This window comes from Halorhodospira sp. 9621 (genome assembly GCF_022228055.1).
GTDB classification, from domain to species: Bacteria; Pseudomonadota; Gammaproteobacteria; order Nitrococcales; family Halorhodospiraceae; genus Halorhodospira; species Halorhodospira halophila_A.
Map to the genome: position 1 here is coordinate 1 of NZ_JAJNRD010000017.1, position 55,803 is coordinate 55,803.

The 55,803-nt window shown below is 69.0% G+C and carries 51 protein-coding genes, 9 tRNA genes and 1 riboswitch; of the genes, 18 read left to right on the top strand and 42 right to left on the bottom strand.

All coding sequences use genetic code 11. The features are described 5' to 3' along the window. Positions 1–40: 40 nt before the first annotated feature. The 9 genes from LRF89_RS08800 to LRF89_RS08840 form a co-directional block, all read right to left on the bottom strand. Positions 41–1,615: a peptidylprolyl isomerase gene (locus LRF89_RS08800; protein ID WP_238636930.1), complete on the bottom strand. Its 1,575-nt coding sequence runs from the start codon at positions 1,613–1,615 to the stop codon at positions 41–43. A gap of 100 nt (positions 1,616–1,715) precedes the next feature. Beyond that, a tRNA-Asp gene (locus tag LRF89_RS08805) sits at positions 1,716–1,792 on the bottom strand. A gap of 47 nt (positions 1,793–1,839) precedes the next feature. Continuing rightward, positions 1,840–1,915 (bottom strand) — tRNA-Val (locus LRF89_RS08810). Between the two features lie 16 nt (positions 1,916–1,931). Then, positions 1,932–2,204, bottom strand: coding sequence for an HU family DNA-binding protein (locus tag LRF89_RS08815; RefSeq protein ID WP_201168777.1), 273 nt, complete (start codon positions 2,202–2,204; stop codon positions 1,932–1,934). Between the two features lie 256 nt (positions 2,205–2,460). Continuing rightward, a complete protein-coding gene (gene lon / locus LRF89_RS08820) occupies positions 2,461–4,923 on the bottom strand; it encodes an endopeptidase La (protein ID WP_201168780.1) in 2,463 nt (820 codons plus the stop codon). A gap of 123 nt (positions 4,924–5,046) precedes the next feature. Continuing rightward, positions 5,047–6,327, bottom strand: a complete 1,281-nt coding sequence (clpX, locus tag LRF89_RS08825; protein WP_201168783.1) for an ATP-dependent Clp protease ATP-binding subunit ClpX — start codon at positions 6,325–6,327, stop codon at positions 5,047–5,049. Between the two features lie 84 nt (positions 6,328–6,411). Then, complete coding sequence (clpP, locus tag LRF89_RS08830) at positions 6,412–7,044, bottom strand: ATP-dependent Clp endopeptidase proteolytic subunit ClpP (RefSeq protein ID WP_201168785.1); 633 nt, start codon at positions 7,042–7,044, stop codon at positions 6,412–6,414. 25 nt (positions 7,045–7,069) lie between these two features. After that, a complete protein-coding gene (gene tig / locus LRF89_RS08835) occupies positions 7,070–8,380 on the bottom strand; it encodes a trigger factor (RefSeq protein WP_201168787.1) in 1,311 nt (436 codons plus the stop codon). Positions 8,381–8,465: 85 nt separating this feature from the next. After that, a tRNA-Leu gene (locus tag LRF89_RS08840) sits at positions 8,466–8,555 on the bottom strand. A 167-nt stretch (positions 8,556–8,722) separates the two neighbouring features. Between LRF89_RS08840 and LRF89_RS08845 the strand changes: the two genes are divergently transcribed. Both LRF89_RS08845 and LRF89_RS08850 read left to right on the top strand, forming a co-directional pair. Next, positions 8,723–9,553: a hypothetical protein gene (locus LRF89_RS08845; protein ID WP_238636931.1), complete on the top strand. Its 831-nt coding sequence runs from the start codon at positions 8,723–8,725 to the stop codon at positions 9,551–9,553. A gap of 65 nt (positions 9,554–9,618) precedes the next feature. Beyond that, complete coding sequence (locus LRF89_RS08850; RefSeq protein WP_201168791.1) at positions 9,619–10,098, top strand: flagellar basal body-associated FliL family protein; 480 nt, start codon at positions 9,619–9,621, stop codon at positions 10,096–10,098. A 53-nt stretch (positions 10,099–10,151) separates the two neighbouring features. Here the strand turns inward: LRF89_RS08850 and LRF89_RS08855 are convergent, their stop codons facing one another. Together LRF89_RS08855 and wrbA are read right to left on the bottom strand one after the other, a co-directional pair. After that, positions 10,152–11,522, bottom strand: coding sequence for an alanine/glycine:cation symporter family protein (locus tag LRF89_RS08855; protein ID WP_238636932.1), 1,371 nt, complete (start codon positions 11,520–11,522; stop codon positions 10,152–10,154). A gap of 62 nt (positions 11,523–11,584) precedes the next feature. Continuing rightward, the gene (wrbA, locus tag LRF89_RS08860) at positions 11,585–12,181 is read right to left on the bottom strand and encodes an NAD(P)H:quinone oxidoreductase (RefSeq protein WP_201168796.1); all 597 of its coding nucleotides are present in this window, start codon (positions 12,179–12,181) and stop codon (positions 11,585–11,587) included. A 139-nt stretch (positions 12,182–12,320) separates the two neighbouring features. On the opposite strand from wrbA, the gene LRF89_RS08865 reads away from it, so the two are divergent. After that, positions 12,321–15,047, top strand: coding sequence for a phosphoenolpyruvate carboxylase (locus tag LRF89_RS08865; RefSeq protein WP_238636933.1), 2,727 nt, complete (start codon positions 12,321–12,323; stop codon positions 15,045–15,047). An 18-nt stretch (positions 15,048–15,065) separates the two neighbouring features. Further along, positions 15,066–16,691, top strand: a complete 1,626-nt coding sequence (locus LRF89_RS08870; RefSeq protein ID WP_238636934.1) for a Na/Pi cotransporter family protein — start codon at positions 15,066–15,068, stop codon at positions 16,689–16,691. On the opposite strand, the gene LRF89_RS08875 is transcribed toward LRF89_RS08870, so the two are convergent. Both LRF89_RS08875 and LRF89_RS08880 read right to left on the bottom strand, forming a co-directional pair. Then, positions 16,672–17,175 (bottom strand): hypothetical protein, encoded by a 504-nt coding sequence (locus LRF89_RS08875; protein WP_238636935.1) that lies wholly within the window; start codon positions 17,173–17,175, stop codon positions 16,672–16,674. The genes LRF89_RS08870 and LRF89_RS08875 overlap by 20 nt on opposite strands. After that, a complete protein-coding gene (locus LRF89_RS08880; RefSeq protein ID WP_238636936.1) occupies positions 17,172–17,660 on the bottom strand; it encodes a winged helix-turn-helix domain-containing protein in 489 nt (162 codons plus the stop codon). The genes LRF89_RS08875 and LRF89_RS08880 overlap by 4 nt, the downstream gene beginning before the upstream one ends. A 684-nt stretch (positions 17,661–18,344) precedes the next feature. Next, positions 18,345–18,526: riboswitch (M-box (ykoK) riboswitch) on the top strand. A gap of 153 nt (positions 18,527–18,679) precedes the next feature. On the opposite strand from LRF89_RS08880, the gene LRF89_RS08885 reads away from it, so the two are divergent. Beyond that, positions 18,680–19,327 carry a magnesium transporter gene (locus LRF89_RS08885; RefSeq protein ID WP_201242677.1) on the top strand — a complete coding sequence of 216 codons (648 nt, stop codon included), beginning with the start codon at positions 18,680–18,682 and terminating at the stop codon, positions 19,325–19,327. Between the two features lie 89 nt (positions 19,328–19,416). Next, positions 19,417–20,109, top strand: coding sequence for a TorF family putative porin (locus tag LRF89_RS08890; RefSeq protein ID WP_238636937.1), 693 nt, complete (start codon positions 19,417–19,419; stop codon positions 20,107–20,109). A 111-nt stretch (positions 20,110–20,220) separates the two neighbouring features. Here the strand turns inward: LRF89_RS08890 and LRF89_RS08895 are convergent, their stop codons facing one another. After that, a complete protein-coding gene (locus LRF89_RS08895) occupies positions 20,221–20,598 on the bottom strand; it encodes a PilZ domain-containing protein (protein WP_201168798.1) in 378 nt (125 codons plus the stop codon). Positions 20,599–20,635: 37 nt separating this feature from the next. Beyond that, positions 20,636–21,508 (bottom strand): bifunctional methylenetetrahydrofolate dehydrogenase/methenyltetrahydrofolate cyclohydrolase FolD, encoded by an 873-nt coding sequence (folD, locus tag LRF89_RS08900; protein WP_201168799.1) that lies wholly within the window; start codon positions 21,506–21,508, stop codon positions 20,636–20,638. Positions 21,509–21,664: 156 nt separating this feature from the next. Here folD and LRF89_RS08905 point away from each other — a divergent pair. The 4 genes from LRF89_RS08905 to LRF89_RS08920 all read left to right on the top strand — a co-directional run bounded on the left by LRF89_RS08905 (position 21,665) and on the right by LRF89_RS08920 (position 22,144). After that, positions 21,665–21,741: transfer RNA gene (locus LRF89_RS08905), tRNA-Pro, on the top strand. 41 nt (positions 21,742–21,782) lie between these two features. Then, a tRNA-Arg gene (locus LRF89_RS08910) sits at positions 21,783–21,859 on the top strand. A 37-nt stretch (positions 21,860–21,896) separates the two neighbouring features. Further along, a tRNA-His gene (locus LRF89_RS08915) sits at positions 21,897–21,972 on the top strand. A 96-nt stretch (positions 21,973–22,068) separates the two neighbouring features. Further along, positions 22,069–22,144: transfer RNA gene (locus LRF89_RS08920), tRNA-Lys, on the top strand. Positions 22,145–22,631: 487 nt separating this feature from the next. Here the strand turns inward: LRF89_RS08920 and LRF89_RS08925 are convergent. Further along, positions 22,632–23,009, bottom strand: coding sequence for a diacylglycerol kinase (locus LRF89_RS08925; RefSeq protein WP_238636938.1), 378 nt, complete (start codon positions 23,007–23,009; stop codon positions 22,632–22,634). A gap of 274 nt (positions 23,010–23,283) precedes the next feature. On the opposite strand from LRF89_RS08925, the gene LRF89_RS08930 reads away from it, so the two are divergent. From LRF89_RS08930 to LRF89_RS08940, 3 genes are all read left to right on the top strand, one after another. Next, positions 23,284–24,282: a zinc-binding dehydrogenase gene (locus LRF89_RS08930; protein WP_238636939.1), complete on the top strand. Its 999-nt coding sequence runs from the start codon at positions 23,284–23,286 to the stop codon at positions 24,280–24,282. A gap of 25 nt (positions 24,283–24,307) precedes the next feature. Further along, on the top strand, positions 24,308–25,138 hold the full coding sequence (locus LRF89_RS08935) for a DUF429 domain-containing protein (RefSeq protein WP_238636940.1): 831 nt from the start codon (positions 24,308–24,310) through the stop codon (positions 25,136–25,138). A gap of 116 nt (positions 25,139–25,254) precedes the next feature. Then, complete coding sequence (locus LRF89_RS08940; protein ID WP_201168873.1) at positions 25,255–25,773, top strand: Hsp20/alpha crystallin family protein; 519 nt, start codon at positions 25,255–25,257, stop codon at positions 25,771–25,773. 123 nt (positions 25,774–25,896) lie between these two features. On the opposite strand, the gene radA is transcribed toward LRF89_RS08940, so the two are convergent. The 9 genes from radA to rnr all read right to left on the bottom strand — a co-directional run bounded on the left by radA (position 25,897) and on the right by rnr (position 35,165). Then, a complete protein-coding gene (gene radA / locus LRF89_RS08945; RefSeq protein ID WP_201168875.1) occupies positions 25,897–27,246 on the bottom strand; it encodes a DNA repair protein RadA in 1,350 nt (449 codons plus the stop codon). Further along, positions 27,246–28,340 carry an alanine racemase gene (alr, locus tag LRF89_RS08950; protein ID WP_238636941.1) on the bottom strand — a complete coding sequence of 365 codons (1,095 nt, stop codon included), beginning with the start codon at positions 28,338–28,340 and terminating at the stop codon, positions 27,246–27,248. Before alr ends, radA begins: the two co-directional genes overlap by 1 nt. Further along, complete coding sequence (gene dnaB, locus LRF89_RS08955; protein WP_238636942.1) at positions 28,337–29,722, bottom strand: replicative DNA helicase; 1,386 nt, start codon at positions 29,720–29,722, stop codon at positions 28,337–28,339. Before dnaB ends, alr begins: the two co-directional genes overlap by 4 nt. A 32-nt stretch (positions 29,723–29,754) precedes the next feature. Then, positions 29,755–30,207, bottom strand: coding sequence for a 50S ribosomal protein L9 (gene rplI / locus LRF89_RS08960; protein WP_201241728.1), 453 nt, complete (start codon positions 30,205–30,207; stop codon positions 29,755–29,757). 39 nt (positions 30,208–30,246) lie between these two features. Continuing rightward, positions 30,247–31,128 carry a hypothetical protein gene (locus LRF89_RS08965; RefSeq protein ID WP_238636943.1) on the bottom strand — a complete coding sequence of 294 codons (882 nt, stop codon included), beginning with the start codon at positions 31,126–31,128 and terminating at the stop codon, positions 30,247–30,249. Positions 31,129–31,137: 9 nt separating this feature from the next. Beyond that, entirely contained in the window at positions 31,138–31,362 is a 225-nt protein-coding gene (rpsR, locus tag LRF89_RS08970; protein WP_201168890.1) for a 30S ribosomal protein S18, read from the bottom strand. A gap of 49 nt (positions 31,363–31,411) precedes the next feature. Beyond that, the gene (rpsF, locus tag LRF89_RS08975; protein WP_201168894.1) at positions 31,412–31,771 is read right to left on the bottom strand and encodes a 30S ribosomal protein S6; all 360 of its coding nucleotides are present in this window, start codon (positions 31,769–31,771) and stop codon (positions 31,412–31,414) included. Positions 31,772–31,866: 95 nt separating this feature from the next. Continuing rightward, positions 31,867–32,685 carry a 23S rRNA (guanosine(2251)-2'-O)-methyltransferase RlmB gene (rlmB, locus tag LRF89_RS08980; RefSeq protein WP_201168897.1) on the bottom strand — a complete coding sequence of 273 codons (819 nt, stop codon included), beginning with the start codon at positions 32,683–32,685 and terminating at the stop codon, positions 31,867–31,869. A 5-nt stretch (positions 32,686–32,690) separates the two neighbouring features. Next, positions 32,691–35,165 (bottom strand): ribonuclease R, encoded by a 2,475-nt coding sequence (gene rnr / locus LRF89_RS08985; protein WP_238636944.1) that lies wholly within the window; start codon positions 35,163–35,165, stop codon positions 32,691–32,693. Positions 35,166–35,314: 149 nt separating this feature from the next. Here rnr and LRF89_RS08990 point away from each other — a divergent pair. Further along, a tRNA-Leu gene (locus tag LRF89_RS08990) sits at positions 35,315–35,401 on the top strand. Positions 35,402–35,596: 195 nt separating this feature from the next. On the opposite strand, the gene LRF89_RS08995 is transcribed toward LRF89_RS08990, so the two are convergent. The 12 genes from LRF89_RS08995 to LRF89_RS09050 all read right to left on the bottom strand — a co-directional run bounded on the left by LRF89_RS08995 (position 35,597) and on the right by LRF89_RS09050 (position 48,306). After that, complete coding sequence (locus LRF89_RS08995; protein ID WP_201168903.1) at positions 35,597–36,892, bottom strand: adenylosuccinate synthase; 1,296 nt, start codon at positions 36,890–36,892, stop codon at positions 35,597–35,599. Between the two features lie 2 nt (positions 36,893–36,894). Further along, positions 36,895–38,073 carry an ATP phosphoribosyltransferase regulatory subunit gene (locus LRF89_RS09000; RefSeq protein WP_201168906.1) on the bottom strand — a complete coding sequence of 393 codons (1,179 nt, stop codon included), beginning with the start codon at positions 38,071–38,073 and terminating at the stop codon, positions 36,895–36,897. Further along, a complete protein-coding gene (locus LRF89_RS09005) occupies positions 38,073–38,258 on the bottom strand; it encodes a DUF2065 domain-containing protein (protein WP_207189659.1) in 186 nt (61 codons plus the stop codon). Before LRF89_RS09005 ends, LRF89_RS09000 begins: the two co-directional genes overlap by 1 nt. Positions 38,259–38,282: 24 nt before the next feature. Then, on the bottom strand, positions 38,283–39,191 hold the full coding sequence (hflC, locus tag LRF89_RS09010; RefSeq protein ID WP_201168911.1) for a protease modulator HflC: 909 nt from the start codon (positions 39,189–39,191) through the stop codon (positions 38,283–38,285). Further along, positions 39,191–40,378 carry an FtsH protease activity modulator HflK gene (gene hflK, locus LRF89_RS09015; protein WP_201168913.1) on the bottom strand — a complete coding sequence of 396 codons (1,188 nt, stop codon included), beginning with the start codon at positions 40,376–40,378 and terminating at the stop codon, positions 39,191–39,193. Before hflK ends, hflC begins: the two co-directional genes overlap by 1 nt. Positions 40,379–40,468: 90 nt before the next feature. Then, positions 40,469–41,749: a ribosome rescue GTPase HflX gene (gene hflX, locus LRF89_RS09020; RefSeq protein ID WP_274522115.1), complete on the bottom strand. Its 1,281-nt coding sequence runs from the start codon at positions 41,747–41,749 to the stop codon at positions 40,469–40,471. 28 nt (positions 41,750–41,777) lie between these two features. After that, on the bottom strand, positions 41,778–42,050 hold the full coding sequence (gene hfq / locus LRF89_RS09025) for an RNA chaperone Hfq (protein ID WP_201168915.1): 273 nt from the start codon (positions 42,048–42,050) through the stop codon (positions 41,778–41,780). Positions 42,051–42,132: 82 nt separating this feature from the next. Beyond that, on the bottom strand, positions 42,133–43,065 hold the full coding sequence (gene miaA, locus LRF89_RS09030) for a tRNA (adenosine(37)-N6)-dimethylallyltransferase MiaA (protein WP_238636946.1): 933 nt from the start codon (positions 43,063–43,065) through the stop codon (positions 42,133–42,135). Then, positions 43,065–44,933: a DNA mismatch repair endonuclease MutL gene (gene mutL / locus LRF89_RS09035; protein ID WP_201168919.1), complete on the bottom strand. Its 1,869-nt coding sequence runs from the start codon at positions 44,931–44,933 to the stop codon at positions 43,065–43,067. The genes miaA and mutL overlap by 1 nt, the downstream gene beginning before the upstream one ends. Positions 44,934–44,942: 9 nt before the next feature. Further along, positions 44,943–46,238, bottom strand: coding sequence for an N-acetylmuramoyl-L-alanine amidase (locus LRF89_RS09040; protein ID WP_238636947.1), 1,296 nt, complete (start codon positions 46,236–46,238; stop codon positions 44,943–44,945). A gap of 110 nt (positions 46,239–46,348) precedes the next feature. Beyond that, positions 46,349–46,810, bottom strand: a complete 462-nt coding sequence (gene tsaE, locus LRF89_RS09045; protein WP_238636951.1) for a tRNA (adenosine(37)-N6)-threonylcarbamoyltransferase complex ATPase subunit type 1 TsaE — start codon at positions 46,808–46,810, stop codon at positions 46,349–46,351. A gap of 2 nt (positions 46,811–46,812) precedes the next feature. Beyond that, complete coding sequence (locus tag LRF89_RS09050) at positions 46,813–48,306, bottom strand: NAD(P)H-hydrate dehydratase (protein WP_238636948.1); 1,494 nt, start codon at positions 48,304–48,306, stop codon at positions 46,813–46,815. Between the two features lie 82 nt (positions 48,307–48,388). Here LRF89_RS09050 and queG point away from each other — a divergent pair, with 82 nt between their 5' ends. Continuing rightward, positions 48,389–49,477, top strand: coding sequence for a tRNA epoxyqueuosine(34) reductase QueG (gene queG / locus LRF89_RS09055; RefSeq protein WP_201168933.1), 1,089 nt, complete (start codon positions 48,389–48,391; stop codon positions 49,475–49,477). Here the strand turns inward: queG and panD are convergent. The 5 genes from panD to pcnB form a co-directional block, all read right to left on the bottom strand. Next, complete coding sequence (panD, locus tag LRF89_RS09060; RefSeq protein WP_238636949.1) at positions 49,474–49,854, bottom strand: aspartate 1-decarboxylase; 381 nt, start codon at positions 49,852–49,854, stop codon at positions 49,474–49,476. The genes queG and panD overlap by 4 nt on opposite strands. A 104-nt stretch (positions 49,855–49,958) precedes the next feature. After that, a complete protein-coding gene (gene panC / locus LRF89_RS09065; protein WP_238635156.1) occupies positions 49,959–50,816 on the bottom strand; it encodes a pantoate--beta-alanine ligase in 858 nt (285 codons plus the stop codon). After that, positions 50,813–51,640 carry a 3-methyl-2-oxobutanoate hydroxymethyltransferase gene (gene panB / locus LRF89_RS09070; protein WP_238636950.1) on the bottom strand — a complete coding sequence of 276 codons (828 nt, stop codon included), beginning with the start codon at positions 51,638–51,640 and terminating at the stop codon, positions 50,813–50,815. The genes panC and panB overlap by 4 nt, the downstream gene beginning before the upstream one ends. A 90-nt stretch (positions 51,641–51,730) precedes the next feature. Continuing rightward, on the bottom strand, positions 51,731–52,273 hold the full coding sequence (folK, locus tag LRF89_RS09075; protein WP_201241347.1) for a 2-amino-4-hydroxy-6-hydroxymethyldihydropteridine diphosphokinase: 543 nt from the start codon (positions 52,271–52,273) through the stop codon (positions 51,731–51,733). Continuing rightward, positions 52,270–53,619, bottom strand: coding sequence for a polynucleotide adenylyltransferase PcnB (gene pcnB / locus LRF89_RS09080; protein ID WP_430654664.1), 1,350 nt, complete (start codon positions 53,617–53,619; stop codon positions 52,270–52,272). The genes folK and pcnB overlap by 4 nt, the downstream gene beginning before the upstream one ends. A 138-nt stretch (positions 53,620–53,757) precedes the next feature. Here pcnB and LRF89_RS09085 point away from each other — a divergent pair. The 3 genes from LRF89_RS09085 to LRF89_RS09095 all read left to right on the top strand — a co-directional run bounded on the left by LRF89_RS09085 (position 53,758) and on the right by LRF89_RS09095 (position 55,742). Then, positions 53,758–53,832 (top strand) — tRNA-Glu (locus LRF89_RS09085). Positions 53,833–53,902: 70 nt separating this feature from the next. After that, the gene (locus LRF89_RS09090; protein WP_201168948.1) at positions 53,903–54,376 is read left to right on the top strand and encodes an RDD family protein; all 474 of its coding nucleotides are present in this window, start codon (positions 53,903–53,905) and stop codon (positions 54,374–54,376) included. Between the two features lie 196 nt (positions 54,377–54,572). Continuing rightward, positions 54,573–55,742: a GNAT family N-acetyltransferase gene (locus LRF89_RS09095; RefSeq protein ID WP_201168950.1), complete on the top strand. Its 1,170-nt coding sequence runs from the start codon at positions 54,573–54,575 to the stop codon at positions 55,740–55,742. The last annotated feature ends 61 nt before the right edge of the window (positions 55,743–55,803 follow it).

Genomic DNA, 55,803 nt, shown 5'->3' on the forward strand with positions numbered 1-55,803 from the left:
CTTCCGCAGGGGGCCAGCGATAGAGCCCCAGCGCCGGCCGCTAGAGCCGTTCGCGGGCGATCTCGATATCCGCCTCGGCACGCAGGGCGCGGATCAGCGCCCGCACCTCGGAGTCCCCGGCCATGCGCTGGAGCTGTTGTTGCAGCTGCTCACGCTCCTGAGCCGAGAGGCCGTCCGGATCGCCGCGGCTGATCTCGTCCAGACGGAGCAGCGCCGCGGCCCCGTCCTCCAGCTCCACCCGGGCATGGCCGCCCTCCTCTAGGGCGAACGCCCCGCGCACAACGGCCGCCGGGTGGCTGCGGTCGTCCCGATAGGCCTCCTCGACCGTGAAGCGTTCGACATCGAGCTCCTCGGCCAGCTCGTCCAACGACTCACCATCGCGCAGCCGAGTCATTAACTCCTCCGCCCGCTCTAGGGCAAGTTCGGCGGCACGCTCCTGGCGGATCTCCTCGCGGATGGAATCCGCCACCTCCTCCAGGGGCCGGGGCTCGGCCTCTCGGTGTTCCAGGAGCCGTACCACCAGGTAGCGGTCCTCGTCGGCGCGGATCAGGTCGCTGTTGTAGCCATACTCCAGCACATCCTCGCTGAACGCCTGCTCGACGACCCCGGAAAGCTCGCCGATGCCCTCGCCGCCCTCGCGATCGATCCAGTCGCTGCTCCGGATCTCCAGGCCGAAGGTGTCGGCCAGCGGTTCCAGGCTGTCCGGCTGCTCAAAGGCAATATTGCCGAACTCATCGCCGGCCTCCATGAGCTCGGTGCCGTGCTGTTCGCGGATGTAGTCGGCCAGCAGCTCTTCGCGCACGGCATCGAAGGCCGGCGGGTCCTCGTCATCGCCGTAACGCTCGTCATAGCGCTCGCGGAGCGCATCATCATCCACTTCGACCTGATCACGCAGGGCCAGCGGACCCAGCTCGACGTACTCAAGGCGCACCGCCTCCGGGGCCATGTAGTCGTCGGTGTTGGCCTCGTAATGGGCCTCAACCTCGGCATCATCGACACGAACCTCGTCGATGTAGCGCTCGGCGGCGAGCTCAAGGTAGCTGAAGCTGCGCGACTCGTCCTGCAGGCGCACCAGACGATCCAGCTGGGAGGGGGTGCTGATGCTGCTGGCGAACACGGCCTGCTGGAACTGATCGGCCTTAAGGTCCCGCCGGACCAGCTCCTCGTAGTCCTCCGGCGTCATGCGATTGCGCTCAAGCAGGGTTTGGTATCGACCCCGGGAGAACTGCCCGCCCTCGTGGAAGATCTCCTGGCTACGGATGGTCTGGGCCACCTCCTGATCGGTAACCCGCAATCCCTGGCGATCGACGTAGGCGTGCAGCAACCGCTCGTCGATGAGCTGCTCCAGGGCCTCGCGGCGCAATGCGGCAGCGTCGAAGGCGCCATCGGGAAGATCACCGCCGAACATCTCGCGCAGCTGCGCGCGCTGGCGCTCCACCGCCTGGTTGATCTGCGAGCGGGGAATCTCCTCGCCATCGACGCGGGCGACCACCGCGTCCTCGCGGCCACCACCGAAGTATTCGTAACCACCCATGAAGATGAACGGCAGGGCGATGAACCCGATGATGACCCACGCAATCCAGCCCTTGATGCCGTCACGAATCGCCTGAAGCATGCCTTGTCTTCCGCCGAGTGCTCATGTGGGTGATCAGGATACAAAAAAGGCGCCACTATGGGCGCCTTTTTATCGCGGCTGTCAGGGCCGCTTTCTGATTTGGCGGAGCGGACGGGACTCGAACCCGCGACCTCCGGCGTGACAGGCCGGCATTCTAACCAACTGAACTACCGCTCCGTGATTACGTCGATTATTGTAACAACTTTTTGCCGCTTGTCTACCCCTGGTGGGTGGTGAGGGATTCGAACCCCCGACATTCGCCTTGTAAGGGCGACGCTCTCCCAACTGAGCTAACCACCCGAACCGACTAAGCCCGTTAGTTTATCGCATCCTTGAGCGCTTTGCCAGGCTTGAAACCCGGGACCTTCGACGCCGGGATGTTGATGCTCTCGCCGGTGCGCGGATTCCGGCCAGTGCGGGCGGCCCGATCGCGCACGGTGAAGGTGCCGAAACCCACCAGGGTGACCTGATCCCCCTCGCGCAGGGCGTCGGTGACCGACTCGACCATGGCATCGACGGCGCGCGCGGCCGCGGCCTTGGAAAGATCCGCGGAGTCGGCTACCGCCTCGATGAGTTCACTCTTGTTCATCCCCGTGTCCCCTTTTCGGTTTTTTTACTCGATGCTGGCGTGGCTGGCCCTTCGGGCCTGGGTCACCGAACGGCGGCCCGGCAACCCTACGGACCCCCAAACCCTACCACGGCGTAGCGTGCTTCCACAGCGTTGCCGTTGAATCGCCCTGCTGGCAGCGCCGACGCCGCCGGCCCGGGCCTGTCACGGCCCAGGCCGCTCAGTTGCTGGCGTTATAGCAGCGGCTTTTCCGGACTGTCAAACGGGCGGCACGAGCTCAGTGCGGCCGCTTGGCGTCGCCCTCGCCCTCACCGACGGCCACGCGCTTGGCCGCGTCGGCCTCGTCCTCGCCCTCCGGAGCCGGCAGCGGCTCCGGCTGACGGGTCAAGGCCACCTCGAGGACCTCGTCGATCCAGCGCACCGGCCGGATGTCGAGCTTCGACTTCACGTCCTTGGGCACATCGGCCAGATCCTTCTCGTTCTCCGCGGGGATCAGGACCGTGTCGATACCGCCGCGCAAGGCAGCCAGGAGCTTCTCCTTGAGCCCGCCGATGGGCAGCACCTCGCCGCGCAGGGTGATCTCGCCGGTCATGCCGACCCCGGCGCGCACCGGGATGCTGGTCAGCGCCGAGACCAAGGCGACACACATGCCGGTGCCCGCCGAAGGCCCGTCCTTGGGGATGGCGCCCTCCGGGACGTGGATGTGGTAGTCGTTCCGGGTGTAGAACTCCGGATCCAGCCCCAGCGCGCGGGCGCGGCTGCGCACCACGGTGGTGGCCGCATCGATGGACTCCTTCATGACCTCGCCGAGCTGGCCCGTCTGCGTCGCCCGGCCCTTGCCCGGCACCACGGCCACCTCGATGGTCAGCAGCTCGCCGCCCACCTCGGTCCAGGCCAGGCCAGTGGACTGGCCGATGCGGTCCTCGGTCTCGGCTACGCCGAAACGGTAACGCCGGACCCCGAGGTGCTTGTCGATGTTCCGACGGGTCACCTGCACGCCACTGCCGCGCTTGCGCCCCTTCGACTCGCCCTCGACCAGGTCCTTAACCACCTTGCGGCAGACCGTGGCCAGTTCCCGCTCCAGGTTCCGGACACCGGCCTCGCGGGTGTAGTACCGGATCACGTCACGGATGGCGCTCTCCTTGACGTCCAGCTCGCCCTTCTTGAGGCCGTTGGCCTTCATCTGCTTGGGCAGCAGGTAGTTCTGCGCGATGGCCAACTTCTCCTCCTCGGTGTAACCCGGCAGACGGATGACCTCCATCCGATCGAGCAGCGGTGCCGGGATGTTCATGGTGTTCGCCGTGCAGACGAACATCACGTCCGAGAGGTCGAAATCCACCTCCAGGTAGTGGTCGCTGAAGCTGTTGTTCTGCTCCGGGTCGAGGACCTCCAGCAGGGCCGAGGACGGGTCGCCCCGGAAGTCCATGGCCATCTTGTCCACCTCGTCGAGGAGGAACAGCGGATTGCGCTTGCCGGCCTTACTCAGGTTCTGGACGATCTTGCCCGGCAACGAGCCGATATAGGTGCGCCGGTGGCCGCGGATCTCGGCCTCGTCGCGCACCCCGCCAAGGGACATGCGAGTGAACCGGCGGTTGGTCGCCCGGGCGATGGACTGACCCAGCGACGTCTTGCCCACGCCGGGCGGCCCGACCAGGCAGAGGATCGGACCCTTGAGCTTACGCACCCGGCGTTGGACGGCCAGGTACTCGAGGATGCGCTCCTTGACCTTCTCGAGCCCGTAGTGGTCCTGGTCGAGCACCTTGGCGGCGTGCTTGAGGTCGTGGCGCACCCGTGTCTTGTCCTTCCACGGCAGGCTCACCAGCCAGTCGAGGTAGTTGCGCACCACCGTGGCCTCCGCGGACATCGGCGACATCATCTTGAGCTTGTTCAGCTCCTGCTTCGCCTTGTCCAGCGCCTGCTGGGGCATGCCGGCCTGCTCGATCTTGTTCTCGAGATCCTCGACCTCGTTGGGCACGTCCTCCAGCTCACCCAGCTCCTTCTGGATGGCCTTCATCTGCTCGTTGAGGTAGTACTCCCGCTGGGATTTCTCCATCTGCTGCTTGACGCGCCCACGGATGCGCTTCTCGATCTGGAGGATGTCGATCTCCCCCTCGATCAGCCCCATCAGATGCTCGAGGCGCTCACGCGGGTCCTCCATCTCGAGGACCTTCTGCTTCTCCTCGACCTTCAGCGCCATGTGCGCGGCGATGGTGTCCGCCAGCCTCCCCGGCTCCTCAATGCCCGACAGCGAGGAGAGGATCTCGGGCGGGATCTTCTTGTTGAGCTTGACGTACTGCTCGAAGACGTTGGTCGCGGAACGCGCCACCACCTCGAGCTCGCGGTCCTCGTCGCTGGGCTGCGGCTCCGGCACCGTGACCAGATGGGCCGAGAGATACTCGTTGCTATCGAGCAGCTCGACCAGGCGCGCCCGCTCGCTGCCCTCTACCAGCACCTTCACGGTGCCGTCCGGGAGCTTGAGCATCTGCAGGATCGAGGCGACGGTACCGTAGCCGTAGAGCTCGTCGACGCCCGGGTCGTCCACCTCGGCGCTGCGCTGGGCGATCAGGAAGATGCGCTTGTCCTGCTCCATCGCCGCCTCGAGGGCGTGGATGGAGCGCTCCCGCCCGACGAACAGCGGGATCACCATGTGCGGGTAGACCACCACGTCGCGCAGCGGCAAAACCGGCGCCTGGGTGACGGTCTGCGGGGATTCGGGGTTGTGAGCGGTTGGCTCAGCCATTGGATGCGAACCTCATTGGCGTGCGAACGGCGGGACGCGCGCGGCCGCAGCCGCGCGCCCCTCCTCTGGGTTCGGAATGGGGGTGATACGGGCGGGTTTCAAGGTGCGCCGGGTGACGGCGCCCTACTCGTCGGACGCCGCCTTGGAGTGCTCGGGACCCGCGTAGACAATGTACGGGTCGCTGTCGCCGGCGATGACCGACTCGTCGACCACCACCTTGCTGACGTTCTCCATGGACGGGAGCTCGTACATGGTCTCGAGCAGCACCTGCTCGATGATCGTGCGCAGCCCGCGCGCACCGGTCTTGCGCTCCATGGCTTTGTCAGCCACGGCGCGCAGGGCATCGTCGCGCAGGTCGAGCTCGACGCCCTCCATCTCGAAGAGCTTCTGGTACTGCTTGACCAGTGCGTTCTTCGGCTCGCGCAGGATCTGCACCAGGGCCTCCTGGTCGAGCTCGTTGAGGGTCGCGATCACCGGCAGACGGCCGACGAACTCCGGGATCAGGCCGTAGCGGACCAGATCGCTGGGCTCCACCGTCTGCAGCGTCTCGCCCACGCTGGCCCGCTCCCGCTCGCTCTTGATCTCGGCCGAGAAGCCGATCCCGCCCCGCTCGGAGCGCTCCTGGATGACCTTGTCGAGCCCTGCGAAGGCGCCGCCGCAGATGAACAGCATGTTGCTGGTATCGACCTGGACGAACTCCTGCTGCGGGTGCTTGCGCCCGCCCTGGGGCGGCACCGAGGCGGTGGTCCCCTCGATGAGCTTGAGCAGCGCCTGCTGCACCCCCTCACCGGAGACATCCCGGGTGATCGACGGGTTGTCGGCCTTGCGCGAAACCTTGTCGATCTCGTCGATGTAGACGATGCCGTGCTGCGCCTTGTCGACGTCGTAGTCGCATTTTTGCAGCAACTTCTGGATGATGTTCTCGACGTCCTCGCCGACGTAGCCGGCCTCGGTCAGCGTCGTGGCGTCGGCGATGGTGAACGGCACGTTGAGCAGCCGAGCCAGGGTCTCGGCGAGCAGGGTCTTGCCCGAGCCGGTGGGGCCGATGAGCAGGATATTGCTCTTGGTCAGCTCCACGTCGTCTTGGCTGGTCCGGCTCTCGAGGCGCTTGTAGTGGTTGTACACGGCCACCGAGAGCACCTTCTTGGCGTGCTCCTGGCCGATCACGTACTGGTCGAGCTCGCGGTTGATCTCGTGGGGCCGGGGCAGACCGCCCCCCTCCGTCGCCGCGCCTTCCTGGAGTTCCTCGCGGATGATGTCGTTGCAGAGCTCGACACACTCGTCGCAGATGAACACCGATGGCCCGGCGATGAGCTTGCGGACCTCGTGCTGGCTCTTCCCGCAGAAGGAGCAGTACAGCAGCTTGCCGCCGTCCTCGCCCTTGTTCTGAGTTCGATCAGTCATGCCACGGCCTCGGTTTGCGCACTGGAATCATTCGTTATCAACGATGCACCCTTTTCAGCGGGTACGCAACCAGCCCGCGGGTCCTCACTCGGAGGCACCGCGGCTGGTCAGGACCCGGTCGATCAGGCCGTACTCCGCGGCCGCCTCGGCGGTCATGAAGTTGTCCCGATCGGTGTCCTGGCGGATGGTCTCGATGTCCTGCCCGGTGTGGTGGGCCAGGATGGTGTTGAGACGATCCCGCATGTTGAGGATCTCGCGGGCGTGGATGTCGATGTCCGTCGCCTGCCCCTGGAACCCGCCCAGCGGCTGGTGGATCATCATCCGCGAGTTGGGCAGGGCGTGGCGCTTGCCCGAGGCGCCGGCGGCGAGCAGCAGAGCACCCATGCTGGCCGCCTGCCCCACGCAGAGGGTGGCCACGTCCGGCTTGATGAACTGCATGGTGTCGTAGATCGCCAGCCCGGCGGTCACCGATCCGCCCGGCGAGTTGATGTACAGGTGCACGTCCTTGTCCGGGTTCTCGGACTCGAGGAACAGCAGCTGCGCCACCAGCAGGTTGGCCTGGTAGTCCTCCACCGGGCCCACAAGGAAGATGACGCGCTCCTTGAGCAGGCGCGAAAAGATGTCGTAGGCCCGCTCGCCGCGCGCCGACTGCTCGACGACCATCGGCACCAGGCCGGTGTTGAACACGTCGGGGGCGGATTGCTGCGTATCGCTCATGCCGTTGGCCTCCTGGGGCCGCGACTCAGGCCGAAGCCTGGTCGCCGTCCTCGCTGTTCATGAGCTCGTCGAAGCTCATGGGCTTGTCCTCGGTCTGCACCTGCTCGAGCAGCCAGTCGACCACCTGCTCCTCGATCACCGAGGCCTCGAGCCCCTGCATCATCTGCCGGTCCTGAGCGATCTGCTGCAGGGCCTCGCTCGGATCCTGGCCGGAGTTGGCGGCCATCTCGCGCAGCTGGGTCATCATCCGCTCGCGGTCGAGCTGGATCCCCTGGCTGCGCACCAGCTCGTTGACCAGCAAGCCCAGCTTCACGCGGCGGCCCGCCACCTCTTCGTAGGCGGAACGCTCCGACTCGGGCAGCTCGCCTTCGGCGGTGGCGCCGGACTGCTGGCGCAGGGCCTCGATCTCGCCATCGATCAGGCTCTTGGGCAGCTCCAGCTCGTTCTGATCGGCCAGCTGATCGAGCACCTGCCGCTTGAGGCGCTGGCGCACGGCCTGGTCTCGCTCGCGCTCGAGGTTGCCGCGGACGGCGTCGCGCAGCGCCTCCACTCCGCCTTCCTGGATGCCCAGACGGGCCGCGAAGTCGTCGTCGAGCTCGGGTAGCTGCGGCTCTTCCACCCGCTTGACCGTCACCTGGAAGACTGCGGTCTTGCCTGCGATGCTCGGCTCGGCCAGCTCGTCCGGGAACTTGTGCTCAACGGTCAGCTCCTGGCCGGCCTGGGCGCCTTGCAGCGCCTGCTCGAAGGCCTCGGGCAGCTGCCCGGCGCCGAGGATCAGCGGAGCGTCCTCGGCGGAGTTGCCGGTGAACGCCTCGCCGTCGATGGTGCCGTGGAAGTCGATGACCACCCGGTCCTCATCCTGGGCCGCCCGATCCACCTCCTGGTAGTCGGCGTGCTGCTTGCGCAGCCGCTCGAGGACGTTGTCCAGGTCGGCGTCGGTGACCTCGACCTGGGGCCGCTCGACCCGGATCTGGTCGAGGCCCTGAACCTCGATCTCCGGCAGCACGTCGAAGGTGGCCTCGTACTCCAGGTCCTCCCCTTCGCCGGTACGCCTGGGCTCGATGTGCGGGTTGCCGGCCGGGCGCAGCGACTCCTGCTCGAGGGCCTCGGAGTAGGTCTGCTGGACCACCTCGCTGAGCACCTCGCTGCGCACCTGGGCGCCGTACTGCTTGCGAACGACCTTCACCGGCACCTTACCGGGCCGGAAGCCGTCCATCTTGACGCGGCCACTGAGGTCTTTCAGCCGGCGTTCTACCTCTTGCTCCACGCGCTCGGCGGGGACCTGGACCGTCATGCGCCGGCCCAGGCCTTCGGTCGTCTCCACGGAAACTTGCATCGGGAAGTCCTTGGGATCCAAACGTTTGGTGATTGCGGTTTCGCGCTTGCCGCACGGTCCTGGACCGCGCGGCCTACGGACTGCCTGGTGCGAAAGGAGAGACTCGAACTCTCACGGGGCTGCGAACCCCACCGGGACCTAAACCCGGCGCGTCTACCGATTCCGCCACTTTCGCAGACTCTGCGCGGCGTAATGGGGGTAACCCTGACGCCTTTCGCCGCATCAGTATAACAACGGTTGACGCGTTCCCCGCAATGCGCATCCGAGCGCTCGGCTGGCCGGCCGCGGTCCGCTACCATGGGCACCTGCCCATCGTCGGCGCCGCCCGCGCACAGAGGGAAGATGATACTGCTTGCCATCACGGTCCTGGTGCTGCTGCTCGCCCTGCGCGAGGTCACCACCAACCGCATCCACCGCACCCGCGACAATCCCGCGGCCGTTCGGCGCTGGCGGGCGGCGCGCCGCTGGCTGAACCTGGCCCTGCTGATTGCCGCGCTCGCCCTGCTGCCGACGTTCATCGACCAGCCCGAGGTACCGATCATTGCAGAGGCCCATACCCTGCTCAGCTTCGCCTGGCCGCTGATCCTCGGGGCGGCGGCCGTGGCGGCGGCCGTCGCCGTACGCACCGCCCTGCCTGAACTCCAGCGCGAACGCGAACGCCGTGCCGCCCTCGCCCGCCGCAACAGCGACGCCGCCCGAGGGCTCAACCCAGCACGCGTTTCCGCTGAACTGCGCCAGTGGATGGGTGACAACGCCCCTGATTACCGCTACCGATTCGACGTGGAGACCCCGGCCGGTGTGGCTAACATCCTGGTGGAGACCGGCGAAGCCCGCTACGCGCTCTACGTGCTGCCGCCGGAGCACGCCAGCCTCGGCTTCACCCCGGCGCTGCAACGCTGCGCGCGGATCGCCGCCAGCGTGAACGCCCGCGGCGTGCTGTGGATCCCCGGGGACGGCCCGGAGGAACCGCAGCGCAGCCGCGATCACCCGGTGTACGTGGTCTACGGCTCAATGATGCGGATCTTCGAGCTCATCGAGCGCAACGAGACCACGCTGCGTCGGCGCCGCGAGCGCCAGGAACGACTCAAGGACTACGCCGCGGCCAGCGCCGAGCGCGCCGCCGAGGAAGAGCAGCAGCAGGCGCAGCGCCGGCGCGGCAGCCGCGCCCGATGAACCAGCTGACCCTGCCACCCCGGCAGGACCGGCCCGGGGCTGGCTGACCCGCGAAGGAGGTCGACATGCCGAAAGGTCTGATCGCGCTACTCGGCGGCCTGGCCGTCCTGATGCTCGCCACCCTGGGCCTGGTGCTGGCCATGGCCACCGGGGTCTTCACCCCGCCCGGCATGGCCCCGGAGCACCGCGCAGAACCACGGCCGGAGCCGGCCGAGCAGGACCTGGCCGAGGCCCGCTATACCGAACTCGAGCAGGCGCTGACCGTCAACCTCGATGACGACGGGCCGGCGCAGTACCTCGAGGCCGAGGTCGAGATCGCCACCACCAGCGAGGCCGCAGCCGATGGGATCGAGACCCACCAGGCCGCGATCCGCGATGCGCTGATGCTCTTCCTGGCCGATCAGTCCTCCACCGAGCTCGCCGAGCCGGATGCACGCGAGGCGCTGCGCGAGGAGGCGCTGGATCGCGTCAACGCCACGCTCCGCGAGTACGGTGTGGACGAGCCGGCGGCCGGCGTGTACTTCACCCGGTTCGTCATGCAATAAGGGCCCAAGGGCGATTGCCCCCGGGGGCGCCGGCGGCGCCCCCGGCTGGCCCGTCACTCCGTGCGCTGCGGCTCCTCGGAACCACCCCCCGGGGCGAAGTACGAGCGGGTGATGGCGAACACGGTCCCGGAGAGCGCCAGCAGGGCGATCAGGTTGGGGATCGCCATCAAGGCGTTCAGGATGTCGGCAACGATCCAGACCAGCCCCAGCTCGGCGATGGCACCGACGAACAGCAGCACCACCCACAGGTAGCGGTAGGGCGTGATCACCCGGGCCCCGAAGAGGAACGCGGCGCAACGCTCGCCGTAGTAGCTCCAGGCGACGATGGTGGTGAAGGCGAACAGGATCATGCCCACGGTGACGATCCAATTGCCTCCAGGCACGCCCTCGCCGAAGGCCATGGAAGTCAGCGACGCGCCGGTCTCGCCGGTGGTCCAGACTCCGGTCAGGACGATGGCCAGCGCGGTGATGGTGCAGACGATGATGGTGTCGATGAAGGTGCCGAGCATCGCCACCGTCCCCTGGCGAACCGGATTGCGCGTCCGCGCTGCGGCGTGGGCGATCGGCGCGGACCCGAGGCCGGCCTCATTGGAGAAGATACCGCGGGCAACACCGAAGCGGATCGCCGCCCACACCGCGGCGCCGGCGAAACCACCCGTGGCCGCTGTACCGGTGAACGCGTCGGTGACGATCTGGCCCAGCGCCGCCGGCACATCGGTGAGATTCCAGCCGATGATCAGCAAGCCACCGATGACGTAGATCGCCGCCATGGTCGGCACCAAGCGCTCGGCCACCCGGGCGATACGACGGATGCCGCCGATGATCACCAGAAAGACCAGGGCGGCGAGGATCAGCCCGGTCACCCAGGCGGGGATCAGCAGGTTGGACTCCACCACATCGGCCACCGAATTGGCCTGCACGGTATTGCCGATGCCGAAGGCGGCCACCATGGCGAAGATCGCGAACAGCGTCCCCAGCCAGGCCCACCGGGGCCCCAGGCCGTTCTTGATGTAGTACATCGGACCGCCGACGTAGCGCCCGTGCTCGTCGGTCTCGCGGTACTTCACCGCCAGAACGGCCTCGGCGTACTTGGTGGCCATGCCCACCAGCGCGGTGATCCACATCCAGAACACCGCCCCCGGGCCGCCCAGGGTGATCGCCGTCGCCACACCGGCGATGTTGCCCGTACCGATGGTCGCCGACAGCGCCGTGGTGAGCGCCTGGAAGGGGGTGATCTCGCCCGGCTCGTCGGTGCGCTCCGCGCGGCCGCCCCACATGCGCCGAAAGCCGTAGCCGATCCGCCGGATCGGCATGGCCTTGAGGCCGATGGATAGGTAGAGGCCGGTGCCGAGCAGCAGCACCAGCATCGCCGGCCCCCAGACAAAGTCACTAACCGTCTCGAGCAATGAGGTCACCGCCTCCATGATCCTCTCCCCTGGTGCTCATGCGGCCCACCTCGCCGCACGGTGGCAACAATAAGGCCGGCTCAGCCGTGCAGGCGCTGGGCGATCTCGGCCACATGGCGCCCCTGGTAACGGGCCAGCGCCAGCTCCTGCTCGTTCGGCTGACGGCTGCCGTCTCCGCCGGCAATGGTGGCGGCGCCGTACGGACTGCCGCCCTTGACCACCGAGAGATCGGTCAGCTCCGCTGCCGCGTAGGGCAGACCGACGATGACCATCCCGTGATGGGCCAGGGTGTGCCAGAACGAGGTGATCGTCGTCTCGTTGCCCCCACCGGTGCCCGTCGAGGTGAAGACGCTGCCGACCTTGCCGATCAGCTGACCGTTGAACCACTGCGCGCCGGTCTGGTCCAGAAAGTTGCGCATCTGCCCGGCCATATTGCCGAAACGGGTGGGGGTGCCGAACAGGATGGCGTCGTAGTCGGCGAGTTCCTCCGGACTGGCGACCGGAGCCTCCTGATCGAGCTTGGCGCCGGCCTGGCGGGCAACCTCCTCCGGCATGGTCTCGGGGACGCGCTTGACCGCCACCTCGGCACCGGTACCGCGCGCGCCCTCGGCGACGGCATGGGCGAGCGTCTCGACGTGGCCGTAGGTGGAGTAGTAGAGAACCAGTACCCTGCTCATGGCACCTCCCGATTGTGGCTGAGCGTTGGTTACGACAGAGTGCCTCACACCCCTGGGGAGCATCGCGAATCCGTTGACAACGCGCAAGATCGCGCCGAATGTCTTCCGGGACAACAGCAGCCGTGCCTGGATCCGTACCATGCAACCACTGGCCGCCCGCTTCTCCGACATCTCTGCCGTCCGCGACGCCGGGGTCGTGGTCCCCGCGCCGCTGCGCGAGGAGATCGCCCTGCTCGACGGCGTCCTGCACGACGTGCTGCAGGAGTGCGAGGGGGAGCGCGTCACCACCCCACTGGCCCGCTTGCGCCAGGCCGCCCACGAACTCCACTGGACCGAACACCCCGACCCGGAGCCGACCCTCGCCGAACTCGACCGCCTGGATCCGACCACGGGCCACAAGGTGGCCCGGGCCCTGACCCTGCACTGCCAGCTGCTCAATCTCGCCGAAGACCGCCAGCGGGTGCGCTCCCTGCGGGCACAGGGGCGGGACGGGCGCATCGTCGGCGATGGTCTTGAAGCCGGCATCCAGGAAGTCACCGAGCTCGAGGGCCGGGACGCCGCCCACGAGCTGATCCGCCGGCTGCGCATCCACCCGGTGCTGACTGCCCACCCCACCGAGGCCCGCCGCCGGGCAGTGGTTGATGCGCTACAGCGCATCTCGCGGGAGCTCGAACGCCTCGACCTGCACGAGGCCGACGACGCCCTCGCCTTCGACGTCCGCCGCAGCCTGGCCGAGGAACTCACCGCGCTGTGGGCCACGGCGCCCTTCCGCCAGGAGCGCCCCACCCCCCTCGACGAGGCGCGACGGATCATGGCGGTCTTCGACCAGACGCTCTTCGACCTGGTGCCGGGCATCTACCACGAGGTGGAGCGCACCCTGGCCCCCCGCAACACCGGGGCCCGCTCGCCCCACACCCCGGCCTTCCTGCGCTACGGCTCGTGGGTGGGCGGTGACCGCGACGGCAATCCCAATGTCACCGCGGAGGTGACCCACCGGGCGATGGCCCAGCAGGCGACACAGGTCCTCCAGCGCCTTGAGCAGCGCACCCGCGAGGTGGCCCGCACGTTCACCGCCAGCGACCGCTACGCGCCGCCGGCCCCGGAGCTGCTTCAGGGCCTGGAGCGCGACCGCGCCGATTTCCCGGAACAGGCCGCCGCCCTGGCGCGGACCTCCCCCGATCAGGCCCACCGGCACAAGCTCGTCTACGCCGCCGAGCGCCTGCGCGCCCGCCGCCAGGGCGATCCGGAGCGCGGCTTCGACGGCCCCGCGGAGCTGCTCGCCGAGATCGACCAGGTCCAGCGCTCGCTGGCCGGCGCCGGGATCCCGCGCCTGGCCTACGGCGCCCTCCAGGACCTGCGCTGGCAGGTCGAGACCTTCGGCTTCCACCTCGCCGAGTTGGAGCTTCGCCAGCACGCCAGTGTCCATGCCGCCGCTCTGGAGGAGCTGGCCCCGGGGGTCAGCACCGACGCCGCGGAACTCGACCGCCTGGCGCGCGAGGGCTGGGCAACGGCGCCGGAACCGACCAGCGCGGCCACGCAAGAGGTGCTCGACACCCTGCGCGCCGCCGCCGATCTGCAGGCCGCCTACGGACCCGAGGCGTGCCGGCGCTACATCATCTCGTTCACGCGCACGGCGGCGGACATCGCCGCCGTGCGCGCCCTCGCCCGCCTGGCGGTGCCCGAGGAGCAGTGGGCCACCTTCCGTCTCGATATCATCCCGCTGTTCGAAACGCGCCGGGATCTGGAGCACGCCCCGGCAGTCCTCGACGAACTCCTCGAGCTACCCGGCGAACAGCACGCCTTGCAGGCCCGCGGGTACGAGTTGGAGGTCATGGTCGGGTACTCGGACTCGGCCAAGGACGTGGGTGTTCTCGCCGCCAACGCCGTGCTCCATGAACTCCAAGAGCGCCTGGCCAGCTGGGCGCGCGGGCACGGCATCCAACTTACCCTCTTCCACGGCCGCGGCGGCTCCCTGGGCCGTGGCGGCGGTCCGCTGAACCGGGCAATCCGTGGCCAGGCATCCGGCTCGGTGGACGGCCGGCTGAAGGTCACCGAGCAGGGGGAGATGATCTTCACGCGCTACCGGACGGTGGACTCCGGGCGGTGGCACCTGGAGCAGACGATCAACGCCGTGCTGGCCATGTCCACCGGGCATGCCGAAGAGCGCGCCGCGCGGGTCGCGGCCCGCTACCGCGACGAGCTCCGACGCATGAGCGAGGCGAGCGAGCGCGCCTACCACGAGCTGGTCCACGCCGAGGGGTTCGCCGATTTCTTTACCCGGGTGACGCCCTACGAGGAGATCGGACAGCTGGAGATCGGCTCGCGGCCGGCCCACCGTAGCGCGGCCCGCGACCTGGAGAGTCTGCGGGCGATCCCGTGGGTCTTCGCCTGGTCACAGAGCCGCATCAACCTGGCCGCCTGGTACGGCGTGGGCACCGGCCTGGCCGCTATCGGCGAAACCGAGGGCGGGCTCGCCCGGCTGCGCGAGATGCGCCGCGACTGGCCCTTCTTCGCCCAGCTGCTGGAGAACGTCGAGATGGGCCTGGCCCGGGCGGATCTCACCCTCGGCCGTCAGGCCCTGGAGCTCGGCGGCCACCCGGGGCTGCGCGAACGAATCCTCGACGAGTGGCAACGCACCCGTAACTGGCTCCTGGCGGCCATGGGCAAGGAACGCCTGCTCGAGCGCCAGCCGGCCCTGCAGGCGAGCCACGAGCTGCGCCGCACCGACCTGGACGCCCTGTCGCTGCTTCAGCTCTCGGCCCTATCGCGGCTGCGGCAATCCCGGGAACAGGAGCACCCGCGACTGACCGATCTGGTCAAAATGACCATCGCCGGGCTCAGCGCCGGGCTGCAGAATACAGGCTAGCCAACGCCCGGGACTGCCATGGAACTGATCAACCTACTCGCCGGCATCCTGCTGGTTCTCTTCGGCCTGCGCTTCCTGCGCAAGGGGTTTGCGCGGGCCATGGGCGGCGACCTGCTCGACTGGCTGCAGGGGTTCACCCGGACCCGGGCGCGGGCACTGGTAGGCGGCGTGGCCGGCGGGGCGTTGATGCCCTCGTCCACTGCCACGGCCATGCTCTCGGTGCAGATGAGCCGCCGCGGCCATGTCGCTTGGCGCAACGTTCTGGCGGTGCTGCTCGGCGCCCAGCTGGGCAGCACGGTCCTGGTCCAGATTGTCTCCCTCGAGCTGCAGGACTACCAGGGCCTGTTCCTGGCAGCGGGGGCGCTGCTCTTCCTGTTCGTGGAGGCCAGCCGGCCGCGCGGCGTCGGGCAGTCTCTGCTGGCTTTCGGTTTCATGCTGGTTGGTATGGGCTTTCTGAGCGAGGCGGCCATCACGTTGAGCGCCGATCCAGCAGTGGAGGCACTCTTCGAGGCGCTGGCGCAACTGCCCCTGCTGCTCATGCTCAGCGCCGTGGCCGTGACGCTGCTCGTCCAGAGCGCCACCGCCTCCATCGCAGTGGCCCTGGCCCTGATCGCCGGCGGGCAGATCAGCCTGGAGATGCTGCTGCTGTGGGTCCTGGGCGCCAACATTGGCCTGTGCCTGACCGTGCTCATCGCCGGCTGGGGCGACTTGCAGGGACGGCGCCTGGGGTTAGCCGTGCTGTTGGTCAAGCTGCCCCTGGCAGCGGCCATGGCCACCCTGCTGCTCGGCCTCCCGGGGCCGCCGGAGGAGGGCTGGATCGGGGAATTGCCGCAGCAGGCGGCGTGGGCCCACACGCTATTCAACCTGCTCGCCTGTCTGGCGGTGCTAGCTGCCCCCGCGCTGGAGCGCTGCGTCAGCGCATTGACCCCGGAGCCGGAGCGACCGGACAAGCCGACCGTCGCCCGCTTGGACCCGCTGCTACTGCAGAACCCCACGCTGGCGATCAACGCCGCCATGCGCGAGACTCTGCGGGTTTTCGACACCCTGCACCTAACCGGGGAGACCGTGATGCAGGGATTGCGTCAGGGCCATCTGCCCGCTTGGGCGGGGACGCAGATCGAGGCCCGTACCCGGGAGATCCAGCAGGTCTGCGATGAGCTGACCGAATTCCTCGACGGCATACCGGATGACTCGCTCAGCCCCGAGGACCAAGCGCTCAAGGACACCCTGGACGATTTCATGCGCGAGCTGCCGATGATCGTGCGCACGCTGGGCGGGGACATGCACGAACAGATCCGCCGCTTGCTCGAGCACGACGCCGAGTCAGTGGCAGCGGCGCGCCCACTGCTGCTCGAGGCCGCCTCTCGCTTTACCCAGCAGATGAACACCGTGGCCCGCATGCTGATGCGCGAACGCCCGGAGCTGGGCCGCAAGATCCTGCTCCGCAAGCAGGAGACCAGCCGCTGGCTTATCCAGGCCAAGCGGCAGCAGCCGGGGCTCCCGTACGCCGCCTGGGAGGCGCTCGACGGCTTCCAGCAGCTCAACCGCCGGCTCAGCGGCGTGGTCTACGTGTACTGCCACAACGAGCCGGGGGCGGAGGCCCTGCAGAACGAAGAGGGGACCGCTAGCCCGGAGAGCCGCTGAGCTGGCCCTCGGTGCCCAGCAGCCCCTCCTCGCGCAGGATGCGGTAGGTCTCGAACTTGACCTGAACCTCTCGGTGACCGAGCAGAATCAGCGGCAACCCCGTGGGCAGCGCCAAGGCAGCCGCCACGACAGCGCCCCACCAGCCGGCCGACACCACCCCGAGGGCGAGCAGCAGGGCGCAGATACCGATGCCCCAGCCACCGAGGAATTCGGCCGGAAAGCGGTGAACCTCCGTCTCGCCACCGACGTGACCGGCAACCAAACGCCGATTGCCCCGTCGATCGCGGTGACAGACCAACACCGTGGTTGCTCCGGCGGTGAGCCGCTCTCCCAGGCGACCGAAGAGTTCCACCGACTCCAGCGTCCGCAGACGACCATCAGCGTCACGCACCGATACGCTGTAGCGCACCGTACCGCGCCGGCCGCGGGTGGCGTGGAGCCGATTCACCTCCGAGACATGACCGCGAATGACTTCAAAGCTCATGCTGCCTCCTCCCCAAAGGGGGTTGAGTCCAGTTGATACCCCACACCGCGCACCGTGCGGATCAGCCGATCGTGACCGCTCGGACGCAGGGCACGGCGCAGGCGTCGGACGTGCGCATCCACCGTTCGCGGCTCTAGGTAGGCGCGTGCCCCCCAGACAGCCCGGATGACTTCCTCCCGCGTGACCACGCGATGCCGGTGCGCCGCCAGAAAACGAAGCAGCCGGAACTGCGTTCGACTCAGCTCGATGGCCCGGCCGTGAACCCGGACCTCATGGCGCTGGGGATCAATGTCCAGCCCGCGCAGCGACATCGGCGCGCCGCCATCCCAGGGCAGCCCACCAGCGTCGCCAAACCGGGCCGCTGTGCCCGCCCCCGTGCCGTGTTCCTCGGCCTCCGCGGTCAGCGCCTGTAGCAGCGCCTGGCGCTGATGCCCGGTCAGGCGCGGCACAGAAGCGAGCAGCGTCTCGAAGCAGCCGTTGTTCATAGCCCTCTCTCCTCATCACGTCATCATCCTCCGGTTGCACGGTGTATCGGGACGCGGGCCGCTGACGGCCCCGGCGATCCAGCGCATCCGGAGGCTCGAACGCCCATGGGGAGAAGAGAGAAAGTCGCTTGCGATCCAAGCGATTCGCTGCTGCAAAACCGTAGGCCATGACCCCTCCTCACTTGGCCGACTGCGCCATGAGGGGACGTGTCTTTCATCTGATTCCTTGCCAGAAACCAGGCAAAAAACACCCCCTGAAACCACCCGAAAAGGCGGCTCCATGAACCCCGGATAGCCCGACAATCCGTGATTGCCTAGCTGTCCAGAACGTTTTTTCGGAGGGGAAGCTGGCGGTGCAGAGCGCCGGCCCGATGGACCCGGCCGCTCCGCGGATTGCCGCCGGACGGCGGCTGGCAGGGGCGAACGGGTCAGATCAGGGCGCGGCAGGCCTCGGCACGGCGGGCTTCCCCGCCGGAAGATCGACTTCGACTACTCGGGTCGTCCATCTGTGCCGTCGTGGTTACCTCTTATGACCCACCCAAAACTTGACAAGGCCGCATTATAGAGATCGCTTGTTGACGCCGCAACGATCCGCTGCCACCCAACCTGTTTGACATTTTCGTGACATAAGCGGGATGCGAATTGACCGGACGGGGGCCATCGATTTGAATAAGCGCCGAAAACAGCGAGTCCCGTTAGGTGAGGCTCCTGTGACGACAAGGTGTGCTGCCCAGAAATGTCGAGAGACGCCAATGGGTTGAACAGGCCCTGCCGATCGAAGGCTTGGCCTAATGCACACCGCGGACCGCGCCCTGCGCGCGGCCTTGGAGTCGCACAGTGCCGAAGCTCTACGAAGGGGACTCGGTCGTCCGCCTCGATCCCGAGGCGCGGGCGCGATCCGCTGCCCCTATGCGGCGCGGCTTGGATGGCGTCCGGCGACCGGCCTTCTTGGTAGCGCTCCGGCGACCTCGCCTCCCGGGCTCGGAATCCACCCTGCACCGAGCTTGAGGAGCGCAACCATGGCCAACCACGACACCACCTACGAGACGGACCGTAAGCACTCCGCCAGCGACCTCGCCGACAACGCCCTGCGGGATATCGACCGGGCCCGCAGCGACCGCATGCTCAACGGCCCGATCCACTACCCGATCCTCTACCGCGGGGGGCTGCTGCTCATCGTCCTCGCCGGCGGGCTGCTCGTCGGCGGGCAGGTGGAGCGCTTCGAGGAGAGCCTCGAGACGCTCATCGTGCTCGCCTTCTTCATCCCCGTCGTCATGGACATGGGCGGTAACATCGGCACCCAGTCCACCACCGCCTTCGCCCGCGGCTTCGCCCTCGGCCACGTCTCCACCGCCAACCTCTGGCGCATGGTCGGCCGCGAGCTGGTCATCGGCCTGGTGCTCGGCGTGGTCATGGGCCTGATCGGCGGGCTGGCGGCCTCCCTGTGGCAAGGCGACCCCGGCGTTGGACTCGCCGTGGGCGGCGCGCTGGCACTCGGCCTGCCGATCGCCACCACCATCGGCTTCCTGATCCCCTACGGCCTGCTGAAGATCGGCGTCGACCACGTGCCCGCCAGCGACCCGATCATGACCACCGTGAAGGACTTCACCATGGTCACCATCTACTTCAGCCTCGCCGCGATGCTGATCGGGATCGACGTCGCCTAAAGCGCGTAACCGCCCGTGCGACCCCCCCGGGGACCGGGGTGATACCCCGGACCCGGGTCTGCCAACACCGGACAAGCGAGGAGAGCACAATGATCAACTGCAACACCTCCCTGTCGCGCCGCGCGGCGCCCCACCATGCGCGCATCGTCGGGCTGGCGCTAAGCGCCGGGGCACTGGCCCTACCCACCGCCGCGTCCGGGCAGTGGGCCGAGCAGACAACCTTTGAGTTCGGGGTCTTCAGCGATTACCTGGATACCGGCGAGTCGGTGAGCAAGAACAACGCCGTCGCCCAGGGGGCGATCGAGTACGGCCACCCGAGCGGTTTCTTCGCTGGGACGGCGATATCGAGCTGGGAGCCAGACGAAGGGCAAGAGGTGGTCCCCTACTTCGGCTACGGCTTCGCCATCGGCGACGTGGACCTTAACCTGGCCTACGAGTACGCCTACTACCCGGAGGGTGACGACGCATACGAGGGCGAGATCATCCTGGGCGCCGGCTGGCGTGGCTTCGAGGCGGAACTGGCCTACATGGCCAATGCGGATAAGAGCGATGCGGAGGGCAGCGTGGTCTACGCCCTGGGTTACGGGTTCAACCTGGCCGAGGACATCGGCCTCGACGCCACCGTCGGCTACGACGATCCGGACGACACTAGCGGAGACGCCTTCTGGGAGATCGGCATCAGCCGCGCGGTGGACGTCGGCGAAATCTCACTGACCTACGGCTCGCGCGATGAGAGCGGCGCGCAGGATCTTTTCGTCGCCGGCTACAGCGTGAGCTTCTAGACGGGAAGGACGCACCGGGCGGGCGGGGGTGCTCGGAGCACCCGCCCGGACGCCTACGAGCGCAAGGCACCGCGGCGATGGCGCGCTGCGGCTGCCGGGACCGTTTCGAAGTCAGGAGACGAGCTGCATCAACTCCCGGTTGACCAGATCGACATCACCCAAGTTGGCCTCAAGCAGGCTGCGCAGATGGACCATGCTGTCCAGGTCGATCCGCTCGCAGCGCAACCCTACCTCCTGCTCATGCCAGTGGGCGGGCTGCACCTCCATGCAGATCCGGTCTTCCTCGCTCAGGGAGAGCTCCAGCGTCCAGCGGCTCTGTGGATCGCAGAGGGCACCCTGAGGAGAACTCCCGTCGCTGAGTCGCACCAAGGCACCGCGCATGGACAGATCCAGGATCTCGACCTCGCGACCGTGACCCCCGGCATCGACCAAGCGGGCGGGAGCATGAAAGCTCACCCGGCTGAAACGGCGCTTCTCGTGCGTGGCCATCCGACTCCCTGTCCCCGTCACTCTGTCCGGAGACAGCTTAGCACGCCGCCGCAGTCAGTTCGTCCCGGTTGCGGGCAGCATCCAGAGTGTTCTCGAGCAGCGTGGCCACGGTCATCGGGCCCACCCCGCCCGGCACCGGCGTGATCCAAGAGGCACGCTCGCTGGCCGCCGCGAAGTCGACGTCGCCGGTGAGCTTGCCGCTATCCAGGCGGTTGATGCCGACGTCGATGACCACGGCGCCCTCGCCGATCCAGTCGCCCTGGACCAACCCCGGCTTGCCCACCGATGCGACCACCAGATCCGCCTGGCGGACACGCTCGGCCACATCGCGGGTGCGACTGTGGCAGACCGTAACCGTGCAGCGGGCATTGAGCAGTTCCAGGGTCATCGGCCGGCCAACGATGTTCGACTGGCCCAGCACCACTGCATTGCGCCCCTCCAGTTCGATCCCGGTGTGGTGGAGCAGCGTCATGACCCCTCGCGGGGTACACGGACGCAGCCCGGGCAGTCGCAGCGCCAGTCGGCCCATATTCTCCGGGTGGAAGCCATCGACATCCTTGATCGGGTCGATCCGCTCGATCACCGTCTGCTCGTCGATATGACCCGGCAGCGGAAGCTGGACCAGGATACCGTCGATCTCCGGGTCGGCATTGAGCCGATCGATCCGCTCAAGCAGCTCACCCTCGCTGACATCGGCCTCGAGGTCATAGGCCCGCGACAGGATGCCGGCCTCCTCGCAGGCTCGCCGCTTGTTGCGGACATACACCGCTGAAGCCGGATTCTGCCCGACGAGGATGACGGCCAGCCCGGGCCGGCGCAGACCATGTTGCACCCGCTCTTCGACAGCCTCTCCAACGAGTGCACGACGCTTGGCCGCGATGGCTTTCCCATCCAGGATCTGTGCAGGCATGAATCCCCCGAAGAACCGCGAATTGAGGCGGATTTTCGCACGCCGCGGGGGCGCCGGCAACGGCCAGCAACGAATGGGGAATTGACGACGACAGGCGGGGTCGCTATGATTTCGCACCTAGACCGCGGCGGTCAGCGCGGATCTGCGGTGACCCTACGGGGTGTAGCGCAGTCTGGTAGCGCACCTGCTTTGGGAGCAGGGAGTCGGGGGTTCAAATCCCTCCACCCCGACCACCTGGTCAACCAGGCGGTCGTGGCACGAACTGCCGAGCACTGCGCCCGTAGCTCAATCGGATAGAGCATCGGCCTTCTAAGCCGACGGTTGCAGGTTCGAACCCTGCCGGGCGCGCCAAACGCGCAGCGCAGGCAGGGTACAACGATTTACGGTGGTGGGCGTAGCTCAGCTGGTAGAGCCCCGGATTGTGGCTCCGGTGGTCGTGGGTTCGAGTCCCATCGCTCACCCCATCCAACACGATCAGGCCCGGTGCGCCGGGCCTTTTTCGTTTGCCGAGACAACTTGCCTGACCGGCAACGGCTTGGCACAATAAGTCCCTCTCAAACGGGCCGCTAGCTCAATTGGTAGAGCAGCTGACTCTTAATCAGTAGGTTCAAGGTTCGAGTCCTTGGCGGCCCACCAGCTTCGCTACCGTTGGCAACCCTACGTATGCCAAGGTAGATACCGAGCCAGGGGCGAGCCCGCTTGACTCCCCGTTGGCGGGCTCCGAAGAGCCGGTGGTGCCACACCGGCTCTTCTCCCACTTCCTTGTGACCCCTGGGCAAACAACACTTGATAGTGCTCGAACCGCGGTAGAAGGGGTTCGACCTGCTATCCCTCTCAAATCGCCTAAACACACCTCCCCGTTTCACTTGCTGCAGCACACCCCGGATGCGCCGCAGCCGTTCTCGCTTCCCATCACCGCATGACTACGCGTTCCAGTCACTCCCCAAGCGTCTCTTACTAATTCCGCCGTTACCCCCTCCTCTCCTGCCCGACTCCCCGCGGGTCCGGGCAAGACCATCTACCAAACCGTGCCGCAGCGCTCCGCCTCTAGCCGCTATCCGGCTTAGGAGGCGTTGATCAGTGGAGGTACGGCCTGCTGATCCATGCTGCCCGCCTCGGCGACTCAGCCTAGCAACACCAGCAGCCAAAGAACCACGGCATTGACGATCGCCATGAACACCGCTGCCGATCCTAGATCCTTGGCGCGCTCGGCCAGCGAATCCCAGTGCTCGCCGGCGCGGTCGACAGCGGCTTCGATACCGGAGTTAAGCAGTTCCGCCACCAGGATCAGCAGAAGACTGCCGACCAGGATCGCGCGCTCGGCACCGTCCGCCCCTAGCATCAGGGCCAGCAGGCCGAGGGGCGGAATCACGACCATCTCCTCCCGGAACGCAGGCTCCTGACGCCAGGCGGCCTGCAAACCCCGCCAGGAGTTACGCAGGGCGCGCGCCACGCGCGGCAACCCGTGACGGCGAGATCGGCCCTGCTCGTCGCGCGGCATCCCTCAGGCACTCCTAGTTGGGAGAGCGTCCCAACATGATTCCGCAAAGGAACCGCCCACGGCAAAAAGCCCTAGATCCGGCACGCTTGGATCAGACGCCTCCACTCATCCTGAACACGCACGGCTTCAACGGCCCGTCCAGCCATGAGCATCATCGGGTGGGATTGGCCCCACCACCCCGCCATCCGGCATCATGACCGGAGCCGGTGGCGGCGGTATGCGCACGCACCGGCACCGACCGAGCACTCACAGGTTCAGGGAGCGGATCGGACCCATGCACTGCATCCAGATGACCGCTGTTGGCGACCCGGATGTTCTGCAGCCCGCCCAGGTGCCGACCCCGGAGCCGGGCCCCGGGCAGGTGCGCGTGCGCCTGGCCGCCGCCGGCATCAACCCGGTCGACGCCAAGGTGCGGGCCAACGGCCTCTTCAACCCCGATGCACAACCACCGGCGATCCTCGGCTGCGACGGCGCCGGGACCATCGACGCGGTAGGCCCCGGCGTGGAACAGCTCGCCCCCGGTCAGCGGGTGCTGTTCATGAACGGCGGGATCGGCCTGGAGCCGGGCAATTACGCGGAGTACGCGGTACTCGACGCACGCTTCGTCACCCCCACCCCCGACGCCGTCGATGACGTCCACGCCGCAGCCATGCCGCTGGTTGCGCTCACCGCCTGGGAGGCCCTGTTCGACCGGGTCGCCCTGCAAGAAGGCGAGCGCGTGCTGATCCACGCCGGCGCCGGCGGCGTAGGCCATGTGGCCATCCAACTCGCCCGGCAGGCGGGCGCCCGGGTCATCACCACCGTCAGCGATCCGGCCAAGGCGGAGATCGTCCGCGAACTGGGCGCCGAGGCGGTGATCCATTACCGGGATGACGACTTCGTCGACGCAGTGGAACACTGGACCGCCGGCGAGGGCGTGGACGTAGTGCTCGACACCGTAGGCGGCGAGGTCTGCACCCGGTCGCTCCACGCCCTCGCCACCTACGGCCGGCTCGTCACCATCCTCGCCCTGCCCGAGGACCTGGACCTGCACCATGCGCGCGTGCACAACCTCACGCTGGTCCAGGAGCTGATGCTCAGCCCCATGGTTCTGGGCCGGGACGATCTGCGCATCCACCAGACCGGGATCCTGGCCGAGTGCGCCCGGCGCATGGCGGCGGGTTCACTGCAGGTGCGTGTTCAGGAGACGTACCCAATGGCCGAGGCAGCCGCGGCTCATCGGCGGCTCGAGGCCGGCGGTCTGACCGGCAAGCTGGTGCTGACGCTGCCCTGATGCTCCGCAGGAAGACCACCGTCCGATGAGGCACGACCAGCCAGCGCAGCGGCCCCTGACCGTCCTCGGCGTGGACTGCGCCGTCCAGTCCAAGCAGGTGGGGCTGGCCCTCGGGCACTGGGATGGCCGCGGGCTTCGAGTCGAGCGGGTTGCGCTGGGTTCCGCCTCGCGCAGTGCGGCTCAGATCGCACTGGAGTGGCTCGCCGACCACACCCACGCGCCGCTGCTCGCCCTCGATGCGCCCCTCGGGTGGCCGCAGCCACTCGGTCAGCAGCTGGCGCAGCACCGGGCTGGCGACGCGCTGGGCGCCGACGCCAGCGAACTCTTCAATCGGGTGACGGACCGCTTCGTCCACCGGCAAATCGGCAAGAACCCCCTGGATGTCGGTGCCGACCGCATCGCGCGGACCGCCCACGCCGCCCTGGCGTTCGTCGACAAACTCAGATGCGAGCGCGGCTGGACCCTGCCAATGCGCTGGAGCCCCGGCGAGCTGCAGCAAGGCGACGCCGCTGCCGGCGGCCTCATCGAGGTCTACCCCGCCGCCACCCTGCAGGCCCACGCCATACCCGCTAAAGGCTACAAGGGTCGTGATACCGAGGGCAAAACGGCCCGTGAACGCATCGCCTGCGCCATGGCGCAGATGCTGGGTGGGTCGTTCGAGATCCCGGAACTGGCCACCCGCTCCGACGGCCTGGATGCCGTGCTCTGCCTGCTCGCAGCTCGGGACTTCCTCCTCGGCGAGGCGATGCCCCCGGCCGAGATCGACGAATCCCTCAAACGGGAAGGGTGGATCTGGGTGCGCACGCCGCCCCCTGGGAACGACCGACGTACGTCTGCGCCGCCCACCACCCCTTGAAAGGTCGTGCCGAACGACCTATATCGCGGGGTGGGCGAGGAGCGATCGAACGAAAGCGACAGCCAAGGCAAGCAGGTTCGGGCAAACGGGTCGTCGGAACAAAAGGAGGTGAGACTATGGTGGCACGTCGCAACCTCTTCCCGGTGGCCAACTCGGATCTGCACAACCGCGCCGCGAACCGGGATCTGGCGGCACGCGACCCCTTCACGGCGCTGCAGTCTGAGATGATGCGTTTCTTCGACGACCTGCGCCGCGGGGTCGAGGATCCGCTCGCCCAGATCGGCCCGGACATGACAGCGCCGCGGATCGACGTCCAGGAAGACAGCAGCAACCTGTACGTCGTCGCGGAGCTGCCCGGCATGACGGAGAACGACGTCGAGCTGACGTACAACGATGGCGTCCTCCGCATTGCCGGCGAGAAGCGGGTCGAGCACACGGACTCGGGCGAGTCAGACCGGCAGGTCCACGTCACGGAGCGTTCCTACGGGCGTTTTGAGCGGCAGATCCCGCTGAGTCGCGCCATCAACGAGGAACAGATCAACGCCTCGTTCCGGGATGGCGTGCTGACGATCACACTGCCCAAGGCCGAGGAGGGTCAGCAGGGTCGCCGCATCGAGGTCCAGAGGGCCGCCTAGGGCCCGCGCCCTCCTCCTCGCCCGAGTCCCGCACCACGCACGGGCGCCTCCGCGGCGCCCGTTTCTTTTTCGCCCGGGGCCGTCGGTGCGCGCAGCCGAAAAGCCCCCGCGCGGCGCCCCTCCTCAGCCCATCAGGGCGGTGATCGCCTCCTCCAGACGGCGCACCGGGTGGAGTTCCATGCCCGCCACCCCGTGGCGGGGGGCATTCTTGGCCGGCACCACCGCCCGCGTGAAACCGTGCTTGGCCGCCTCGGCCAGGCGCTCCTCGCCACCGGGGACGGGGCGCACCTCGCCGGCCAGACCGAGTTCCCCGAAGACCACCGAGTCCCGCGGCAGGGGCCGATTGCGCAGGCTCGAGAGCACCGCCGCCAGCGCCGGCAGGTCGCCCGCCGTCTCCTGGACACGCACGCCGCCGACCACGTTCAGGAAGACATCCTCGCCGGCGGTGCTGATCCCGCCGTGGCGCTGGAGAACCGCCAGCAGCAGCGCCAGGCGGCTGCCGTCCAGGCCCACGGCCACGCGGCGCGGCTGACTCCCGGCGGAGTCGGCCACCAGCGCCTGAACCTCGAGCAGCAAGGGCCGACTCCCCTCCCGGGTCACCAGCACCGCGCTGCCCGGCACATCCTGATCGTGACGGGAGAGGAAGATGGAGGAGGGATTGCGCACCTGGCGCAGGCCGTCCTCGGCCATGGCAAAGACGCCGAGCTCGTTGGCGGCGCCGAAGCGGTTCTTCACCGCCCGCACCACGCGGTAGCGGCTGCCCTGATCGCTCTCGAAGTAGAGCACGGTGTCTACCATGTGCTCGAGCACTCGCGGCCCGGCCAGGTGCCCCTCCTTGGTGACGTGGCCGACCAGGATCACCGCCATGCCGGTGGTCTTGGCCAGACGCACCAGCTGCGCCGCGCTCTCGCGGACCTGGGAGACCGACCCCGGCGCCGAGCCAAGCGCCGCAGTGTGGAAGGTCTGCACCGAGTCGAGCACCAGGGCCCGGGGGCGGATCCGCTCCGCTGCCGCGACGACCTCCTCGACCGCCGTCTCGGCCATCAGCTTCATGGCGTCATCCGCCACGCCCAGGCGCTGCCCCCGCAGCGCCACCTGCTGGAGCGACTCCTCACCGGTGGCGTAGAGCGCCGGGTGCTCGCGGGAGAGGGCCGCCAGCGTCTGCAGCAGCAGGGTCGATTTACCGATCCCCGGCTCGCCGCCGATGAGCACCACCGACCCGGGCACCAGACCGCCGCCGAGGACTCGGTCCAGCTCAGCCACGCCGGTGGCCAGCCGCGGCTCCGGCGCGGTCGATACCTCGGCCAGCGTGGTGATCTCCGTGCCCCGGCCCACCCGGCCACCGCCGGATGCGGCCGGCTGTGCGATCTCCTCGAGCGTATTCCAGGCGCCACACTCCGGACACTGACCCGCCCATTGCGGTTGCTCCGCGCCACAGTCCGAGCAAAGAAAACGCCGGCGACTGCGGGCCATCAGGACGCCCCCGTATCCACCGGCTCGCGCCGGACGCGGGGCGGCATCCGACAGAAGAGCTCGTAGGCGATGGTGCCGCAGGCGTCGGCCACCTCCTCGGCGCGCACCACGCCGCCCCAGAGGATCGCGGGATCCCCCTCGGTCACCCCTTCGAGGCCACGCAGGTCCACCGCCAGCAGGTCCATGGAGATCCGCCCCACCAGCTGCGTCCGCCGCCCGGCCACCTCCACCGGCGTGCCGCTCGGCGCATGGCGCGGATACCCGTCGCCATAGCCCACGGAGATAACCCCCACCGGCATGCTCTCAGGACAGCGCCAGGTGGCGCCGTAGCCGACCGCATCGCCGGCCTGCAGATGCCGCACCGCCACCACCTGACCGCGGAATGCCATGGCCGGTTGCAGCGCGGGATGACCCGCCCGGCCATCCACGAACGGCGACGCCCCGTAGAGCATAATGCCGGGGCGCACCCAGTCGTAGTGGCTTGCCGGCCAGCCCAGCACACCGGCCGAATTGGCCGCCGAGCGCGGCCCCGGAAGACCGTCGCAGGCGGCTTCAAAGGTAGCCAGCTGCCGCTCGGTGGCCAGGTTGCCCCGATCATCGGCACACGCCAAGTGGGTCAGGAAGCCGACGTCGGCCCGCACGCCCGGGGCCTCGGTCAGACGGCGCCAGACCGCCTGGACCTCCTCCGGCGGGAAGCCGAGCCGGTGCATACCGCTGTCGACCTTCACCCAAACCGTCACCGGCGAGGCCAGCCGAGCCTGCGCCAGCGCCTCCACCTGCCAATGGGTGTGAATGACCAGCTCAAGATCCGCAGCCGCCGCCCGCTCCAGATCCTCGACCCGGAAAGGTCCCTGGAGGAGGACGATACGCTCGCGGAACCCGGCCCCGCGCAGCGCTTCGGCCTCCGTGGCGTCGGTGACGGCCAACGCCTCCGCGTGCCCGCTCAACGCCCGGGCCACATGGGTCAGGCCGTGGCCGTAACCATCGGACTTGATCACGGCCATGACCCGCCGCCCGGGAGCTGCTTGGCGCGCAACCCGGAGATTGGCCTGCAGGGCACTCAGATCCACCGTGGCCCGCGCTGCCCGGCTCACCCCGGAATCCCCCCACCGTAGACGTCCTCGATGTAGTTCTCGAACCGGGTGAACTCGCCCAGGAAGGTGAGCTTGACCGTACCGATCGGCCCCTGGCGCTGCTTGGCGATGATCAGCTCGGCCACGCCCTTGTCCGGGGTATCCTCGTTGTAGACCTCATCCCGGTAGATGAACGCAATCAAGTCCGCATCCTGCTCGATGGCGCCCGATTCCCTCAAATCCGACATGATCGGCCGCTTGTTCGGCCGCTGCTCCAGCGAGCGGTTGAGCTGCGACAGGGCGATGACCGGTGTGTTGAGTTCCTTGGCCAGCGCCTTCAGGCCGCGGGAGATCTCCGAAAGCTCGCCGGCGCGGTTCTCCCGGAACCCGGGGATCTGCATCAGCTGCAGGTAGTCGATGACGATCAGCCCGAGCTCATCGTGCTCCCGCTGCAGCCGCCGAGCGCGCGCGCGTATCTCTGTAGGCGTCAGCCCCGGGGAGTCGTCGATGAACAGCGGCGCCTCGGCGAGCAGGCTCATCGTCGAGGTCAGCCGCGGCCAGTCGTCGTCCTGCAGCTTGCCTGAGCGCACCCGCTGCAGGTGCACACGCCCGAGCGAGGCCAGCATGCGCATCGCCAGGGCATCCGCCGGCATCTCCATGGAGAACACCGCCACGGGCTTTTTCAACTGCATGGCCACGTGCTCGACCATGTTCATGGCCACGGTGGTCTTGCCCATGGACGGCCGCCCGGCGACGATCACCAGATCGCCATCCTGGAGCCCGGAGGTCAGGTGATCGAGGTCGTCGAAGCCGGTGGCCAGACCGGTGACGGCCTCTTGGGTGTTGTAGAGGGTATCGATCCGATCGATGACTTGCGGCATGAGCTGCCGCATCCCGACGAAGCCCTGCCGGTGGCGGCCGGTCTGCTCGGCGATCTGGAAGATGGTCTGCTCGGCGTAGTCGAGGAGATCCTCGCTGCTGCGCCCTTCCGGGCGGAAGGCCGCCTCGGCGACATCGGAGCCGGCGCGGATCAGCTGCCTCAGTACCGAGCGCTCGCGGACGATATCCGCATAGGCGCGGATGTTCGCCGCCGAGGGGGTCTCGCGGGCAATACCCCCGAGATAGCTGAGGCCACCAGCCTCTTCGAGCCGGCCCTGCTTGCGCAGCCACCCGGAGAGGGTGACCACGTCCATGGGGTGATTCCCCTCCGCGAGCTCGCCCATGGCCCGGTAGACCAGGCGATGCTCGCGGCGGTAGAAATCCTCCTCGTGGAGACGGTCGGCGACCTGATCCCAGCCGGCGTTGTCGAGCATCAGCCCGCCGAGCACCGCCTGTTCCGCCTCCAGGTCGTGCGGCGGAACCTTCAGGGCCTCGGAGTCCGAGGCGGATCCGTCACCCTGCACCGTCTCCTCCCCGGGTTACCCCCGGCTGGCGATCAGGACTCGTCGCCCTCGACCACAACCTTCACCGTGCCCTCGACGTCGGTGTAGAGCGACACCTGCACGTCGTACTCGCCGGCCACACGGATCGGCCCCTCGGGCATGCGCACCTCGCGCCGGGCCAGCTCGACACCGGCCTGCTCGGCGGCGTTGGCGATATCCGCCGGGCCCACCGAGCCGAACAGCTTGCCCTGCTCGCCGACCTTGGCCGCGATGGTCAGAGTCAGCTCCTGGAGCTGCTCCAGGCGGGCCTGGGCCGCCTGCTCGGCCTCCCGGGCGGCCTTCTCGAGCTCGGCGCGACGCTCCTCGAAGTAACGGATGTTCTCCTCCGTAGCCATCTTGGCCTTGCCGTACGGCAGGAGGTAGTTGCGGCCGTAGCCCGGACGCACCCGGACGCGATCACCCAGGTTCCCCAGGTTCGACACCTTTTCCAGAAGAATCAGTTCCATGCCTTGCACCTCGATCGTTCGTATTCGGTTGTGACGGCGCTACTGCGAGGACGTCCCGCCGCCGAGTCTTCGCCGCCACTGGAACAGCGCATCGCCGATCCCCACCAGCGCCAGCGGGCGGAACAGCAGTGGCGCCAGCACATACACCGGCACCAGCCACCCACCGCTGAGCCCCCGCGCCGCGACGATGGCGTGGCTGAACGCAATCGCCTGGACCACAAAAGCCGCGCCGGTGACCAGCGCCAGGTCGGTGATCAGACTTGGGCCGGCGAACAGCCCCCCGAGCCAGAGCACCAAGGCAACCAGCGCCGCCTCGCGCCCCAGATCCAGGGCGTGAAACTCCGCGCGCAGACCGCCCGGATTGAACAGCAGCGCCTGCAGCCCCCGGCCGATGAGCAGCCCGGCGAGGACGACCAGCATCAGATTCACCGCCCAAAGACCGGTCATCACCGGCAGCAGCTCGTCCTGCAGCAGGACCCCGGCCTCGCCGCCGAGTTCCGCCTCACCGCCGGCGACGGCCAGGAAGGCCTCGACCACCGAGCGCCAGTAGGCCGCCGGGTCCGGCACCACCAGATGGAACCCGATCACGGCAACCGCGCCCAGGCCCATCCACAGCAACAGGGTAAGCGGCAGGGAGACGCTCCGGCGCAGCACCTCGGCAAGCAGGAGCACCGGCACCCACTGCTCGAGGATCAGTCGCAACGCGGGCTCGCCCGTTCCCAGCGCGGCGAACATCAGCGCAAACAGCGCAGCCCCCGCCATGGCGCCGACCACCACACCCTGGCGCAGCCCGTCGCGCAGGGTCACCAGCGCCAGGGCGCCGGCGGCCAGGACGGAGAGCAGCGGCAGCAGTGCCGCTGCCACCATGACCGTGGCCGCCTGGAACGGCCCGCGCAGAATGAAGGCGGCGAACGCCTTCACGGCCCCGGCTCAGTGACGGTCCGTGTACGGCAGCAGCGCCAGGAAACGGGCGCGCTTGATCGCCCGCGCCAGCTGGCGCTGGTAGCGCGCGCTGGTGCCGGTGATCCGGCTCGGCACGATCTTGCCGGTATCGGTGATGTAGTTTTTCAGCGTGTTGAGATCCTTGTAGTCGATCTCCTTCACGCCCTCCGCGGTGAACTTGCAGTACTTACGGCGCCGGAAGAAACGTCCCATGGTCTAGCTCCTCGTTGATCGTCGGTGTCGGCGGGCGCGTGGCGCGGTTTTACTCCGCGTCCTCGGACTCCTTGCGGTCCTCGCGCTTCTCGTTGCCCTTGGCCAGCGGCGACGGCTCGGTGACGGCCTCGTCGCGGCTCAGCACCAGGTTGCGGATGACCGCGTCGTTGAAGCGGAAGGCGGAGGTAAGCTCGTCGATCTCATCCTTGCCGCACTCGACGTTCATCAGCACGTAGTGGGCCTTGATCAGCTTGTTGATCGGATAGGCCAGCTGCCGACGACCCCAGTCCTCCAGGCGGTGCACGGTGCCGCCGCTGGACTCGACGATGCTGCGGTAGCGCTCGACCATGGCGGGAACCTGGTCGCTCTGGTCCGGGTGGACCATGAAGACAATCTCGTAGTGTCGCATCCATCACTCCTTACGGTTATTCGAGCCGCAGGCTCAAACAGCCTCCACCCCCACGGATGTGAGGCAAGGTTGCACCTTGGGTTAAGCGGGCAAGTCTACCCGAGATCGCCGCCCTGTGGAAAGCGCTGACGGACAGCCTCGAACAGTAGGACGCCCGCGGCCACGGACACGTTGAGGCTTTCCATCGTACCGGGCATGGGGATCGCCACCAGTGCGTCACAACGCTCCCGGGTCAGCCGCCGCAGGCCCTCGCCCTCGCCGCCGAGGACCAGCGCCAGCGGGCCGCGCAGATCGATCTGATAGCAGCTGCGCTCCGCCTCACCAGCGGCCCCCACGGTGTAGACCCCAGCCGCGCACAGCTGCTGCAGGGTCCGCGCGAGGTTGGTTACCTGGAAGAAGGGGATGCGCTGAACCGCGCCGGCGGCGGTCTTGTGCACTGCCGGGCTCAGCGCCGCCGCCCGGTCCCGCGGCGCCACCACGCCGTGGGCGCCTGCCGCCGCGGCGCTGCGCATGCACGCGCCGAGATTGTGCGGATCCTGAACCCGATCGAGCACCAGTAGCAGCGGCTCGGGCTCGGTGGCCAACAGATCCGCCAGCTCCCCTTCGCCGCGGGCTGGGGTACCGCTGTAGCGCAGGATGACGCCCTGGTGGTTGCCCCCTTCAGCCATCTCATCGAGCGCCCGCCGATGCACGCGCTCGACGCTCACTCCCTGGCGGTCCAGCTTGTCGAGCAGGCGCTCGAGCCGGGCATCCCGTCGACCGCGCTCCACCCACACGGCTTCGACGCCGGCGGGATCGTAGGCGGCAGCCTCGCGCGCGGCGTGTTGGCCGTAGACCAGTTGAGCCCCGTCCTCGGCGGTGTCCGCAGCCGCGGACCCCTTGCCGCGGCTACGGCGTCGTCTGCCCTGTGCCATGACCGTCAGTTACTGCGATCGCTACCGCTGCGGCGCCGTCCGGAGCGCCGGCTCCGGCTGCTGCGGCGGCTCTTACCGCTGCCGCCCCCCTCCTCCTGCGATTCGTCGCCCGACTCGCCGCCCTTGGCGGCCGTTTTGCGCTTCCCGCCGCCCTCGGACTTGGCGGATTTCGACGACCCGCTGCCGGACGGGCCGGCGCCGGAAGCCGACTTGCGGCCGCGGTTCGTACCGCCCTTGCCGCGCTTGCCCGACTTACGGCTGCCATCCAGAGGCTCGCCGTCAGCGTCCACCGGATGAGCGACCATCTCCAGATCGATCTTGCGGTCGTCCTTCTCCACGCGAGCCACGCGCACCCGGACCCGGTCGCTGAGCCGGTACTCCTTGCCCGTCCGGTCACCGACCAGCCGGTGTCCCACCGAGTCGTAATGGAAAAAGTCGCTCTCAAGATTGGTGATGTGCACCAGACCGTCGACGTAGACCCCCTCCAGCGAGATGAACAGCCCGAAGGAGGTGACCGCCGCGATCACCCCGATGAACTCGTCACCCAGGTGGTCCGAGAGATACTCACACTTGAGCGTCATCTCGGCATCCCGCGTCGCCTCATCCGCCCGGCGCTCGGCCATGGAGCAGTGCTCACCGAGGGTGACCAGATCGTTGTGGGTCACCGGGAAACTGCGCCCGCGGTGACCGTCGATCACATGGCCGATGCCCCGGTGGACCACCAGGTCGGGGTAGCGGCGGATCGGCGACGTGAAATGCGTATAGGCGTCCAGCGCCAGCCCGAAGTGACCGGCGTTGTCCGGCCGGTATTCGGCGGCCTGCATCGACCGCAGCAGGACGGTCTCGATGAGGTGGCGATCGGGGCGTTCGCGGGCCTGCTCCATCACCCGGCCGTAATCCTTGCCCGTGGGCTCTTCACCGCCACCGAGTTCAAGCCCGGCCTGGGCCAGGAACTCCTTGAGCTGCTCGAGCTTCTGCTCGCCGGGGCGCTCGTGGACCCGGTAGAGCGACGGCACCTTGTTCTTGGTCAAGAACTTGGCCGCGCAGACGTTGGCCGAGATCATGCACTCTTCAACGACCTTGTGGAAGTCGTTGCGCTCCGTCGGTTCGACGGAGACCACACGCCCCTCGTCATCGAAGTGCATCTGCGTCTCGGTGGTGTCGAAATCGATGGCACCCCGCTCCTCACGGGACTTGCGCAGCGTCTTGTAGAGGTTGTGCAGGTTGCCCAGGTGACGCACCACGTCCTCGCCGATGGCCGAGCGCGCCTTGCGGTCGCCGTCGACCACCGCCGCCGCGGCCTGGTCGTAGGTCAACCGCGCCGCCGACTGGATCACCGCACGATAAAAGCGCGAGCGCAGGACCTTGCCGTTGCCCTGCAGGAGCATGTCGCAGACCATGGCCAGTCGATCGACCTTCGGGTTCAGCGAGCACAGCCCGTTGGACAGGGCCTCGGGGAGCATCGGCACGACCGATCGCGGGAAATAGACCGAGCTGCCACGCAGTCGCGCCTCCTGATCCAGCGCGGAGCCGGGGCGCACGTAGTGGGACACGTCGGCGATGGCGACCACCAGCCGCCAGCCCTTGGCGGTGGGCTCACAATAGAGCGCGTCGTCAAAGTCCTTGGCATCGGCGCCGTCGATGGTCACCAGCGGCAGCCGACGCAGGTCGGTGCGCCCCTGCTTGTCGGCCTCGGGGACCTCCTCACCGAAGGCGGCGACCTCCTCTTCCACCTCGGCCGGCCAGTCCATCGGGATGCCGTGGATGCGCGCGGCCACTACATCCTCTTCACCGACGTGGATCGTCCGCCCGAGCACCTGAGTAATGCGGCCAATGGGCTGTCGACGCTCGTTGGGCTGGGCCAGGATCTCGGCCACCGCCAACTCGCCATCCTCGGCCCCGCCGCGCCCGTCCGGCGTCAGCAAAACGTCCTGCTGCAGCCGCTTGTTCTCCGGCACCAGGAACCCCACCCCGTGCTCCTCGAAGAACCGGCCGGTGATCTGCCGATTGCCGCGCTCAAGGATCTCGACGAGCTCACCCTGCGGCGTACCGTGCTCGTCGCGGCCGGTGATGCGCACGATGGCCCGGTCGCCGTGGAGCAGGCAGCGCATCTGGCGCGGTGACAGGGCGATCCGATCGCCGGTACCATCCGGCAGCAGGAAACCGGAGCCGTCCGGTCGCCCCATGACGCGGCCGCGAACCAGCTCACTGTGATCCACGACCAAGTACCCGCGGCGGCGATTGCGCACCAGCTGCCCGTCACGCTCCATGGCGCGCAGCCGGCGGCGCAGCGCCTCATGCTGATCCGGGCTCTCCAGCCCCAAGGCCTCGGCGATCTCGCGCCGACCCAACGGGCGACGGTGGGCGGCCAGGAGCTCCAGCAGATACTCCCGGCTGGGGATCGGGTTCTCGTACTTGGCCTGCTCGCGCTCCTGATACGGGTCGCGCTTGGGGGGTCGCTTCTTGGTTTGCTTCGCCATTTTCTATTCCTTGGATCAATCCCGGGAGGATACGCCAGCGGGCCGGGCCTCCACAAAGGATTCCGACCGCCTCGCGATGGCCTGTTGACACCTGCCCGGGGGCGCCGTTACAGTCTTGCGCACTCGCTGACGAGGTCTTCAGCGGGCATGCCGAGGTGGCGAAATTGGTAGACGCGCTAGCTTCAGGTGCTAGTGGGGGAAACCCCGTGGAGGTTCGAGTCCTCTCCTCGGCACCAATTTCCCCAAGCTTCTGAGCCACACGGCTCGGAAAGTCGAAAGCCCCCGGGAGGCATCCTCCCGGGGGCTTTTTTGTTGCCGGGTCAAAACCCAGTGTCGCCGCTGACCCCTCGCGGGGAATGGTCAGCGGCGCTGGATGCATCGGATCACTGGGGAGGCGTCGAAGCCAAGGCGCAGAGCCCGCGCCGGGCGGATCAGAACGGGCTCTGGCGGACGATGGTCTCGTTGCGATCCGGGCCGGTAGAGATCATCGCCACCGGGACACCGACCAGCTGCTCGATGCGCTCTAGGTAGGCGCGAGCGTTCTCGGGCAGATCCTCGTAGCGCTCGATGCCCGAGGTGGTCTCCGCCCAGCCGGGCATGTCCTCGTAGACGGGCTCGCACTCCGACAGGGTTTCCACCTCCGACGGCAGCGTCTCGCAGAGCGCCCCCTGGCACCGGTAGCCGACGCACAGCCGGAGCGTCTCCAGGCCGTCGAGGACATCGAGCTTGGTGATGCAAAGCCCGCTGAGGCTGTTGATCTGCGCCGCCCGGCGCGTGGCCACGGCGTCGAACCAGCCGCAGCGGCGCTGCCGCCCGGTGGTGGCGCCAAACTCATGGCCCCGCTCGCCCAGGTGCATACCCATCTCGTCGTCGAAGTCGAGTTCCGTGGGGAACGGCCCCTGCCCCACCCGGGTGGTGTACGCCTTGGTGATCCCCAGGATGTAGTCGAGGGTGCGCGGGCCGACGCCGGTCCCCGCGGCGGCGGCACCAGCGCAGGTGTTCGACGAGGTCACGAAGGGGTACGTGCCGTGATCGACGTCCAGCAGCGTACCCTGCGCGCCCTCGAAGAGGATATTGCGTCCGGTGCGCATCTCCGCGGTCAGCAGGGCACCGACGTCGGTGGCCAGCGGCCGCAGCTGCTCGCCGTGGGCCAGCGCCTGATCGAGGACCTCCTGGAAGTCCATGGTCGGGGCGCCGAAATAGTGCTTGAGCACGAAGTTGTGGTAGTCGAGCAGCTCGCCGAGCTTCTGCGCCAGGCGCTCGCGGTGGAACAGATCCGACAACCGCACGCCGCGCCGGGCCACCTTGTCCTCGTAGGCGGGACCGATGCCGCGGCCGGTGGTGCCGATAGCCGCCTTGCCTTTCGCCTTCTCCCGGGCGTGATCCAGCGCCACGTGGCAGGGCAGGATCAGCGGGCAGGAGGGGCTGATGCGCAGCCGTTCCCGCGCCGGAACCCCACGGGCCTCGAGCTCGCGGATCTCTTCGAGCAGCGCCTCGGCGGAGAGCACCACGCCGTTGCCGATCACGCAGGTAGCATCATCGCGGAGGATGCCGGACGGGATCAGGTGCAGCACCGTCTGCTCGCCGTCGATGACCAGCGTATGGCCGGCGTTGTGCCCGCCCTGGAAGCGCGCCACGACCCCGGCGTTCTCGGTCAACCAGTCGACGATCTTGCCCTTGCCCTCGTCGCCCCACTGCGTGCCGACTACGACCACATTGGTGCCCATACTCACTCCGTATCCAGTTCCCAGGTGCCGTTGCGCTCGACCAGGCGTCGATCGCAACCGTGGTTGTCCTGCTCGTCGCCGGGCAGCTGCCAGACCACCCGCTCACCGGCGGCGCGCAACTCGGCCACGCGTGCATGCAACGCCGGATCATCGCCCCAGGGGGCGAGCACGCCACCCCCAGCCGGCCCCGCAACGCCGCCGCCGAGGTTGAGCAGCGCCTTGAGGTCAGCGCTGTAGCCGGTGGCCGGCCGCGGCCGCCCGAACGCCCGGCCGATGCCGTCGTAGCGCCCACCGCGCGCCAGCTCCTGCCCATAGCCCGGGGTGTAGGCGGCGAACACCAGCCCGGTGTGGTAGCGGTAGCCGCGCAGCTCGCCCAGATCCAGGTGCAGCGGCAACTCCGGCTCGCGCCGCGCCAGGCTGTCGGCCACCACACGCAGCTGCTCCAGCGCCTCGGCCACCGCCGGACCGGCCCAGCCGAGCACCGTCTGCGCCCGCTCTAGGACCTCCACGCCGCCGTGCAGCCCGACCAGCGCCGAAAGACGCTCGGCCTGCGCCGTCTCCACGCCGGCCTCGGCGAGCACGACGGCGATCTCGTCGCCGGCCTTGCGCTGCAGGGCATCAAGCAGGGCCTCCTCGGCGGCCGGGCCGAGGCCGAGGTCCTCAAGCAGGGCCTCGAAGATACCCACGTGCCCCACATCCAGATGCAGCTGCTCCACCCCGGCGGCGCGCAGCGTGGCGAGCATCAGCGAGATCACCTCCAGATCGCTCTCCACCCCGGCGTGGCCGTAGAGCTCTGCGCCAAGCTGCACGGCATTGCGGCTGCCGGCGGGCCCTTCGGCCCGCGCCTGCAGGGTGCTGCCGATGTAGCACAGCCGGGTGATGCCCTCGCGGCGCAGCTGATGGGCGTCGATCCGGGCCGCCTGCGGGGTGATGTCGGGGCGCACGCCCAGCGTCCGCCCGGAGAGTTGATCGGTGACCTTGAAGGTCTGCACGTCCAGATCCCGGCCGGTGCCGGTGAGCAGTGCCTCCAGGTACTCAATGAAAGGGGGCATGATCAGCTCATACCCCCAGGAATCGAAGAGATCCAACAGCCGACGGCGCAACGCCTCGGCCTGTGCGGCCTCCGGCGGCAACAGCTCGTCGACGCCGTCCGGCAGCATCCACCGTGCCTTGCGATCCATTAACCTCGCACCCAGTAGAGCAGCAGAACGCCCACCCCCATGGACAGGAGGCCGACGGTCCGCAGGCTTCGATCATCCATCTCGGCGGCCTGCAGGAACACCCGGCGCAGGGCGCCGGGGTTCGCTGCAGGGAGGATGCCCTCGATCACCAGCAGGAGGGCGATCGCGGTGAGCAGGTCACCCATCTCCACGGCGATCCCCCCTCTCGGTCAGTCCTGATCGGGGGACCCGAGCTCGCCGTTCATCCCCGGCAGCTGCTCGCCGCCGTCGAAGAAGCGGAAGAACTGCGAGTCCGGCGACAGGACGAACAGATCGTCCTCACCCTGGAAGGACTCGCGATAGGCCCTGAGGCTGCGCTGGAAGGCGAAGAAATCCGGCTCCTGGCTGTAGGCGCTGGCGTAGATCTCCGCCGCGGTGGCATCACCCTCACCACGCAGGGACTCACCGTCCCGGTAGGCCTCGGCGAGGAGCACCGTCCGCTGACGGTCGGCGTCGGCGCGGATGCGCTCGCCGGCCTCCTCACCGCGGGCGCGGATCTCGCGGGCGACCCGCTCACGATCCGCCACCATGCGGTCGAAGATCGAGTCGGTAACGTCCTCGGGCAGATCGATGCGCTTGAGGCGCACATCGAGCACCTCCAGCCCCAGGCTCTGCGCCGCCTCGGCGGTGGTCACGCGCAGGATGTCCATGATCTGCACGCGCTCGCCGGAGATGATGTCCTGCACCGTGCGTTTACCGAACTCGGCACGCAGGGCATCGCGGATGATCTCGCGCAGGCGTTGGTTGGCCCGCTCCGGCTCACCACGGACGGTGGTGTAGTAACGCTCGGCATCATCCACGCGCCACTTCACGAAGGAGTCGACGATCAGGTTCTTCTGCTCCACCGTCAGGAACCGTTCCGGCTCCTCGTCCAGATTCTGCACCCGGGCGTCGAACTTGCGGACGTTGTTCACGAACGGGGTCTTGAAGTGGAGCCCCGGATCAAAGTCCGACTTGATGATCTCACCAAGCCGGAACTTGAGCGCGACCTCCTTCTCGGAGACGGTGAACACCGAGAAGTAGCCGAGGATCGCGGCCACCACCAGCAGGGGCAACACGACGTTCTTCAGGATTCGCATCAGCGCGTCCCCCTATCACGGAGCGCCTCTCGTGCTCGCTGCGTCGGCGAGATGGCGTCCCGTTCCTGCGGTACATCGATATTGGATTCGCCGGCAAACGCCGTCGTGCCACTCCGGCGATCCATGAGCTTGTCCAGCGGCAGGTACATCAGCGACTGGCTGGACTCGGAGTCGAGCATCACCTTGGGCACGCGCCCGAGGATCTCCTCCATGGTCTCGAGGTAGATCCGCTGACGCATCAGCGACGGTGCGTTGCGGTACTCGGCCACCAGCGCCTCGAAGCGGGCCGCGTCACCCTCGGCCTGGGCGATAACCTGCTCGCGGTAACCGTCTGCTTCCTCGAGAATGCGCGCCGCCTGGCCCTGGGCCCGCGGGATCAGCTCATTGGCGTAGGCCTGGGCCCGGTTGATGGTGCGCTGCTCGTCCTCCCGGGCGCGGATGGCGTCCTCGAAGGCCGGCTGCACCGGCTCGGGGGGCTGGATATCCTGGACCGCCACCTGCACCACTTGCAGCCCGGTGCGGTACTCGTCCATCACCTCCTGGAGCAACCGCCCGGTCTCCTGCGCCACCTCGGTGCGGCCTTCGGTGAGCACATACTGCAGTTCACGCTTGCCGATGATCTCGCGCACGGCACTCTCGGTGACCTGCTTGAGGGTCTGCTCCGGCAAGCGGAAGTTGAACAGGTAGAGGAAAGGATCATTGACCTCGTACTGCGCCGCGATCCGCACATCGACGATGTTCTCGTCGCGGGTGATCATCAGCGCCTCGGCCGGCACGGGACGGGCCCGATTCTGCATCGACTCGTAGCCGACCTCGGCGATGCGCCGCTGGTCGACATTGACCCGCTCGATCTGGCCGATGGGGCGCGGCCAGTGCCAGTGCGGCCCGGGCTCCGTCGTATCGGAGTGGCGACCGAAGGTCAGCTCCACCCCGCGCCAGCCCTGGTCGACGATATAGATGCCGGATAGCATCCAGACCACGAAGGCGCCGAGCGCCAGCAAGCCGATGCCGGTTGCGCCGGGCCCGCGGGAGGGCCCGCTGGGCATGCGCCCGCCGAACAGGCCCTGCAACTGCTCACGCAACTTGCGGAAGACCTCATCCAGATCGGGCGGCCCCCCACTGCCGCCGCCTTTGGGGCCGCTGCCCCAGGGGTCGCGGCTGCCGCCGCCGGGCTCATTCCACGCCATTCGGGACTCCGTATGTGACTAAGACGATCCGCCGTCAGGTCGGTCGAACGGTCAGATTCTAGGGAGCTGCCCCGCCAACCGCAACCGAAGTCAGGTAGGGACAACCTCTCCGCGCGGCAGCCCCTCACGGACATGGAGCCTTTCCAGCTCATGCACGGGGAGCTCCACCTCCAGAGCGAGCTGGCCGTCGTCGGCGCAGTGCTCCTCGATGACACAGCCGAGCCGGAACAGCTGGGCACGCAGGCGCCCCTGATCCGGCCGCAGATGGACACGGCGCCGGGTGCGCTCCGGGCCGAGCCGCTCGGCCACCGCCTCGAGCAGGGCTTCCACCCCCTCACCGGTGGCCGCCGAGATCCGTACGCCGGTCACCAGGCCTTCGTCGTCCTCGATCCGGCCCGGCGCCAGGGCGCAGGTATCCACCTTGTTGTAGACACGCAGCGTGGGCACCGCATCGGCACCGAGTTCCGCGAGGACCGCCTCCACCTGCTCGATCTGGTGCTCGCGCTCCTCGGCCCCGGCGTCGATGACGTGAAGAAGCAGATCCGCGTCGGTGACCTCCTCGAGGGTCGAGCGGAAGGCCGCCACCAGATCGTGGGGCAGCCGGCTGATAAAGCCCACCGTATCCGAAACCACCGCCGCCGAGCCACGGGCCAGCTCCACGCGGCGCCACGAGGGATCGAGTGTCGCGAACAGCCGATCCTCGGCCAGGCGCTGTGAGCCGGTAACGTGATTGAACAGGGTGGACTTGCCGGCGTTGGTATAGCCGACCAGCGAGACCACGGGCAGCTCGCGCTTGCGCCGGGCCTTGCGGCCCTGCTCACGGGTTCGGCGCACCTTGGCCAGGCGCCGTTCGATCTGCTGGATGCGCCCGCCGATGAGCCGGCGGTCCATCTCCAGCTGCTTCTCGCCCGGGCCACGCAGGCCGATCCCGCCTTTCTGCCGCTCCAGGTGGGACCAGCCGCGGACCAGGCGACTGGCGACGTGCTTGAGCTGCGCCAGCTCCACCTGGAGCCGGCCCTCGAAGGTTCGCGCCCGCTGCGCGAAGATATCCAGGATCAGCCCGGTGCGATCGAGCACACGGCAGCCCAGGTCGGTCTCAAGGTTGCGCTCCTGAGCCGCCGACAGCGGCTGGTCAACCAGCACCAGCCCGGCGTCCAGTTCGCGCACCCGCTCGGCCAGCTCGGCGACCTTGCCGCGGCCGATGAAGGTCCGCGGATCCGGGGTGTCGCGTCGGTGGCGAAAGCGGCCCACCACCTCGGCGCCGGCGGAGTCACCCAGCGCCTCGAACTCCTCCGCGGCGTCCAGGGCGTCCTCTGGAAGCCGGACGTGCAGCACCACGGCCCGTTCGCCCCCAGAAGGCCGGGCGAACAGATCCGCCGGACCGCTACCCTTGCGCTGATTAGTTATCGCTTGCCTCCTCGCCGACGACCGCCTCGGCGGATGCCTCTTCGCCCTGCTGCGGCAGGCGCACGCGCCGTGCCGGGACGATGGTCGAGATGGCGTGCTTGTACACCATCTGGTTGACGTTGTTGCGCAACAGCACCACGAACTGATCGAAGGACTCGATCTGCCCCTGCAGCTTGATCCCATTGACCAGGTAGATCGAGACCGGAACCTTTTCCTTGCGCAGGGTATTCAGAAAGGGTTCCTGCAATGACTGCCCCTTCGCCATGACGATTCGCCCCCAATGATTGTTGTTGTTATGACCCGCGAACCCCGCCGCAGGGGCGCCACTTGCTCATGGGAAAAGTGTATCACACGCCCCCGAGGGCCCCGGTGACATAGCTGTAAACCCGCGCCTCCAGCCCGTCGCCCGCCGTGAACCGGACTCCGTCGTCCTGCCCGCGCAACCAGGTGATCTGGCGCTTGGCGTACTGACGCGTAGCGCGCAGCCCCCGGCGGATCATCGTGGGGTGGTCGCAGGCGCCTTCCAGGTAATGCCAGACTTGCCTGTATCCGACCGCACGAATCGCCGGGAGTTCCTCGCCCAGATCGCCGCGGCGGTGCAGCGCCACCACCTCGCCCACCAGCCCGGCGGCGAGCATGGCCCGGAAACGGGCCTCGATGCGCCGGTGCAGCCAGGCACGCTCCGGCGGCTCGAGGATGACCTTCAGCGGCGCCTCGTCCAGCCCCGGCAGCCCCGGCTCGCGCTGGACCTCGCTCAGCGGTCGGCCGGTGAGCCGGTAGACCTCCAGCGCCCGCTGGATGCGCTGGCTGTCGTTGGGGTGCAGCCGTGCGGCACTCTCCGGATCCAGGGCCCACAACCGCCGATGCAGCGCCTGCACGCCGTGGGCCGCCTCCTCCGCCGCCAACTCGGCGCGGATCCGGGTATCCGCCGGCGGCATGGGTGAGAGCCCGTGCTGAAGCGCCTGGAAATAGAGACCGGTCCCACCGACAAGCACCGGCAGCCGCCCGCGGCCGCGGATGGCGGCGATGGCCGCCTGGGCGTCGCGGGCGAACTCCGCCGCCGAGTAGCGCTCGACCGGGTCGCGGATGTCGATCAGATGGTGCGGGCAGCGCGCGCGCACCGCGCGGGAGGGCTTGGCGGTCCCGATATCCAACCCTCGATAGATCTGCGCCGAATCGACACTGACGATCTCCCCGCCCAGCCGCTCGGCCAGGGAGAGGGCCAGCTCGCTCTTGCCGACGGCGGTAGGCCCCATGATGAAGACCACCGGCGCCGCCATCACCGCCCCCGCATGAACAGCCGCGCCAGCGCCTCGTCGTCGAGCACGGTGTAGGTGGGCCGGCCGTGGTTGCACTGTGCCGCCCGCGGGGTGCGCTCGATATCACGCAACAGGGCGTCCATCTCGGCCCGCTCCAGGCGGCGCCCGGCGCGCACCGAGCCGTGGCAGGCCATCTGCGCGAGTAGCGCGTGCACCCGGTCCTCCACGCCACCGCCCGCCCCTTCCGCCTCCAGCGCCGCCACCGCGTCGCGGACCAGCGCCGCCGCGTCGGCCTCGGCGAGCAGCGCCGGCACCCGGTGCACCCGCACCGACTCCGGGCCGGCCCGATCCACCTCCAGACCGGCCTGCGCCAGGGTGGCTGCGTGCAGCTCCACCCGCTCGGCTTCGGCGGGGGGCACCGGAACGCTCACCGGCACAAGCAGCGACTGGGTGGCGATCCCCGAGGCCGCCAGCTGCGCCTTCATCCGCTCGTAGACCACTCGCTCGTGGGCGGCGTGCATGTCCACCACCACCAAGCCCCGCTGGGACTCGGCAAGGATGTAGGCGTCACGGATCTGCCCCACGGCGTGGCCCAGCTCCGGCTCGGCCTCCTGCCGGGTGGCCGGATCCCCCGGGGTGGCTGGCTCTGCGGGGGCAGCCGGTGCCCCCGCGCTCCCCGGGGTACCGGCGGGCGCACCGGCGCCACCGCCATAGAGCTGCCGGGCCTCAGCCAGGGGCAGCCCCAGCTCCGCGGTGCCACCCTGCGATCCGTCGGCCCCGGCACGCGGCGCTACAGCCGACGCCGCCCCCGGGGCCGTGCCAACACCGGCGGACGGGGCCCTACCAGGCGAACCCGTCGCCGCGGGTGCCGCCGCGCCGGCCGGATCCACCGTCGCCAGGGCGTCGGCAATCCGCCGTGCCAGGAAGTCGTGCACCGTGCGCCCGTCACGGAAACGCACCTCGTGCTTCATCGGGTGGACGTTGACGTCGACCCGCGCCGGATCCATCTCCAGGAAAAGGACATAGGCGGGGTAGTGGTCCCGGTAGAGGCAGTCGCTGTAGGCCTGGCGAATCCCGTGGGCCGCCCCCCGGTCACGCACCAGCCGCCCGTTGACGAACAGATACTGCAGATCCCCCTGGCGCCGCGCCGCGGTGGGCAGCCCCAGCCAGCCGCTGAGTTGCAGCCCGGCGCCCTCCAGCTCCACCGCCAGGGCGTGATCGGCGAAGGCACGCCCCAGCAGCTCGGCAAGGCGCTCGTGGCGCTCCGTCTCACTGACCGCCGGGGCCACCGACCACAGCCGCCGCCCCTGGTGGGCGAGCGAGAAACCGACATCGAACCGGCTCAGCGCCAACCGGCGCAGCGCCTCCTGGACGTGGTAAAGCTCGGTTCGCTCGGTGCGCAGGAACTTGCGCCGCCCCGGGGTGTTGTAGAAGAGATCATCGACGGTGACGGTGGTCCCCGGCGGCTGGGCCACCGGCTCCGGCGCGCCCAGCGCCCCGCCGTCGCACCGCAGCTGATAACCGAGCTCGTCGTCGGCGGTGCGCGAGGCCAGGGTCAGCCGCGAAACGGCGGCGATACTCGGCAGCGCCTCGCCGCGGAACCCGAGGCTGGCGATCCGCTCCAGCTCCTCGAGGCCGGTGAGCTTGCTGGTCGCGTGCCGACGCAGGGCCAGCTCCAGCTCCCCGGGCGGGATGCCGCCGCCGTCGTCGGCGATGCGGATACGCTGCTTGCCGCCGCGCTCGATCTGCACCTCGATGCGCCCGGCGCCGGCGTCAAGGCTGTTCTCGACCAGCTCCTTGACCACCGACCCGGGGCGCTCGACCACCTCGCCCGCGGCGATCTGGTCGATCAGATTATCCGGCAGGGGGTGAATGCCGCGCGTACTCATGCGCGCATTCTAAGGGATCACCAGTGTGCTGCCAGCGCGGATCTGATCCCCGGAGAGGTCGTTGACCTCGCGCAGGCGCTCGGTGCTGACCTCGTACCGCTGCGCAATCACCGACAGGTTCTCACCGCGCTGAACCTCGTGCTCGCGCTGGCCGTTCTGGCCTGCATCGGCCATGCGCAGCTCAGGGAGGATGTGGCGCTCGGCGTACTCGCGTACGCCGGCGACGATCCCCTCGGCCAGGTCACGCTGATAGCTGCGGGTGTTCAGCCGGCGCTCCTCCTCGGGGTTGGTCAGAAAGCCCAGCTCGATGAGCAGCGAGGGCATGTCCAGGGACTTGAGCACGGCAAAACCGGCCTGGTCGACGCGGTTGCGCAGCAGATCCGCGTGGCGGTCGAGCTGGGGCAGCAGGTACTCACCCATCTCCAGGCTCGCCTCAATCGTGTGCCCCCGGGAGAGGTCCACCAGCACCGAGGCCACGGTGTCGTCCTTGTCCTCCAGCGAGACCCCACCGATGAAGTCGGCCGCATTCTCCCGCCGCGCCAGCACCCGCGCCTGCTCCGAGGTGGCCCCGTCCAGGGACAGCGCGTAGACCGAGGCGCCCTTAACGTTGGGATTCTCCGCCCCATCAGCGTGAATGGAGAGGAAGATGTCGGCGTTGCCCTCCCGGGCGACCCGGGTGCGGTCGCGCAGGTTCATGTAGTAATCGCCCTCGCGAACCATCAGCGGCCGCAGGCCCTGGGCCTCCTTCATCAGGTCGTAGAGCTGGCGGGAAACCTCCAGGACCACATCCTTCTCGAAGGTCCCGTCGGGGCCGATGGCGCCGGGGTCGACCCCGCCGTGGCCAGCGTCGATGGCGACGATCACCTCGCGTGTCTCGCGCTCCGAGGCGGAGCGCACCGCCTGCCGGCGCTCGCCCTGCTTGCCGCCCAGATCCACCACCAGGCGCTGGCCGCCGTCGTCGCCGCCGCCGATCACGAAGCTGCGCGCCTCCACCTCGCGGCTGACGTCGAGGACCACGCGCAGCCCGCCGCCTTCCTGCCGGCCGGTGCGGATTCCATCGAGCACCCCGCCCCGCGGCAGATCAGCGGCACCGAGCTCGACGCCTTCGAAGTCGATCACCACCCGGTGCGGATCCGGCAGGGTGAAAACCCGATGCTCCGGCACCTGATCCAGGTCGAAGACCACCCGGGTGCGGTCGTCCTCATCGGAAAGCCGCACATTGTCGATAGTCGCGGCCGGCGCCGCATGGGCCGCCAGCAGCCCGATCAGCAGCCCGATCCATGCCAGGCTATAGCCCCGCCTCAACGCTCCTCCTCGCACCTCGCGATCGCCCGTTGCTGCCTCTCAAGGCTATGCCGGGCGCCGGCCGGCTTCAAGGGTTTTTTCCCGATAGACGAGAAGATAAGGAGCAAAACTCAAGCGCTACCTGAATCCAGCGCCGCCACCGCTCCGCGGCCTCGCGCCGTCTCGGCGCGGACCGTCGCACGCCGTGCGGCGCCGACGTACCCCAACGTCACCGATAGATCCGCGGGCGGCAGCACCCCGGCGCCGCGCCCCGGCCACTCGACCAGCGCCAGCGTCCCCGTCGCCTCGATCTCCTCGACGCCCAGGAAGTAAAGCTCCTCGGGGTCGGCCAGACGGTAAAGATCCAGGTGTAGGACGGACCCGGCGGCCGTGGCGTAGGGCTCGAGCAGCGTGTACGTGGGGCTGCGCACCGGGCCGGCCACCCCGCGGGCGCGCAGCAACCCGCGGGCCAGGGTGGTCTTGCCCGCTCCCAGGTCGCCGTGCAGGTAGACCAACCCCTCGGGGAGCACCGCGGCCAGCGCCGCCCCCAGGGCTTCGGTGGCCGCGGCGTCGGCGAGATCACACTGCCACATGCTCACGCCGCCGCCTCCCCCTCGGCGAGAACCGCCGGCAACCAGCCGAGCAGGTCGCTGGCGAGCAGGCCGCGCTCACCGCCCAGAGCCGCAGCGGCCCGCTCCCCGGCCCGGCCGTGGACGTGGGCCGCCACCGCCGCCATACGGGCCCGATCGCCCCCCGGACACTGGGCCCACAGCCCGGCCACCACCCCGGTGAGCACATCCCCCATGCCGCCGCTGGCCATCCCCGGCGTCCCGGCGCTGGCCAGATAGCGCGCTCGACCGTCGTCGACCAGGGTCCCCGCCCCCTTGAGCAGGGCCACCGCCTGCCACCCCGAGGCCAGCTCGCGCACGGCGGCGAAGCGGTCAGCGGCGATCGCCGTGGTGTCCCAGTCGGCGCCGAGCAACCGCGCCGCTTCACCGGGGTGCGGCGTCAGCACAGCGTCGGCCAGCGGCCGCCCGTCGGCGGCGAGCAGGTTGAGCCCGTCCGCATCGACCACGCGGGGGCGGGCCACATCCCGGCAAGCCGCCCACATCGCACGCCCCCAGGCCCCCTGGCCCAGCCCCGGACCCAGGGCGACCACGCTGGCGCGGCTGAGCAGCGGCGCCAGCTCCTCGGCACGATCGATGCCGTGGGCCATGACCGCCGGACACGGACCCACCACCGCCGGCACGTGCTCCGGGCGCGTCGCCACGCTCACCAGCCCGGCGCCGCTGCGCCCCGCCGCCTCGGTGGCCAGGCGCACCGCACCGGCCATACCGCGATCCCCGCCGACCACCAGCACATGCCCCTGCTGCCCCTTGTGCGCATCCCGCGGCCGGGGCGGCAGCAACGCGCCGACATCCGCCGGTGTCGCCTGCCACGCATGGGGCAACTCCGCGCCGGCGGTCCACGTCGCCGTACCGAGATCGTCGAAGACCACCGCCCCGGCGCAGGCCGGGCCGCGACCGGTGAACAGCCCACTCTTGCGGGCGACGAAGGTCGCGGTAAGCTGCGCCCGGACCGCGACCCCCATCTCGGCCCCGGTGCGCCCGTGGATGCCGGAGGGGATATCCACCGACGCCACCGGCGCGGGGGTGGCATTGACGGCCGTCACCGCCTCGGCGAACGCCCCGCTCACCGGCCGATCCAGCCCGGTGCCGAGCAGCGCGTCGACGATCACGTCGACCCCGTCCAGGGCCTCGGGCTCGAACGGTCGACAGATCCCGCCCCCGTCTAGGTAACGCTGCGCGTGGCGGGCCGCATCCCCGCTCAGCCGCTCCGGCGGCACCAGGTAGAGGACCTCCACCGCCAGCCCGGCCCGGCCGGCCAGACGGGCCACCACGTATCCGTCACCACCGTTGTTGCCGCCGCCGCAGACCACGGCCAACCGCCCTGCCCCCGGCCAACGCTGGCGCATCTCCTGCCAGAGCCGCCGGCCGGCACGGTCCATGAGCACCTCGCCGGCGATACCGGCACGGATGGCCGCCTGATCCAGGCGGGCCACTTGGTCGGGGGTGTAGAGCTCACGCATGGGGTTCTGCTCGCCTCCAGGTCGAACGCGCACGGCGGGGGGGGTTCCCCCCGGCCCCGGAACGCTCCATTCTGAACGGTCTATGCCCGACGCTGAACCGACCGCACTCCAGTCCGCCGCCCTCGCCGGCTCCATCCGCACCTGGGCCGCCGAGTTGGGCTTCTCGGCCTGCGGCATCGCCGGCACCGAGCTGGCGCAGGACGAAGCGCGCCTGATCCGCTGGCTGCAGGCTGGTCACCAGGGCGAAATGGGCTTCATGGGCCGCCACGGGCGCAAGCGGGCGCGGCCCCGGCAGCTGGTCCCCGGGACCCGTTCGGTGGTCGTGGTGCGCATGGACTACACCCCGGATCGGGCGGCGGAGCCCCGCGCCGTGCTTGAGGCCCGCCAACGCGCCTTCATCACCCGCTACAGCCTGGGCCGCGACTACCACAAGCTGATGCGACGGCGGCTGCAGCGACTCGCCGAACGCATCCAGTCCACCATCGGCCCCTTCGGCTACCGCGCCTTCGTCGACAGCGCCCCGGTCCTCGAGCGCGCGCTGGCTCGCGAGGCCGGGCTGGGCTGGATCGGCAAGAACACCATGCTGCTCAATCGCCACGCCGGGTCGTACTTCTTCCTCGGCGAGCTATTCACGGACCTGCCGCTGCCCACGGACGATCCGGTCCGCGCGCATTGCGGCAGCTGCCGACGCTGCCTGCGCGCCTGCCCGACGAACGCCTTCACCGGCCCCTACCAGCTCGACGCGCGCCGCTGCATCTCTTATCTGACCATCGAGCATCCGGGCTCGATCCCCGAGCCCCTGCGCCCGGCCATGGGCAACCGCATCTTCGGCTGCGACGACTGTCAGCTGGTCTGCCCCTGGAATCGTTACGCCCACCCCACCGCCGAGGACGATTTCCAGCCCCGCCACGGTCTGGACGACGCGGATCTGGTGGCGCTGTTCAACTGGGACGAGGCCACCTTCCTCGAGCGCACGGCGGGCTCCGCCATCCGGCGGATCGGCCACGAGCGATGGCTGCGCAACCTGGCGGTGGCACTGGGCAACGCCGCACCCACGCCCGAGGTGGTCGAGGCGCTCGGACAGCGGCTCAACCACCCCTCGGCCCTGGTACGGGAACACGTGCGGTGGGCCCTAGCGCGGCACGGAGCCACGCCGCGGGGGACGGACTAGGCGACCTGCAGCGGGATGCTGCCGCGCCGCTGGGTAATGCGGTTGTCCGCATCGAGATAAGCCAGAAGGGGCTGGAACTCGCCCAGCTCCGACTCCGGGACACCGGCGTAGGCGCAGATGATCACCCGATCACCCTCGCTGCACTTGTGGGCCGCCGCCCCGTTCATGGAGATCATCCGCGAGCCCCGCTCACCGATGATGGCGTAGGTCACAAAGCGCTCGCCGTTCTCGATGTTGTAGACGTGGATCTGCTCGTACTCGTGGATGCCGACTGCTTCCAACAGGTCCAGATCAATGGCGCAGGAGCCCTCGTACTCGAGCTCGGTCTGCGTGACGCGGGCCTGATGCAGCTTGCCCTTGAGCATGTTCAGTTGCATGGCTCAAACCTCTATGCCGCGAAATCACATGCCGATCCGATTGATGAAGAACCGGTCATGTGCACCTGCACAATCGGCAGCTCAGCGATTATGCACGCCCTCGGTTACCGGTTCAATCGCGCCTCGACGTTGTCGATCAGCCGCGCCGTACCCAGGCGCGCCGCCCCCAGGCACACCAGCCGCGGCTCATCCCCGCGCGGCTCGGCCAGATCATCGCAGCGGCGGACCGCTACGTACTCGGCGGCGTCGAACCCCGCCGCCTCCAGCCGCCGGCAGGCCTCGGCTTCGAGCTGCTGCCAGTCCCGCCGCCCGGCCTCCAGGGCCGCCGCCAACTCGCGGAGCGTGACGTAGAGCGCCGGCGCCCGCCGACGCTGCTCCGCATCCAAGTAGCCGTTGCGTGAACTCAGCGCCAGACCGTCGTCCTCGCGGACGACGGGCACCTCGACGATCTCCACCGGCAGATCCAGATCGGCCACCACCCGGCGCACCACCTGCAGCTGCTGGTAATCCTTGCGCCCGAAGGCCGCCGCATCCGGCTCGACGATGTTGAGCAGCTTGATCACCACCACCGCCACCCCGGCGAAGTGGCCCGGCCGGGCCGCCCCGCACAGGGTCTGCGTCAATGCCGGCACGTCGACCCCGGTCCAGGGCGGCTCGACGCCGGGGTACATCTCCCGCGCGGTGGGCGCGAAGACGGCGTCCACGCCGCGCCCCTGCAGGGCGGCCAGATCGGCGTCCAGCGTGCGCGGGTAGGCGTCGTAGTCCTCCCCGGGGCCGAACTGCAGCGGATTGACGAAGATCGACACCACCAGCCGGTCCACGCACCCGGCCAGGCGGTCGACCAGCTCCAGGTGGCCGCGATGGAGGTTGCCCATGGTCGGCACCAGCCCGACGCGCTCGCCGCGCCCGCGCCAGGCGCGCGAGAGCTCGCGCATGGCGTTGCGTTCGGTGACCCGCTTCAAGCCTCGAACCCGTGCTCTGGCCCTGGAAAGGTGCCGTCGCGCACCGCCGCCGCGTAGGCGGCCAGCGCCGCCTGCACACTCCCCGTCTCGGCACCGAAGGCCCGGGCGAAGCGCGGCGGCTGCTCGGTGACGCCGAGCACGTCGTGGAGCACCAGGATCTGCCCATCGCAGCCGCCGCCGGCGCCGATACCCACCACGGGGATGCTCAGCTGCTCGCTGAGCTGCCGCGCCAGGGGGGTGGGCACGCACTCGAGGATGAGCAGATCGGCCCCGGCCGCCTCCAGCGCCCGGGCATCGGCCTCCATGCGCTCGGCGTCGGCCTGCTCGCGCCCCTGCACCCGGTAGCCGCCGAGCTTATGGACCTGCTGCGGCTTCAGCCCCAAGTGGCCGCAGACCGGGATCCCGTTCACGGCCAGGCGCTCGACCAGCGCTGCCTGCTCGGCACCGCCCTCGAGCTTGACCATTTGCGCCCCGCCCTCCTTCATCAGACGCCCGGCGTTGTGCAGCCCCTGCTCCACGTCGGTATGGCTCATGAAGGGCAGATCCGCCACCACCAGCGCCCGCTGGCAGGCCCGTGCCACGCAGCAGGTGTGGTAGACGATGTCGTCCACGGTTACCGGCAGGGTGGTCTCGTGACCCTGGACGACCATGCCGAGGGAGTCGCCGATGAGCAGCAGATCCACCCCGGCGCGCTCGCAGGCGGCCGCGAAGCCGTAGTCGTAGGCCGTCAGACAGACCAGGGGCCGGCCCTCGCGCTTCATCGCGCGCATGCGGGAGACCGTCACGGCCCCGCCGGAGGCGTGCTTGCGATCACCGCTGGACATGGGAGTCAACCTCGGCTTGAGAAAGGTGGGACAGAGTACAGCGCCACTGGCTCCCGATTGAAGTACCCATCGCCGTAACGCGTCCAGCCTTCAGGCCGGTTCCTGCAGCGACCGGTGCTCGAAGCCGGCCACGGCGCCAACCCGCTCCAGGGCATCGACGCCGAGCGCCGCGGCGGCGTCGGCCAGCGCCCCGGCGCCGGGCAAGCGAACCCCGGGGGCGATCTCAAGCAGCGGATGGACCACGAACGGCCGCCGGGCCAGCTCCGGATGCGGCACCTGCAGCCGCGGCTCCTCCACCTGCATCTGACCGTAGAGCAGCAGGTCCAGATCCAGGGTCCGCGGCCCCCAGCGCACCCCGTCGCGCCGCCGCTGCTGCGCGGCCTCAATGCCGAGCAGGGCGTCGAGCAAGGCCAGCGGGCCCAGCCGCGTCTCCAGCGCCGCCACGGCGTTGATGAAATCGGGCTGTGCCGGCACGCCCGGCGCCTGCAGCGCCGGGTTGCGGTAGAGGCTGGAGACGGCCTGGACCCGGCAGTCGGCGAGCAGATCCAGGCGCACCACCGCCCGCTCGACCTGCCGGCGCGGCTGCTCGAGGTTACTGCCCAGGCCGACGTAGGCCGTGATGGCCGTGCTCATTCCGCCGACTCCTCCGGGGTCGACGCCGCGGTGCCATTCCCGCCACCCTCGCCATTGCCCTTGCCACGGCCCCGGCCGCCGCGCCGGCGCCGCCCACCGCGGCTGCTCTTCTTCTTCTGCGAGGGCGGGCGCTCGGGCTGCTCCTGGAACTCGCGCCACCACTGCGCCAGCTCGGCGGGGGCGTCACCCGCCCCGGCGCGCAGCTCGAGGAAGTCGTAAGCGGCGCGGAAGCGCGGATGCCCGAGCAGCCGCTGTGCCCGCTTGCCACCGCGCCGCGCGAAACGCGGCTGCAGGGTCCAGATCTCGCGCATGGGGATGCTGAAACGCTTGGGCAGCGCGATGCGCGCCTGCTGCATGGCCTGCACCTCGGCGGCCGCCTGCTGCAGCGCCGGGATCGGCGCCTCGCCGGCCTCGACCAGATCGGCCTCGCGCCGACGGACCGCCGGCCAGAGCAGCGCCGCAAACAGGAAGGCCGGGGTCACCGGCTTGTCGGCGCCGATGCGCTCGTCGGTATTGCGCAGCGCCGCGGCGATGAACGGCACCCACTGCTCGTTGCCCTCATCCTCCAGCGCCTCGGCGGTCAGCGGCAGCAGCGAATCGAACAGCCCATAGTGGCGCAGCATCTCGAAGGCATCCAGCGCGTCGCCGGACATGAACAGCTTCAGCGCCTCGTCGAAGAGCCGCGCCGGAGGCATGTCGGCCACGCTGCCGGCCATCTCGTGCATCGGCGCCGCCGTCTCCGGATGGATGCGGAAGCCGAGCTTCAGGGCGAAACGCACGGCACGCAGCATGCGCACCGGGTCCTCCTGGTAGCGCTCGCGCGGATCGCCGATCAACCGGATGACCCCGGCCTCCAGATCGTCCATGCCGCCGGCGTGATCGACCACGGAGAAGTCGTCGATGTTGTAGTAGAGGGCGTTGACGGTGAAATCGCGGCGCAGGGCATCCTCGGCCAATGTGCCGTAGACGTTGTCACGGACAATGCGGCCGTTCTCGATCACCCGCTCGCCGTCGGCACCATCGCCATCGCCGTCGCCATCGCCGTCCTCCGGCGGATGCAGGGCGCGGAAAGTGGCCACCTCGATGATCTCGGCGCCGAAGTGGACGTGAGCCAGGCGGAAGCGCCGGCCGATGAGCCGACAGTTGCGGAAGAGCCTGCGCACTTCCTCGGGCCGGGCGTCGGTGGCCACATCGAAGTCCTTGGGCTCGCGGCCGAGCGAGAGGTCGCGCACCCCGCCACCGACCATGTAGGCCTGGTAGCCGGCGTTGCGCAGACGGTAAAGGACTTTCAGGGCGTTATCGCTGATGTCCGCGCGCGAGATGCTGTGCGCATCCCGGGGGATGATGGTTGGCTCGGCTTCGGCCAGCCGTTGAAGTTGGAGACCATTGTCGGACGTAATGGCTAACCACCCTTGTGTGAGTGACGAAGATCGTTATAATACCACCCTCGTTGCTGACGGTTGAGCCGTACAGGACGAGACAGCGCTCCCATCGTCTAGCGGTTAGGACGCCGCCCTCTCAAGGCGGAAACAGGGGTTCGAATCCCCTTGGGAGCGCCACCTTACTCCTCTCTTCTTGAGCCGCGCAGCGGCCTCCCGGGTCCGCGCGCCTGCTGCCGGGAATCCCGACGTGAGCAAGACCGCCCTTGACGCCCCCAGCCGAGTCCTACGCGGCGGCCGTGTCTTCTCCGCCTTCGGCCTGCGAATCGGGGCACTCCTCTACGACCTGCTGCTCGTCGTCTCGATCATCTTCCTCGGCAGTGCGGTCTTCCTGCCGGTTTCGGGGGGTGAGGCGCCGGCGCCGGGCACTTGGCTGTCGGTCGCCTATCAGGTCTATCTGCTGGCGCTGGTCTATCTCTTCTTCGTGCTCTTCTGGACCCGTGGCGGCCGGACGCTGGGAATGCTGGCGTGGCGGCTGCGGGTGGTGAACGCCGAGGGGGTGCCGCCGACGCTGGGTCAGGCGAGCGCGCGTTTTGTGGCCGCGGGGCTGTCCTGGGCGCTGCTGGGTCTGGGCTTCGTTTGGGCGCTGTTCGATGCGGAGCATCGGGCGTTGCACGATCGTCTGGCGGGGACTTGGCTGATTCGCGAGCCCCACGAGGGGTGAGGCGGGCCGAGGGCTGACGGTGCCCGCGCGTTCGGTGCCCGCCCCAAGGCGCTTCGGCTGTCGTGCCACCCCGCATGCGGAAGGCCGGGAATCCCCCAGCGCGGGTGCGCCGATCATGCGGCTTCGAACGCCCATCATGGCCGAGAGTTACGTTGACCACCCAGACAGACGGGCGGACCCCGGGCCGATCGGGAGGATGAGGGAACAACGGGTGATCGCCATCGAGCGCCTTGCGAGCATCGAGCAGGTCCCGGCGGCTGAGTGGGATGCCTGCGCCGGGGAACAGGACCCGTTCACGAGCTACGGCTACTTGGCCGCCCTGGAGCGCAGCGGTTCGGCCACCACCGCCACCGGGTGGCAGCCCTGCCATCTGTTGGCCCGCGGCCCCGGCGGGACCGCACAAGGCGTTTGTCCGGCTTACATCAAAGACCACTCCTTCGGCGAGTTCATCTTCGATTGGGGGTGGGCCGACGCCTTCGAGCGCGCCGGCGGCCGTTACTATCCCAAGCTCCAGGTTGCTGTTCCCTTCACCCCGGTCACCGGGCCGCGTCTGGCCGTTCACCCCGATGCCGCGGAACCGGAAGCCATCCGCCGTGCCCTGGCCGGTGAGCTGACACAGATCTGCGCCGAACTCGGCCTCTCCTCGGTGCATATCACCTTCCCGCGGCGCGAGGAGTGGGAGGTTCTCGGCGAGTTCGGCTGGCTCCAGCGGACTGCCCACCAGTACCACTGGCACAACGCGGGCTACCGGGACTTCGAGGATTTCCTCGCCCACCTCAGCCAACGTCGGCGCAAGGAGATCCGCCGCGAGCGCCGCGCCTTGGCGGCGAGCGGGGTGGAGATCCACGCGCTGAGCGGCGACGAGGTCGGTGCCGAGCATCTGGACGCCTTTGACCGGCTCTATCAGCAAACTTGCTGGCAAAAGCTTGGCCCGGGGTACCTGACACGCCGCTTCTTCGACGAGCTGGCCGCACGGCTCGGTGACCGCACCCTCTGGGTCATGGCGCGCCTGGACGGGGCATGGATCGCCGGTGCGCTGCACCTTTTCGGCACCGAGGCGCTCTACGGGCGCAACTGGGGCTGCCGGCTGGACGTCCGCGAGCGGGTCCCGTACCTGCACTTCGAACTCTGTTACTACCAGGCCATCGAGCGGGCCATCGCGGCCGGCCTGCCGCGGGTCGAGGCGGGCGTCCAGGGCGAGCATAAGCTCCAGCGGGGTTACGCCCCGGTACCGACCTACGCCGCCCACTGGATCGCCCACCCCGGGCTGCGCGACGCAGTGGCCGACTTCCTCACCCGCGAACGCGAGCAGGTCGCCGAGGCGATCGAGATCCTCGATGGCCACACCCCCTACCGGGAGCGATAGGGGAAGCGTCGCCGACAGCCGAAGCGCCTTGGGGCGGCCGGGGTTCGGGGCGCCTTTCTGG

Coding starts and splice junctions, on each gene's coding strand:
- LRF89_RS08855 (WP_238636932.1), bottom strand. CDS start 11,522: ATGGAGGCGGTGACCTCATTGCTCGAGACGGTTAGTGACTTTGTCTGG.
- tsaE (WP_238636951.1), bottom strand. CDS start 46,810: ATGTGGCAGTGTGATCTCGCCGACGCCGCGGCCACCGAAGCCCTGGGG.
- LRF89_RS08930 (WP_238636939.1), top strand. CDS start 23,284: ATGCACTGCATCCAGATGACCGCTGTTGGCGACCCGGATGTTCTGCAG.
- LRF89_RS08875 (WP_238636935.1), bottom strand. CDS start 17,175: ATGAGCTTTGAAGTCATTCGCGGTCATGTCTCGGAGGTGAATCGGCTC.
- LRF89_RS08885 (WP_201242677.1), top strand. CDS start 18,680: ATGGCCAACCACGACACCACCTACGAGACGGACCGTAAGCACTCCGCC.
- lon (WP_201168780.1), bottom strand. CDS start 4,923: ATGGCTGAGCCAACCGCTCACAACCCCGAATCCCCGCAGACCGTCACC.
- LRF89_RS08850 (WP_201168791.1), top strand. CDS start 9,619: ATGCCGAAAGGTCTGATCGCGCTACTCGGCGGCCTGGCCGTCCTGATG.
- LRF89_RS08940 (WP_201168873.1), top strand. CDS start 25,255: ATGGTGGCACGTCGCAACCTCTTCCCGGTGGCCAACTCGGATCTGCAC.
- LRF89_RS08935 (WP_238636940.1), top strand. CDS start 24,308: ATGAGGCACGACCAGCCAGCGCAGCGGCCCCTGACCGTCCTCGGCGTG.
- clpX (WP_201168783.1), bottom strand. CDS start 6,327: ATGACTGATCGAACTCAGAACAAGGGCGAGGACGGCGGCAAGCTGCTG.
- mutL (WP_201168919.1), bottom strand. CDS start 44,933: ATGAGTACGCGCGGCATTCACCCCCTGCCGGATAATCTGATCGACCAG.
- wrbA (WP_201168796.1), bottom strand. CDS start 12,181: ATGAGCAGGGTACTGGTTCTCTACTACTCCACCTACGGCCACGTCGAG.
- queG (WP_201168933.1), top strand. CDS start 48,389: ATGCCCGACGCTGAACCGACCGCACTCCAGTCCGCCGCCCTCGCCGGC.
- LRF89_RS08870 (WP_238636934.1), top strand. CDS start 15,066: ATGGAACTGATCAACCTACTCGCCGGCATCCTGCTGGTTCTCTTCGGC.
- LRF89_RS09050 (WP_238636948.1), bottom strand. CDS start 48,306: ATGCGTGAGCTCTACACCCCCGACCAAGTGGCCCGCCTGGATCAGGCG.
- hfq (WP_201168915.1), bottom strand. CDS start 42,050: ATGGCGAAGGGGCAGTCATTGCAGGAACCCTTTCTGAATACCCTGCGC.
- rlmB (WP_201168897.1), bottom strand. CDS start 32,685: ATGGCACAGGGCAGACGACGCCGTAGCCGCGGCAAGGGGTCCGCGGCT.
- rpsF (WP_201168894.1), bottom strand. CDS start 31,771: ATGCGACACTACGAGATTGTCTTCATGGTCCACCCGGACCAGAGCGAC.
- LRF89_RS09005 (WP_207189659.1), bottom strand. CDS start 38,258: ATGGGTGACCTGCTCACCGCGATCGCCCTCCTGCTGGTGATCGAGGGC.
- rnr (WP_238636944.1), bottom strand. CDS start 35,165: ATGGCGAAGCAAACCAAGAAGCGACCCCCCAAGCGCGACCCGTATCAG.
- hflK (WP_201168913.1), bottom strand. CDS start 40,378: ATGGCGTGGAATGAGCCCGGCGGCGGCAGCCGCGACCCCTGGGGCAGC.
- hflC (WP_201168911.1), bottom strand. CDS start 39,191: ATGCGAATCCTGAAGAACGTCGTGTTGCCCCTGCTGGTGGTGGCCGCG.
- LRF89_RS08815 (WP_201168777.1), bottom strand. CDS start 2,204: ATGAACAAGAGTGAACTCATCGAGGCGGTAGCCGACTCCGCGGATCTT.
- LRF89_RS09095 (WP_201168950.1), top strand. CDS start 54,573: ATGAGGGAACAACGGGTGATCGCCATCGAGCGCCTTGCGAGCATCGAG.
- LRF89_RS08890 (WP_238636937.1), top strand. CDS start 19,417: ATGATCAACTGCAACACCTCCCTGTCGCGCCGCGCGGCGCCCCACCAT.
- LRF89_RS08995 (WP_201168903.1), bottom strand. CDS start 36,892: ATGGGCACCAATGTGGTCGTAGTCGGCACGCAGTGGGGCGACGAGGGC.
- LRF89_RS08925 (WP_238636938.1), bottom strand. CDS start 23,009: ATGCCGCGCGACGAGCAGGGCCGATCTCGCCGTCACGGGTTGCCGCGC.
- rplI (WP_201241728.1), bottom strand. CDS start 30,207: ATGGAACTGATTCTTCTGGAAAAGGTGTCGAACCTGGGGAACCTGGGT.
- folK (WP_201241347.1), bottom strand. CDS start 52,273: ATGAGCACGGCCATCACGGCCTACGTCGGCCTGGGCAGTAACCTCGAG.
- LRF89_RS08865 (WP_238636933.1), top strand. CDS start 12,321: ATGCAACCACTGGCCGCCCGCTTCTCCGACATCTCTGCCGTCCGCGAC.
- radA (WP_201168875.1), bottom strand. CDS start 27,246: ATGGCCCGCAGTCGCCGGCGTTTTCTTTGCTCGGACTGTGGCGCGGAG.
- LRF89_RS08880 (WP_238636936.1), bottom strand. CDS start 17,660: ATGAACAACGGCTGCTTCGAGACGCTGCTCGCTTCTGTGCCGCGCCTG.
- LRF89_RS08800 (WP_238636930.1), bottom strand. CDS start 1,615: ATGCTTCAGGCGATTCGTGACGGCATCAAGGGCTGGATTGCGTGGGTC.
- panB (WP_238636950.1), bottom strand. CDS start 51,640: ATGTCCAGCGGTGATCGCAAGCACGCCTCCGGCGGGGCCGTGACGGTC.
- clpP (WP_201168785.1), bottom strand. CDS start 7,044: ATGAGCGATACGCAGCAATCCGCCCCCGACGTGTTCAACACCGGCCTG.
- tig (WP_201168787.1), bottom strand. CDS start 8,380: ATGCAAGTTTCCGTGGAGACGACCGAAGGCCTGGGCCGGCGCATGACG.
- LRF89_RS08845 (WP_238636931.1), top strand. CDS start 8,723: ATGATACTGCTTGCCATCACGGTCCTGGTGCTGCTGCTCGCCCTGCGC.
- rpsR (WP_201168890.1), bottom strand. CDS start 31,362: ATGGGACGTTTCTTCCGGCGCCGTAAGTACTGCAAGTTCACCGCGGAG.
- panD (WP_238636949.1), bottom strand. CDS start 49,854: ATGCAACTGAACATGCTCAAGGGCAAGCTGCATCAGGCCCGCGTCACG.
- LRF89_RS08895 (WP_201168798.1), bottom strand. CDS start 20,598: ATGGCCACGCACGAGAAGCGCCGTTTCAGCCGGGTGAGCTTTCATGCT.
- folD (WP_201168799.1), bottom strand. CDS start 21,508: ATGCCTGCACAGATCCTGGATGGGAAAGCCATCGCGGCCAAGCGTCGT.
- miaA (WP_238636946.1), bottom strand. CDS start 43,065: ATGGCGGCGCCGGTGGTCTTCATCATGGGGCCTACCGCCGTCGGCAAG.
- LRF89_RS09000 (WP_201168906.1), bottom strand. CDS start 38,073: ATGGATCGCAAGGCACGGTGGATGCTGCCGGACGGCGTCGACGAGCTG.